Annotated in this window: 52 protein-coding genes, 1 tRNA gene, 1 rRNA gene, 1 other RNA gene and 5 pseudogenes (1 of these 60 running past the window's edge); 55 read left to right on the forward strand and 5 right to left on the reverse strand. The window is 40.8% G+C overall.

Annotation, left to right across the window (positions count from 1 at the left end):
* Positions 1-10: 10 nt before the first annotated feature.
* Both rrf and OC530_RS08710 read left to right on the forward strand, forming a co-directional pair.
* Positions 11-126 (forward strand): 5S ribosomal RNA (rrf, locus tag OC530_RS08705).
* Between the two features lie 5 nt (positions 127-131).
* A tRNA-Asn gene (locus OC530_RS08710) sits at positions 132-205 on the forward strand.
* A gap of 77 nt (positions 206-282) precedes the next feature.
* Here OC530_RS08710 and OC530_RS08715 read toward each other — a convergent pair.
* Together OC530_RS08715 and OC530_RS08720 are read right to left on the reverse strand one after the other, a co-directional pair.
* Positions 283-439 (reverse strand): annotated as a pseudogene (locus OC530_RS08715) (ISL3 family transposase); the annotation flags it as partial.
* Between the two features lie 130 nt (positions 440-569).
* Positions 570-802: pseudogene (locus tag OC530_RS08720) on the reverse strand (transposase); the annotation flags it as partial.
* A gap of 229 nt (positions 803-1,031) precedes the next feature.
* Here OC530_RS08720 and comW point away from each other — a divergent pair.
* The 20 genes and pseudogenes from comW to OC530_RS08820 all read left to right on the forward strand — a co-directional run bounded on the left by comW (position 1,032) and on the right by OC530_RS08820 (position 18,105).
* A complete protein-coding gene (gene comW / locus OC530_RS08725; protein WP_262081087.1) occupies positions 1,032-1,268 on the forward strand; it encodes a sigma(X)-activator ComW in 237 nt (78 codons plus the stop codon).
* Between the two features lie 230 nt (positions 1,269-1,498).
* Positions 1,499-2,785: an adenylosuccinate synthase gene (locus OC530_RS08730; protein WP_001832534.1), complete on the forward strand. Its 1,287-nt coding sequence runs from the start codon at positions 1,499-1,501 to the stop codon at positions 2,783-2,785.
* 199 nt (positions 2,786-2,984) lie between these two features.
* A complete protein-coding gene (gene tadA, locus OC530_RS08735; RefSeq protein ID WP_173218821.1) occupies positions 2,985-3,452 on the forward strand; it encodes a tRNA adenosine(34) deaminase TadA in 468 nt (155 codons plus the stop codon).
* A 34-nt stretch (positions 3,453-3,486) separates the two neighbouring features.
* Positions 3,487-3,582, forward strand: an RNA gene (gene ffs / locus OC530_RS08740) — signal recognition particle sRNA small type.
* A gap of 56 nt (positions 3,583-3,638) precedes the next feature.
* Positions 3,639-4,082, forward strand: coding sequence for a dUTP diphosphatase (locus OC530_RS08745; protein ID WP_000701983.1), 444 nt, complete (start codon positions 3,639-3,641; stop codon positions 4,080-4,082).
* Positions 4,042-4,599 (forward strand): histidine phosphatase family protein, encoded by a 558-nt coding sequence (locus tag OC530_RS08750; RefSeq protein WP_173218819.1) that lies wholly within the window; start codon positions 4,042-4,044, stop codon positions 4,597-4,599. Before OC530_RS08745 ends, OC530_RS08750 begins: the two co-directional genes overlap by 41 nt.
* Positions 4,600-4,612: 13 nt before the next feature.
* A complete protein-coding gene (radA, locus tag OC530_RS08755; protein WP_173234846.1) occupies positions 4,613-5,974 on the forward strand; it encodes a DNA repair protein RadA in 1,362 nt (453 codons plus the stop codon).
* A 72-nt stretch (positions 5,975-6,046) separates the two neighbouring features.
* The gene (locus OC530_RS08760; RefSeq protein ID WP_004237611.1) at positions 6,047-6,544 is read left to right on the forward strand and encodes a carbonic anhydrase; all 498 of its coding nucleotides are present in this window, start codon (positions 6,047-6,049) and stop codon (positions 6,542-6,544) included.
* Positions 6,545-6,568: 24 nt separating this feature from the next.
* The gene (locus OC530_RS08765; protein WP_173234827.1) at positions 6,569-7,384 is read left to right on the forward strand and encodes a PrsW family glutamic-type intramembrane protease; all 816 of its coding nucleotides are present in this window, start codon (positions 6,569-6,571) and stop codon (positions 7,382-7,384) included.
* A 145-nt stretch (positions 7,385-7,529) separates the two neighbouring features.
* Positions 7,530-8,498, forward strand: coding sequence for a ribose-phosphate diphosphokinase (locus OC530_RS08770; protein ID WP_033680978.1), 969 nt, complete (start codon positions 7,530-7,532; stop codon positions 8,496-8,498).
* Positions 8,499-8,615: 117 nt separating this feature from the next.
* Complete coding sequence (locus tag OC530_RS08775; RefSeq protein WP_262081088.1) at positions 8,616-9,551, forward strand: Rpn family recombination-promoting nuclease/putative transposase; 936 nt, start codon at positions 8,616-8,618, stop codon at positions 9,549-9,551.
* Positions 9,552-9,564: 13 nt separating this feature from the next.
* Positions 9,565-9,966: pseudogene (locus OC530_RS08780) on the forward strand (hypothetical protein); the annotation flags it as partial.
* Positions 9,965-10,294, forward strand: a pseudogene (locus tag OC530_RS08785) (hypothetical protein); the annotation flags it as partial. The pseudogenes OC530_RS08780 and OC530_RS08785, both read left to right, overlap by 2 nt.
* A 173-nt stretch (positions 10,295-10,467) precedes the next feature.
* On the forward strand, positions 10,468-11,466 hold the full coding sequence (locus OC530_RS08790; RefSeq protein ID WP_196756369.1) for an Abi family protein: 999 nt from the start codon (positions 10,468-10,470) through the stop codon (positions 11,464-11,466).
* Between the two features lie 106 nt (positions 11,467-11,572).
* A complete protein-coding gene (locus OC530_RS08795; protein WP_004242079.1) occupies positions 11,573-11,737 on the forward strand; it encodes a hypothetical protein in 165 nt (54 codons plus the stop codon).
* A gap of 184 nt (positions 11,738-11,921) precedes the next feature.
* Entirely contained in the window at positions 11,922-12,857 is a 936-nt protein-coding gene (locus OC530_RS08800) for an Rpn family recombination-promoting nuclease/putative transposase (protein ID WP_262081089.1), read from the forward strand.
* 1,014 nt (positions 12,858-13,871) lie between these two features.
* Positions 13,872-14,174 (forward strand): annotated as a pseudogene (locus OC530_RS08805) (hypothetical protein); the annotation flags it as partial.
* Positions 14,175-14,275: 101 nt separating this feature from the next.
* Positions 14,276-15,256 (forward strand): hypothetical protein, encoded by a 981-nt coding sequence (locus OC530_RS10220; RefSeq protein ID WP_316043877.1) that lies wholly within the window; start codon positions 14,276-14,278, stop codon positions 15,254-15,256.
* 36 nt (positions 15,257-15,292) lie between these two features.
* Positions 15,293-16,663, forward strand: coding sequence for a nucleoside triphosphate hydrolase (locus OC530_RS08815; protein ID WP_316043878.1), 1,371 nt, complete (start codon positions 15,293-15,295; stop codon positions 16,661-16,663).
* Positions 16,664-16,791: 128 nt separating this feature from the next.
* Positions 16,792-18,105 carry an LPXTG cell wall anchor domain-containing protein gene (locus OC530_RS08820; RefSeq protein WP_262081090.1) on the forward strand — a complete coding sequence of 438 codons (1,314 nt, stop codon included), beginning with the start codon at positions 16,792-16,794 and terminating at the stop codon, positions 18,103-18,105.
* A gap of 151 nt (positions 18,106-18,256) precedes the next feature.
* On the opposite strand, the gene OC530_RS08825 is transcribed toward OC530_RS08820, so the two are convergent.
* On the reverse strand, positions 18,257-19,192 hold the full coding sequence (locus OC530_RS08825; RefSeq protein WP_262081091.1) for an Rpn family recombination-promoting nuclease/putative transposase: 936 nt from the start codon (positions 19,190-19,192) through the stop codon (positions 18,257-18,259).
* 146 nt (positions 19,193-19,338) lie between these two features.
* Between OC530_RS08825 and polA the strand changes: the two genes are divergently transcribed.
* Both polA and OC530_RS08835 read left to right on the forward strand, forming a co-directional pair.
* On the forward strand, positions 19,339-21,972 hold the full coding sequence (polA, locus tag OC530_RS08830) for a DNA polymerase I (protein WP_262081092.1): 2,634 nt from the start codon (positions 19,339-19,341) through the stop codon (positions 21,970-21,972).
* A gap of 83 nt (positions 21,973-22,055) precedes the next feature.
* The gene (locus OC530_RS08835; protein ID WP_262081093.1) at positions 22,056-22,493 is read left to right on the forward strand and encodes a CoA-binding protein; all 438 of its coding nucleotides are present in this window, start codon (positions 22,056-22,058) and stop codon (positions 22,491-22,493) included.
* A gap of 174 nt (positions 22,494-22,667) precedes the next feature.
* On the opposite strand, the gene OC530_RS08840 is transcribed toward OC530_RS08835, so the two are convergent.
* Positions 22,668-23,678, reverse strand: a complete 1,011-nt coding sequence (locus OC530_RS08840; protein WP_262081094.1) for a YeiH family protein — start codon at positions 23,676-23,678, stop codon at positions 22,668-22,670.
* Positions 23,679-23,826: 148 nt separating this feature from the next.
* Here OC530_RS08840 and OC530_RS08845 point away from each other — a divergent pair, with 148 nt between their 5' ends.
* The 30 genes from OC530_RS08845 (at position 23,827) to purB (ending at position 55,701) form a co-directional block, all read left to right on the forward strand.
* Entirely contained in the window at positions 23,827-24,996 is a 1,170-nt protein-coding gene (locus OC530_RS08845; RefSeq protein WP_262081095.1) for a pyridoxal phosphate-dependent aminotransferase, read from the forward strand.
* Entirely contained in the window at positions 24,993-25,763 is a 771-nt protein-coding gene (recO, locus tag OC530_RS08850; protein ID WP_049512827.1) for a DNA repair protein RecO, read from the forward strand. The genes OC530_RS08845 and recO overlap by 4 nt, the downstream gene beginning before the upstream one ends.
* Positions 25,760-26,752, forward strand: a complete 993-nt coding sequence (gene plsX / locus OC530_RS08855; protein ID WP_261026389.1) for a phosphate acyltransferase PlsX — start codon at positions 25,760-25,762, stop codon at positions 26,750-26,752. Before recO ends, plsX begins: the two co-directional genes overlap by 4 nt.
* Positions 26,753-26,757: 5 nt before the next feature.
* On the forward strand, positions 26,758-26,991 hold the full coding sequence (locus OC530_RS08860; protein ID WP_000136446.1) for an acyl carrier protein: 234 nt from the start codon (positions 26,758-26,760) through the stop codon (positions 26,989-26,991).
* A gap of 285 nt (positions 26,992-27,276) precedes the next feature.
* A complete protein-coding gene (locus OC530_RS08865) occupies positions 27,277-28,131 on the forward strand; it encodes a C40 family peptidase (protein WP_000760450.1) in 855 nt (284 codons plus the stop codon).
* Positions 28,132-28,243: 112 nt separating this feature from the next.
* A complete protein-coding gene (locus OC530_RS08870; protein ID WP_262081096.1) occupies positions 28,244-29,413 on the forward strand; it encodes an N-acetylmuramoyl-L-alanine amidase family protein in 1,170 nt (389 codons plus the stop codon).
* A 152-nt stretch (positions 29,414-29,565) separates the two neighbouring features.
* Entirely contained in the window at positions 29,566-29,712 is a 147-nt protein-coding gene (locus tag OC530_RS08875) for a smi_0057.1 family bacteriocin-like peptide (protein ID WP_000425304.1), read from the forward strand.
* A 564-nt stretch (positions 29,713-30,276) separates the two neighbouring features.
* Complete coding sequence (locus tag OC530_RS08880; protein ID WP_262081097.1) at positions 30,277-31,092, forward strand: GHKL domain-containing protein; 816 nt, start codon at positions 30,277-30,279, stop codon at positions 31,090-31,092.
* On the forward strand, positions 31,089-31,820 hold the full coding sequence (locus OC530_RS08885) for a response regulator transcription factor (RefSeq protein ID WP_262081098.1): 732 nt from the start codon (positions 31,089-31,091) through the stop codon (positions 31,818-31,820). The genes OC530_RS08880 and OC530_RS08885 overlap by 4 nt, the downstream gene beginning before the upstream one ends.
* Positions 31,821-32,567: 747 nt before the next feature.
* Positions 32,568-32,696 carry a smi_0059.1 family bacteriocin-like peptide gene (locus OC530_RS08890; protein WP_000658224.1) on the forward strand — a complete coding sequence of 43 codons (129 nt, stop codon included), beginning with the start codon at positions 32,568-32,570 and terminating at the stop codon, positions 32,694-32,696.
* Positions 32,697-32,707: 11 nt separating this feature from the next.
* A complete protein-coding gene (locus OC530_RS08895) occupies positions 32,708-32,863 on the forward strand; it encodes a hypothetical protein (protein ID WP_001004584.1) in 156 nt (51 codons plus the stop codon).
* A 33-nt stretch (positions 32,864-32,896) separates the two neighbouring features.
* A complete protein-coding gene (locus OC530_RS08900; protein WP_112444937.1) occupies positions 32,897-33,073 on the forward strand; it encodes a class IIb bacteriocin, lactobin A/cerein 7B family in 177 nt (58 codons plus the stop codon).
* A gap of 231 nt (positions 33,074-33,304) precedes the next feature.
* Positions 33,305-33,475 (forward strand): H354_08695 family bacteriocin-like peptide, encoded by a 171-nt coding sequence (locus OC530_RS08910; RefSeq protein ID WP_000067699.1) that lies wholly within the window; start codon positions 33,305-33,307, stop codon positions 33,473-33,475.
* A gap of 39 nt (positions 33,476-33,514) precedes the next feature.
* On the forward strand, positions 33,515-33,694 hold the full coding sequence (locus tag OC530_RS08915) for a hypothetical protein (RefSeq protein ID WP_112444935.1): 180 nt from the start codon (positions 33,515-33,517) through the stop codon (positions 33,692-33,694).
* Between the two features lie 78 nt (positions 33,695-33,772).
* A complete protein-coding gene (locus tag OC530_RS08920) occupies positions 33,773-33,979 on the forward strand; it encodes a bacteriocin immunity protein (RefSeq protein WP_112444933.1) in 207 nt (68 codons plus the stop codon).
* Between the two features lie 390 nt (positions 33,980-34,369).
* Positions 34,370-34,558: a hypothetical protein gene (locus OC530_RS08925; RefSeq protein ID WP_084927060.1), complete on the forward strand. Its 189-nt coding sequence runs from the start codon at positions 34,370-34,372 to the stop codon at positions 34,556-34,558.
* Between the two features lie 157 nt (positions 34,559-34,715).
* Complete coding sequence (comA, locus tag OC530_RS08930; RefSeq protein WP_262081099.1) at positions 34,716-36,869, forward strand: peptide cleavage/export ABC transporter ComA; 2,154 nt, start codon at positions 34,716-34,718, stop codon at positions 36,867-36,869.
* A gap of 12 nt (positions 36,870-36,881) precedes the next feature.
* On the forward strand, positions 36,882-38,231 hold the full coding sequence (gene comB / locus OC530_RS08935; protein ID WP_262081100.1) for a competence pheromone export protein ComB: 1,350 nt from the start codon (positions 36,882-36,884) through the stop codon (positions 38,229-38,231).
* A gap of 275 nt (positions 38,232-38,506) precedes the next feature.
* Complete coding sequence (purC, locus tag OC530_RS08940; protein WP_200832401.1) at positions 38,507-39,214, forward strand: phosphoribosylaminoimidazolesuccinocarboxamide synthase; 708 nt, start codon at positions 38,507-38,509, stop codon at positions 39,212-39,214.
* 67 nt (positions 39,215-39,281) lie between these two features.
* Positions 39,282-43,007, forward strand: a complete 3,726-nt coding sequence (locus tag OC530_RS08945) for a phosphoribosylformylglycinamidine synthase (RefSeq protein WP_262081101.1) — start codon at positions 39,282-39,284, stop codon at positions 43,005-43,007.
* A 93-nt stretch (positions 43,008-43,100) separates the two neighbouring features.
* A complete protein-coding gene (purF, locus tag OC530_RS08950; RefSeq protein ID WP_140834211.1) occupies positions 43,101-44,543 on the forward strand; it encodes an amidophosphoribosyltransferase in 1,443 nt (480 codons plus the stop codon).
* Positions 44,544-44,865: 322 nt separating this feature from the next.
* On the forward strand, positions 44,866-45,888 hold the full coding sequence (gene purM / locus OC530_RS08955) for a phosphoribosylformylglycinamidine cyclo-ligase (protein WP_262081102.1): 1,023 nt from the start codon (positions 44,866-44,868) through the stop codon (positions 45,886-45,888).
* Positions 45,885-46,451, forward strand: a complete 567-nt coding sequence (purN, locus tag OC530_RS08960) for a phosphoribosylglycinamide formyltransferase (RefSeq protein ID WP_262081103.1) — start codon at positions 45,885-45,887, stop codon at positions 46,449-46,451. Before purM ends, purN begins: the two co-directional genes overlap by 4 nt.
* Complete coding sequence (locus tag OC530_RS08965; RefSeq protein ID WP_001045459.1) at positions 46,448-47,149, forward strand: hypothetical protein; 702 nt, start codon at positions 46,448-46,450, stop codon at positions 47,147-47,149. Before purN ends, OC530_RS08965 begins: the two co-directional genes overlap by 4 nt.
* A gap of 1 nt (position 47,150) precedes the next feature.
* The gene (gene purH / locus OC530_RS08970) at positions 47,151-48,698 is read left to right on the forward strand and encodes a bifunctional phosphoribosylaminoimidazolecarboxamide formyltransferase/IMP cyclohydrolase (protein WP_262081104.1); all 1,548 of its coding nucleotides are present in this window, start codon (positions 47,151-47,153) and stop codon (positions 48,696-48,698) included.
* Positions 48,699-48,819: 121 nt separating this feature from the next.
* Positions 48,820-50,082, forward strand: coding sequence for a phosphoribosylamine--glycine ligase (gene purD / locus OC530_RS08975; RefSeq protein ID WP_261022656.1), 1,263 nt, complete (start codon positions 48,820-48,822; stop codon positions 50,080-50,082).
* A gap of 191 nt (positions 50,083-50,273) precedes the next feature.
* Positions 50,274-50,762: a 5-(carboxyamino)imidazole ribonucleotide mutase gene (purE, locus tag OC530_RS08980; protein WP_203175729.1), complete on the forward strand. Its 489-nt coding sequence runs from the start codon at positions 50,274-50,276 to the stop codon at positions 50,760-50,762.
* Positions 50,749-51,822, forward strand: a complete 1,074-nt coding sequence (purK, locus tag OC530_RS08985; RefSeq protein ID WP_262081105.1) for a 5-(carboxyamino)imidazole ribonucleotide synthase — start codon at positions 50,749-50,751, stop codon at positions 51,820-51,822. Before purE ends, purK begins: the two co-directional genes overlap by 14 nt.
* Positions 51,823-51,844: 22 nt before the next feature.
* A complete protein-coding gene (locus tag OC530_RS08990) occupies positions 51,845-54,232 on the forward strand; it encodes an AAA family ATPase (RefSeq protein WP_173213937.1) in 2,388 nt (795 codons plus the stop codon).
* 173 nt (positions 54,233-54,405) lie between these two features.
* Positions 54,406-55,701 carry an adenylosuccinate lyase gene (gene purB, locus OC530_RS08995; RefSeq protein WP_262081106.1) on the forward strand — a complete coding sequence of 432 codons (1,296 nt, stop codon included), beginning with the start codon at positions 54,406-54,408 and terminating at the stop codon, positions 55,699-55,701.
* Between the two features lie 259 nt (positions 55,702-55,960).
* On the opposite strand, the gene OC530_RS09000 is transcribed toward purB, so the two are convergent.
* Positions 55,961-56,677, reverse strand: coding sequence for a GntR family transcriptional regulator (locus tag OC530_RS09000; RefSeq protein ID WP_262081107.1), 717 nt, complete (start codon positions 56,675-56,677; stop codon positions 55,961-55,963).
* 347 nt (positions 56,678-57,024) lie between these two features.
* Here OC530_RS09000 and OC530_RS09005 point away from each other — a divergent pair, with 347 nt between their 5' ends.
* On the forward strand, positions 57,025-57,671 hold the 5' end (the start) of the coding sequence (locus OC530_RS09005) for a beta-galactosidase family protein (protein WP_262081108.1). 1,141 nt of this gene lie beyond the right edge of the window; the window shows 647 of its 1,788 coding nt (coding positions 1-647); its start codon is at positions 57,025-57,027; the stop codon falls past the right edge of the window.

Genomic DNA, 57,671 nt, shown 5'->3' on the forward strand with positions numbered 1-57,671 from the left:
TTACTCAGAGTTAAGTGACGATAGCCTAGGAGATACACCTGTACCCATGCCGAACACAGAAGTTAAGCCCTAGAACGCCGGAAGTAGTTGGGGGTTGCCCCCTGTGAGATATGGAAGTCGCTTAGCTTTATTCCGCCATAGCTCAGTTGGTAGTAGCGCATGACTGTTAATCATGATGTCGTAGGTTCGAGTCCTACTGGCGGAGTAGTTAATTAAAGGAGGTTTCGACCTCTTTTTTTGTTATGTAATTAATAATCTGTCTTGCCTCTAATGACAAGTGATATTTTTCTTGACGATAGAAGTCTCAGCTACCATTATTTTCGACCACTGATAGCACTTAAAAGGAATCTTAGTGTGTACCCCTATTGATAATATCCATAATTTAGAAATTAGGGTCTTTAATGTCTAGTAGTTTTGTGATAAAATGTAATTGTTCCATATGAATCTTTCTAATGATGGTTTGGTCGCTTTTCATTATAGATGATATGGGACTTTTTTTCTACAATAAAATAGGCTCCATAATATCCATAGGGGATTTACCCACTACAAATATTATAGAGCCAGAAAAGCTAATCTCGAGAAAGGGCAAATTTCGTCCTTTCTTTTTTTTGATGTTTAGAGCGATGATAATTCGTTTTTTGAAGTTTTTAAAGTTCCGAAAACCAAAGTCGTTGCGCTTGATAAGTTTGATGGGATTATTAGTGACTTCTAGTTTGGCGTTAGAATAGGCTAGTTTAAGGACATTGACAATTTTCTTGTTATCTTTGAGAAATGTTTTAAAGATAGTTTGAAAAATTTGATACTATGCGTTTTTCTTATTTTAAGATTTTTACCTCAGTCTCTTTTAGTATTTAACGCAGTTAATAAGGTCTATAATAGTCTAATTTAGGTAGTAAATTTGTTTCTATTCTGTCAACTTTTCCTATTTTTTCTCTTGTTGAGGTTGGTATTTTAACAATTCAGGAATTATTAATGATTAATTAAAATTTTTTGTTAGAATAAGTTCATAAAAAGTAAAGGAGTGTATGCTTATGCTACAAAATATTTATGATCAGATGACTGATTTCTATGACAGTATCGAAGAAGAGTATGCTACTTTCTTTGATAATAGTTGGGAATGGGAAGATTTTCATTTTAAATTTTTGATTTATTATTTAGTTAGATATGGCATTGGGTGTCGTAGGGATTTTATCGTTTACCATTATCGTGTTGCTTATCGTTTGTATCTTGAAAAGATGATAATGAAACAAGGTTTTGTTGCTTGTTGAGATAGTCTGAGTTAATTTCCGAACAAACTTACTTTTTTATGCCAATATAACAATAAATAGCTAGTAATTTTTCTAAAACATTTTTTAATAGTTGGAAATAGCAAATCTTTCTATTGTTTCTTCTTGATAAAAAGGCGATTTTTTCTTATAATAAATTGTAAGATATAATTGCAGGTGAGAGTCCTGCCATGTATGTGAGAAAGGAAGAGCCTGAGGGCTCAGACAAGATTATGACTTCAGTTGTTGTTGTAGGTACCCAGTGGGGTGATGAAGGTAAAGGGAAGATTACAGATTTCCTTTCAGCGAATGCAGAAGTGATTGCACGTTACCAAGGTGGTGATAATGCAGGTCACACGATTGTGATTGATGGTAAGAAATTTAAGTTGCACTTGATTCCATCTGGAATTTTCTTCCCTGAAAAAATCTCTGTTATTGGGAATGGTATGGTTGTAAATCCTAAATCTCTTGTAAAAGAGTTGAGCTATCTTCATGAGGAAGGTGTTACAACTGATAACTTGCGGATTTCTGATCGCGCGCATGTCATTTTGCCTTATCATATCGAGTTGGATCGTCTGCAAGAAGAAGCTAAGGGCGACAATAAGATTGGGACTACAATCAAGGGAATTGGTCCAGCTTATATGGACAAGGCTGCTCGTGTTGGGATTCGTATTGCCGATCTTTTGGATAAAGATATTTTCCGTGAGCGTTTAGAACGTAACCTTGCTGAAAAGAATCGTCTTTTTGAAAAATTGTATGACAGTAAAGCGATTGCTTTCGATGATATTTTTGAAGAGTATTACGAATATGGTCAACAAATCAAGAAATATGTAACCGATACATCTGTTATTTTGAATGATGCGCTTGATAATGGTAAACGTGTTCTTTTTGAAGGGGCACAAGGTGTCATGCTAGATATCGACCAAGGTACGTATCCATTTGTTACGTCATCAAACCCTGTGGCTGGTGGTGTTACGATTGGTTCAGGTGTTGGTCCAAGTAAAATTGACAAGGTTGTTGGTGTATGTAAGGCTTATACGAGTCGTGTTGGTGACGGTCCTTTCCCAACTGAGTTGTTTGATGAAGTGGGAGAACGTATCCGTGAAGTCGGTCATGAATATGGTACAACAACTGGTCGTCCACGTCGTGTGGGATGGTTTGATTCAGTTGTGATGCGTCATAGTCGTCGTGTTTCTGGTATTACTAATCTTTCATTGAACTCTATCGATGTTTTGAGTGGTTTAGATACTGTGAAAATCTGCGTGGCCTATGATCTTGATGGTCAACGTATTGACTACTATCCAGCTAGTCTTGAGCAATTGAAACGTTGCAAGCCTATCTATGAAGAGTTGCCAGGTTGGTCAGAAGATATTACTGGAGTTCGTAATTTGGAAGATCTTCCTGAGAATGCGCGTAACTATGTTCGTCGTGTGAGTGAATTGGTTGGCGTTCGTATTTCTACTTTCTCAGTAGGTCCTGGTCGTGAACAAACAAATATTTTAGAAAGTGTTTGGTCCTAAGAGATTTTTAAGATTTGTTTAAGATAGGTCGGGTATACTATAGACAGTTACAAGAAGACCTCCTAACTTGTTGTAACAAATATCCTAAACTTTTCTTTTTCATAATAATCTCCCTATAAAGTCACCGCATTCGGTGGCTTTTTTTGTCTTGGGATTCATGATATAATAATAAAATCGATAAGTAAGAAAAGGGAAATTGATGAATTATACAGTTGAAGAAAAAGAAGTCTTTATGAGAGAGGCTTTGAGAGAGGCTGAGATTGCTCTTGAACACGATGAAATTCCAATTGGTTGTGTGATTATCAAAGATGGGGAAATCATTGGCCGTGGGCATAATGCGCGTGAGAAATTGCAACGAGCGGTTATGCATGCGGAAATTATGGCCATAGAGAATGCGAATCTGAGTGAGGAGAGCTGGCGCTTGCTTGATTGCACGCTTTTTGTGACCATTGAGCCTTGTGTCATGTGTAGTGGGGCGATTGGACTCGCCCGTATTCCAAACGTGGTCTATGGAGCTAAAAACCAGAAATTTGGCGCTGCTGGGAGTTTGTACGATATCTTGACAGATGAGCGTCTCAACCATCGTGTGGATGTTGAAACGGGAATTTTGGAAGATGAATGCGCAGCTATTATGCAGGACTTTTTTAGAAATAGACGGAAAAAATAATTTTGCTTTTAAAATGAATAGGAATGTGATATAATAAACAGTGGAGCAACAGTTCTGCGTGAAGCGGGTCAGGGGAGGAATCCAGCAGCCCTAAGCGATTTGAATTGTGTGCTCTTTTTTTCGTGCTTTTTCCGAATAAATAAGATAGAATAATCTAGAATAAATGATAATAGAAAAGAGAAGATGATGAAAATTCGTGGTTTTGAATTGGTTTCTAGTTTTACAGATGAAAATTTATTGCCCAAGCGTGAGACAGCGCATGCGGCTGGTTACGACTTAAAGGTTGCTGTGCGCACAGTTATCGCTCCAGGAGAGATTGTATTGGTTCCGACAGGAGTTAAGGCTTATATGCAGCCGACTGAGGTTCTTTACCTTTATGATCGCTCTTCAAATCCTCGTAAAAAGGGCTTGGTTTTAATTAATTCAGTTGGGGTCATTGATGGGGATTATTATGGAAATCCTGGGAATGAAGGGCATATTTTTGCTCAGATGAAGAATATCACAGATCAAGAAGTGATTCTTGAAGTTGGGGAACGTGTGGTCCAGGCTGTCTTTGCGCCTTTCTTAATCGCAGATGGAGATGCGGCTGATGGCGTTCGAACTGGTGGATTTGGTTCAACAGGGCACTAGAATGAAGATTATCTTTGTACGTCACGGGGAGCCAGATTATCGTGAGTTAGAGGAGCGTTCTTATACGGGATTTGGGATAGATTTGGCGCCCTTGTCTGAGAAGGGACGGCAGCAAGCCCAGAAATTGAGCACCAATCCTTTACTCCCTTCAGCTGAAATAATCATATCTTCTGCAGTCACAAGAGCTTTAGAAACGGCTTCTTATGTGGCTTGTGTTACTGGACTTCCTTTGAGAGTGGATCCATTATTGCATGAATGGCAGGTCTATGAAAGTGGCACAGATAATTTTGAAAAAGCTCGTACTATGTTTCTAGAAAATAAGGGGGAGTTACTTCCTAATAGTCCTATTCAATATGAGACAACTACGGAGATGAAGTCTCGTTTTCTAGAATGCATGGCTAAGTATCGAGATTACCAGACCGTGATAGTGGTAACTCACAACATGCTCATGCGCCAGTTTGTGCCAAATGAGAAAATTGATTTTTGCCAAGTGATTGAGTGTGAGTTAGAGATATAGAAAGAGGTTTATTATCGCAAAGAAAAAAGCGACATTTGTATGTCAAAATTGTGGGTATAATTCCCCTAAATATCTGGGACGTTGCCCCAACTGTGGGTCTTGGTCTTCTTTTGTAGAAGAGGTTGAGGTTGCCGAGGTAAAGAATGCGCGTGTGTCCTTGACAGGTGAGAAAACCAAGCCCATGAAACTGGCTGAGGTGACTTCTATCAATGTCAATCGAACCAAGACGGAGATGGAGGAATTCAATCGTGTACTTGGAGGAGGAGTGGTACCGGGAAGTCTCGTTCTTATCGGTGGGGATCCTGGGATTGGGAAATCAACCCTTCTTTTACAAGTCTCAACCCAGCTGTCTCAAGTGGGGACTGTTCTCTATGTCAGTGGGGAGGAGTCTGCCCAGCAAATCAAGTTGCGAGCGGAACGCTTGGGAAATATTGATAGCGAGTTTTATCTCTATGCAGAGACCAATATGCAGAGTGTCCGCGCAGAGGTAGAGAGAATCCAGCCAGACTTTCTCATCATCGACTCTATCCAGACTATCATGTCTCCTGAGATTTCAGGGGTGCAGGGATCTGTTTCTCAAGTGCGTGAGGTGACGGCTGAACTTATGCAGCTGGCCAAAACCAATAACATTGCCATATTTATCGTAGGGCATGTGACCAAGGAGGGCACTCTGGCTGGTCCGCGTATGTTGGAGCATATGGTGGATACGGTGCTTTACTTTGAAGGGGAACGACACCATACCTTCCGTATTTTAAGAGCGGTCAAAAACCGTTTTGGTTCCACTAATGAGATTGGCATCTTTGAGATGCAGTCGGGTGGCTTGGTTGAGGTACTCAATCCGAGTCAAGTTTTCCTAGAAGAGCGTTTGGATGGAGCAACTGGTTCATCAATAGTTGTGACCATGGAAGGGACGCGTCCGATTTTGGCGGAGGTTCAGGCTTTGGTAACACCGACCATGTTTGGAAATGCCAAGCGTACGACCACAGGACTTGATTTTAATCGTGCGAGTCTGATTATGGCTGTTTTGGAAAAGCGGGCAGGGCTTCTCTTGCAAAATCAGGACGCCTATCTCAAATCTGCTGGCGGTGTCAAATTGGATGAACCTGCCATTGACTTAGCTGTTGCAGTTGCCATTGCTTCGAGCTATAAGGACAAGCCAACTAATCCTCAGGAATGTTTTGTAGGAGAATTAGGTTTGACTGGAGAGATTCGGCGCGTGAATCGTATCGAGCAACGCATCAATGAAGCTGCTAAACTGGGCTTTACTAAGATTTATGTACCTAAGAATTCCTTGACAGGAATCACTCCGCCTAAGGAAATTCAGGTTATTGGGGTGACAACGATTCAGGAAGTTTTGAAAAAGGTCTTTACATAATTCGTGACAAATCCTCTTAAAAATGATAAGATAGGAGAAATATTTGACTATCAAATTTTCGAGGAGGGAATCGTGTCGTATTTTGAACAGTTTATGCAAGCCAATCAGGCTTATGTTGCCCTACATGGGCAGTTAAATCTGCCACTTAAACCCAAAACAAGAGTGGCTATTGTGACCTGTATGGACTCTCGTCTGCACGTTGCGCAAGCTTTGGGCTTGGCACTTGGGGATGCTCATATCTTGCGGAATGCAGGTGGTCGAGTGACTGAGGACATGATTCGTTCGCTAGTTATTTCCCAGCAACAAATGGGGACAAGAGAGATTGTGGTATTGCACCATACAGACTGTGGTGCTCAGACCTTTGAAAATGGACCTTTTCAGGAGTATCTGAAAGAGGAACTAGGTGTCGATGTGTCAGACCAGGACTTCTTGCCCTTCCAAGATATAGAGGAGAGTGTACGAGAGGATATGCAATTGCTTATCGAGTCACCCCTAATACCAGACGATGTCATTATCTCTGGTGCCATTTACGATGTGGATACAGGAAGTATGACAGTTGTAGAATTGTAAAAAATTCATTTAGAAAGAAAGTGTATGAAGAAAAACAGTATTTTATTTATTTTTATTTTATTGCTATGTATTGGTTTGCAGTATGAAACTATCTACTATACGGACGGTTCGATGTCAGCTGCGGAATATGGACTAATGGGAGTTTCTATCTTTCTAGCTCTCTTTTACATGATTCCGGCTCTTTATTTCCTTTTCCGTATTGGGAAAAAATGGGAATTGCCAAATAACGCCTTGATCTTGTCTTTATTGGGCGGGATGTTCCTTTCAGGCTGGCTATCTAGCTTTGCGAATACCTATATCCATGATTTGCTTGGCGTTCTTTTCCCAGATAGTACATTTTTAAATGCCTTTGAAAGTGCGATTGTGGCTCCTTTGGTAGAAGAGCCGTTGAAATTATTGCCACTTGTCTTTGTTTTAGTTTTGGTTCCTGTGCGAAAATTAAAATCTTTGTTTTTACTAGGCATTGCTTCTGGTTTGGGATTCCAAATGATTGAGGATATTGGCTACATTCGTACGGATTTGCCAGAGGGATTTGACTTTACTATTTCGAGAATTTTAGAGCGTATCATCTCAGGAATTGCCTCTCACTGGACTTTTTCAGGTCTAGCTATAGTGGGTGTTTACTTGCTTTACAGAGCCTATAAAGGACAGAAGGTTGGCAAGAAACAAGGGCTTATTTTCCTAGGTTTAGCCTTGGGAATTCATTTCTTGTTTAACTCTCCTTTTGTTGAATTGGAGACAGAGTTACCCTTAGCGATTCCAGTAGTTACAGCTATTGCTCTTTACGGTTTTTATCAGGCTTATCGCTTTGTTGAGAAGCATAATGAGTTGATGAACTAGAATATTTTTCACAAGAATGATGCAAGGGTACAAATATGGTGCCCTTCTTTTATTTTTGATTGAAAAATAGTGTAAAAAGCGCTACAATGGTAGATGGAAAAATCTTGTGAAAAGCACAAGTGATACATATATACCGGAGGAAATCATGTCTTTTTCTGATTTAAAGCTGTTTGCCCTTTCTTCTAATAAAGAATTGGCAGAACGTGTGGCGCAGGAGATTGGGATAGAGTTGGGGAAATCAAGTGTCCGCCAATTTTCAGATGGAGAGATTCAGGTCAACATCGAAGAATCAATCCGTGGGAAACACGTCTTTATCCTACAATCAACTAGCTCGCCTGTAAATGACAATCTGCTTGAAATTTTGATTATGGTAGATGCTTTGAAGCGTGCGAGTGCAGAATCTGTCAATGTTGTCATGCCTTACTATGGGTATGCACGTCAGGATAGAAAGGCGAGAGCGCGTGAGCCAATCACTTCAAAACTTGTCGCAAATATGCTTGAAGTAGCTGGGGTGGATCGTTTATTGACCATCGACTTGCATGCTGCGCAGATTCAAGGATTCTTTGATATTCCTGTGGATCACTTGATGGGTGCTCCTCTGATTGCGGATTATTTTGAGCGTCGTGGCATGGTTGGTTCTGACTATGTGGTTGTCAGCCCAGACCATGGAGGGGTGACTCGTGCTCGTAAGTTGGCAGAATTTTTGAAAACATCTATCGCTATCATTGACAAACGTCGTAGTGTTGATAAGATGAATACCAGTGAAGTCATGAACATCATCGGTAAGGTAGAAGGCAAGACTTGTATCTTGATTGATGATATGATTGATACTGCTGGAACGATTTGTCATGCGGCAGATGCTCTTGCAGAAGCTGGTGCTGTTGAAGTCTATGCAAGCTGTACGCACCCAGTTCTTTCTGGTCCTGCTATGGACAATATCCAAAAATCAGCTATTAAGAAATTGGTTGTTTTGGATACCATTTATCTGCCAGAAGAGCGTTTGATTGATAAGATTGAGCAGATTTCAATCGCTCATCTCTTGGGGGATGCTATCGTACGTATTCATGAAAAACGACCACTTTCTCCACTTTTTGGTATTGAGAAAAAAATTTAATGACCAAGCCTGAGATAATTCTCAGGTTTTTTCGTCTTTTTTCCGAATAAATAGATAGAGCCAGAGAATCTAGTAAACCTAGATCTAAAAATGTGCTATAATGAAAGGAGAAAGAATATGACATTACGTCATCCGGGCATTAGCCCAACTAATGACTTGGTTGCTAAGAAGATTTTTAGCAATCCAGAGATCACTTGTCAATTTATTCGCGATATGCTGGACTTGCCAGCCAAAAATGTGACCATTTTGGAGGGAAGCAACATTCACATCTTGCCTTCCATGCCCTACTCAGCGCAGGATTTTTACACTAGTATAGATGTTTTGGCGGAGTTGGACAATGGTACTCAAGTTATCATTGAGATTCAAGTGCATCATCAGAATTTTTTCATCAATCGCCTGTGGGCTTACCTTTGCAGTCAGGTCAATCAAAATCTTGAAAAAATTCGCCAACAAGAAGGCAATACTCATCAAAGTTACAAACACATCGCACCTGTTTACGCTATCGCGATTGTGGACAGCAATTACTTCTCAGATGATTTGGCTTTTCACAGTTTTAGTATGCGAGAGGACACGACAGGTGAGGTCTTAACCATCACAAACAATGGACAGGAACATCATCTAGTCAAGATGGTGTTCTTGGAATTAAGAAAATACAGAGAAACCAGCAAAGATAGCATTCGCAAACCGTGGTTGGAGTTTTTCGGGAACAAGCCCTTTACCCAGCAACCCGAGCGAGCTATCAGCCAGGCAGACCAACTGCTAGACTATAAGAGCTGGTCCGAGGAGGACAGGAGAATGTTTAGTGAACAACGCAGGCGTGAAGAACAAGCCTTACTCGCTCATGACTATGCCTTGGAAACAGCTAGGGCGGAAGGTATTGAACAGGGGTTGGAGCGTGGTATTGAACAAGGTTTAGAGCGTGGTATTGAACAGGGACTGGAGCGTGGGAAAATCTTTACCTTTCTAGATTTAGTACGCCAACATGTTTTAACTTCCGAATTCGCGAGTGAACAATTGGGTATGTCAGTAGCGGAGTTTGAGGCACTATTGTAAGAACGTCACAATAATGGCGTTCTTGGAATTAAGAAAATACAGAGAAACCAGCAAAGACGAGGTTCGCAAGCCATGGTTGGAGTTTTTTGGGAATAAACCCTTTACTCAGCAACCCGAGCGAGCCATCAGCCAAGCAGACCAACTGCTGGACTACAAGAGCTGGTCCGAGGAGGACAGGAAGATGTTTAGTGAACAACGCAGACGCGAAGAACAAGCCTTGTTAGCACAGGACTATGCCTTGGAACAAGCTGAGGAAAAGGGCTTAGAACGTGGTCGTGCAGAAGGTATTGAACAAGGTTTAGAGCGTGGGAAAATCTTTACCTTTCTAGATTTAGTACGTCAACATGTTTTAACTTCCGAATTCGCGAGTGAACAATTGGGTATGTCAGTAGCGGAGTTTGAAGCACTTTTGTAATACCATCACAGTAATGGCGTTCTTGGAATTAAGAAAATACAGAGAAACCAGCAAAGATGAGGTTCGCAAGCCATGGTTGGAGTTTTTCGGGAATAAACCCTTTACCCAGCACCCCGAGCGAGCCATCAGCCAAGCAGACCAACTGCTGGACTACAAGAGCTGGTCCGAGGAGGACAGGAGAATGTTTAGTGAATAACGCAGGCGTGAAGAACAAGCCTTGTTAGCACAGGACTATGCCTTGGAAACTGCTAGGGTGGAAGGTATCGAACAAGGACTGGAGCGTGGGAAAGTTGAAGGATAAATCTTTGCCTTTATTGATTTAGTATGACAACATGCTTTGCCTTCCGAATTTACGAGTGAACAATTAGACACAAATTGAAAAAATATCAAGTTGACTTGACTTTTTTTATAGAATAGTATAGTATTTAGATACAAGCACTCCTTTTGCTCCCTGTTTCATAGCAACTGGAGTCATTTTTTTATAAATTTAGAAGGTTAATGATGTACACAACTGATAATAGTATTTCTTTGTCAAGAGATTTAAAGAGAGAAATGAAAGCATTTTTACCTCTTGAAGATTTGGTAAGTTATCTTTCAGATAAGCTAGATATGTCACCTGAAGAGGAACTAGATTCCAAAAATTTTTTACGTTGCCATAATTACTATTCGTTTTCTGCTTTTATTAAACAGGTTCCAGATAATCTTCATAAAGGAAAATTTCAAGCAGCGATTTCATTGTATGAATTTAATGATTGGTTATCACAGTTTCTGTTTATATTTTCTGGTAGATTAGAGCAGTTTATAAAATCAACTTTTATTGAATCGCTTTGCCAGCAATATAATGGGAAATATCAAAAAGGTGAGTGTTACTTGGATGAAACTATTTATGAAAACTCTGAATTATATAACGAATTTATTTCAATTATAGAAAAACATTTATCAGAGAATCAAAGTCTTTCAATACAGCATCATATCAAAAATAAAGGTTCTAAATTCCCAATTTGGGTTCTTTTTCAAGAGATGACTTTTGGAGAAACAACTCGTTTTATAAGTGCACTGAAAAAAGAGTACCGGGAGTATTGGATAGATACTACATTTTTATCAACTGGTGTGGTAAATTCTAAAATTCATGGAGAAGAAATCCGGAGTAAATTATTTGGCTGGGTTTCAGCTACATGGTATATGAGAAATAGGACAGCACATCATTTAAGACTATATGGTCAAAATTTTACAATAGCAAGTCCAAGTTTCTTTTCAGCTGATTTGCGTCAAATAAACAAGAATGCAGAGACTAAAAAGAAAAAGACGCATAATAACGATTTATTTGCTTATCTTCTAGCTATGAAAAATCTTATACAACATCATTCACATTCTTTTGTTCAAGATTGGAATGATTTTTTAATGACTTTAGAGGAACAGTTGATGGAAAAGTCAAATATCATATTATCTAGTAAGATTGGTTTGCCAAGCAATTGGAAAGATATATTGTGGATCGGTTGAACTAAGGAATGATTTTTTACTCAAGTTATTATTCAGAGAATCTTTGAGAATCCAGATGAGAAACCAAACATTAAGAAGTTGATTACCAAGATGAATGAAGGATAAGATGCGAGATTTTGGAATCGCTATAGCGGACGATGTAATAGCTGAACAAGGTGAGAAAATCAGAATCATCAAGGAACACGATGATGCTCTTTCCGTCTGTAAAGAAGATTTGGAAACTCAGTCAAGAATACCAAGAGCAGGTCAAGATGATTCAAATCGTTCCTAGATTCAGTGTGCTTTAATTTTAAAAATTAGGTGTCAAAACCTTTTTTAATACAGACAAAATTAAGGATAAACAATAATTTTAATAACTTTTATTTTTTTTCGTCTCTTTTCCGAATAAATAGATAGAGCCAGAGAATCTAGTAAACCTAGATTTAAAAATGTGCTATAATGAAAGGAGAAGAAATATGACCTTACGTCATCCGGGCATTAGCCCAACTAATGATTTGGTTGCTAAGAAAATCTTTAGCAACCCAGAAATCACTTGTCAATTTATTCGCGATATGCTGGACTTGCCAGCTAAAAATGTGACCATTTTGGAGGGAAGTAACATTCATGTCTTGCCTTCCCTGCCTTACTCGGCTCAGGATTTCTATACCAGTATAGACGTCTTGGCGGAGTTGGACAATGGAACACAGGTTATCATTGAAATTCAAGTTCATCATCAGAATTTTTTCATCAATCGCCTGTGGGCGTATCTGTGTAGTCAGGTCAATCAAAATCTCGAAAAAATTCGCCAACAAGAAGGAAACACTCACCAAAGTTATAAACACATAGCACCAGTATACGCTATTGCTATCGTTGACAGTAATTATTTTCAAGATGATTTAGCCTTTCACAGTTTTAGTATGCGAGAGGACACGACAGGTGAGATATTAGCCATCACCAATAATGGACAAGAAAACCATTTAGTTAAGATGGCGTTCTTAGAACTAAAAAAATATAGAGAAACCAGCAAAGACGAGGTTCGCAAGCCATGGTTGGAGTTTTTCGGTAACAAGCCCTTTACCCAACAACCTGAGCGAGCCATAAGCCAAGCAGACCAACTGCTAGACTATAAAAGCTGGTCCGAGGAGGATAGGAAAATGTTTAGTGAACAACGCAGGCGTGAAGAACAAGCCTTACTCGCTCATGACTATGCCTTGGAAACAGCTAGGGCGGAAGGTATTGAACAGGGACTGGAGCGTGGCCGTGCAGAGGGTATTGAAAAAGGGCGCGAAGAAGGCATTGAAGAGGGATTAAAAGTAGGTTTAGTAAATCTAGTCCATCAAGGTCTTCTAACACCTGAAGTTGCCAGCCAGCAATTAGGCATGACTGTCGCTGAGTTTGAGTCCTTGCTATGAGGTCACATTTTAAATAGTAGAAAGTTAATGAAATGGCGAGTTATTTCTAAAATACTTGTCATTTTTGCTTGACATTTGGAAAGGGATATAGGATAATACCATAGAAGTGAGTTCTGTCCAACTATTGATGTGGATTAGATATGTGAGGTTTGACTCAGGGTTTAAGAAATTTGTGAGATTTTCACTTGGGAGATACGGTATTTGAAGGGTATTTCATCTCACAAAGACGTTTTTTCACCTTTTTTGAAAAAAATAGGTAAAAAGTTGATGAAAACCCTTGACAAATCCTGCAAATATTTATATACTGTATGGTAGTAAGATAGTCTTACGAAAAAATATTTTAAAGAAAACAAAGGAGATAAAACGATGAAAAAAGTTTTATTGACAAGCGCAGTCGCTCTTGCAGCATTTGGTGCTGTACAAGCTGTTTCAGCTACTTCAGGAGAATCGTTTGGAAATTATAATCCAGATGGTTCAGTAAGATATGGTTCAACTCAAAAAGGTGGAGATGTATACTTCCAAGGTACAGCTCATGACCGTTTTGGTTATGGATTTGCAATTGGAGCTAAATACATCCGTTACGACCGTGATGCAGCACATGGTTTCGACCGTCATGTTCGTGTAACTGTTGTTGATGGTGGTGGACGTCCAGTTCCAAACGTAGAAGTAGACTTCTTCTTGAAACCAGCTTCAGGTGAAAAGAAACCAGAATACTTTACTGTTAAAACTAATGCAGCAGGTGATGCTGAACTTCCAACAGTCTTCAAAGCTGGTGAAGTACTTCAATACCGTGTTGCTAAGACAGCTACTGACTTTAAAGAAGCAGTTGAATTAGTAGGAGAGTTAACAGTTGAAGATGTAAATGCATATGGTAAAGTATTGTACACTAACGGAACAATCGAGTTGCCATACAAACTTGACGATCGTGCTGCAAAAATTGGTAATCAAACTTCAGTTGCTCAATATGGTTGGGCTAACACAGCTGAAGGATGGAAATACTTCGAAAACGCTACAGCTGTTACAGGTTGGAAACAAGTTGATGGCAACTGGTACTACCTAAACGATAAAGGTGTAATGCAAACTGGTTGGGTAAACGTTAACGGAACTTGGTACTACCTAAACAAATCAGGTGCTATGCAAACTGGTTGGTTGAAAGATGGTGGAACTTGGTACTTCCTTGAAGCAACAGGTGCTATGAAAGCTAGCCAATGGTTTGAAGTTGCTGGTAAATGGTACCATGTGAATGGTTCAGGTGCCCTTTCAGTAAACACAACTGTTGACGGTTACAACGTAAACGCAAACGGTGAGTGGGTATAATCCTAATACATGAAATATAAAACAGGAGAGTTATCTCCTGTTTTTTCTTGCATTTATTTTGTATAAGTATTATAATAGTTAAAAATAATAGGAGGTTTCCAATGAAATCAAAAGTGATAAACGTTTTATTAGGTGCTACTTTGGCAAGTGCTGCTCTTCTTGGTGCAAAAGCAACTGCTGTAAAGGCTTCGGAAACGAATGTGTATAAGACAGTTGTTTGGGTCACAAAACAGGAAGATGGGAAGGAAAAGGTTTTAAGAGGTGCTCAAACTTATGATTCATCAAAACCTGAAACCGCTTCTCCAGGTACTTTTTCAGGATATCAATTTGATACTTCTTCAATAGATGGAACGGTATTAAAGCATTACTTTAAGCCAGCAGTGACTGTTACAGGAGATAAAGTAGATGGCCTTTCTGCAAAGCCTGATATTGTAAAGCCATTTAAAGATACAGTCAAAGGTACTTCTTGGTTGGTAATGGAATCAGATGGAACTAGTAGAGAATTAAAAGCTTTTCTTCCTGCTAATGCTACCAAAAAAGCTGAAGAAGTTGAACATGGTACATTTAAAGGTTATCGTTTTGTAGAAACAAAGATTGACCAAGGAGTTCGTAAACATTGGTTTGTAAAAGACGATAGTGTTACTGGAACTGAAAAAGTGGAAGAGAAACTTACAGGTTGGCAATATATCGCTGGTAAGTGGTATTTCTTTGATCAAGATGGCGTGAAGAAGACTGGCTGGGTCAGTGACGGCAGCTGGTATTACCTAGCGGCAGATGGTAGTATGCAAACTGGTTGGAAGTTTATCTCTGGTAAATGGTACTATCTCAATAGCGCTGGCTCTATGCAGACTGGCTGGTTAAACCAAGGTGGCAAGTGGTACTATCTCTACTCCGACGGTGCAATGGCTACTGGTTGGGCAAAAGTAGATGGTGTTTGGTACTATCTAAATACTTCTGGTGTTCTGGTTACTGGTTGGTTCCAAGCAGGTGGCAAGTGGTATTATGCCTATAGTTCAGGCGCTCTTGCAGTAAATACAACGATTAACGGCTACACTCTAAATGCAAATGGTGAGTGGGTGTAACATTATACACGGAATAAGTGATAAAGAGGTAAAAAAATGAAAGCAAAACATATTTTAGCAGTGGGAGCTGCAGGGGTAACATTACTTGGTGCTAGTACTTTATTAGCTTCAATTTCAGATGAACTAACAGTCTATGCTAGTCAGAATACAACAGAAAATCCTAATCCAGAAAACTTCCGTAGTACACAATGGAGATATAGAGATAAATCTAATATTCCATTAACCTTCAAATATACTGAGGGATACTCAGATGAACCAGGAGAGGAGACAGGTTTAACTTATAAAAAAAGTTATTCAGATGGAGGCATTTGGGTACATGAGTTTTCTTTAAACGCTGGTGCAACACCTCCAGCTTCAAACGATAACACATATGTTAATACCAATAGTACTGGTAGAAATAATACGGATCGTGTAGATTCTTCTAATACTAACTCATCAACTAACCAAAAAACTGAGTACAAATGGTTAACTGTTGATGGGAAACCTCAACTTTATATTAATAATAATTTAGCTACAGGCTGGCAAGAAGTTGATGGAAAAATCTATTATTTTGATGACAAAGGAGTCATGAAAACAGGAATCCTCGAACTCAAAGATAAACGCTACTACTTTGATGAAAATGGCGTGAAGAAAACTGGCTGGGTCAATGAAGGTGGTAAGGATTACTATATCACTGATGATGGTTCTAAACCAACTACGATCATTGCAAAAGGTGAGAAGATTTACTACGTTAAAGAGGGAATTCAACAAACAGGTCTTCAACAAATTGAGAAGAAGTGGTATTATTTATTGGCAGACGGTAGCCGTAAAACAGGTCTCGTTCAAGATGCAAATAAGAAATGGTACTATATTACAAATGATGGCGAACGTAAAGTTGGTCTCGTAAAAGATAGTGATGGTGCTTATCATTACCTTACTCCAGAAGGTGAACGTAAAACAGGTTCTGTCACTATTGACGGTGTGACTTATCGTTTAGCGGATCGTGCTAGTAGCAAGCCAGGTTGGAATAAAATTGATGGTAAGTGGTACTATTATGATGCGGAAGATAACATGAAGACAGGTTGGGTTAAAGATGGCTCATGGTACTACTTGGATGCTTCTGGTGTAATGAAGACAGGTTGGCAAAAAATTGATGGGGTATGGTATTATCTCAATGGTTCAGGTGCTATGCAGACAGGTTGGTTGAACCAAGGTGGCACATGGTACTACCTCAACAGCTCAGGTGCTATGCAAACAGGTTGGCTCAAGCAAGGTGGTACTTGGTATTATCTTGCTGGCTCAGGCGCTATGAAGACAGGTTGGTACCAAGTTAGTGGTAAATGGTATTACTCATATTCATCAGGAGCTTTGGCTGTGAACACAACTATCGATGGTTACACAGTAAATGCCAATGGTGAGTGGGTGTAATGGATATAATAAAGAAATAAGGGGAAATTCCTCTTATTTTTTTGTCAATAAAGAGGTTATTTCTTGATTTTTCCGAAAGAAAATGCTATAATGACAGCAAAAAGGATATTAAAGGTGGTAAATACTTTATGGACAAGAAAAAACTTTTCACTGCTAGCTTGGCTAGCGTTGCCGTTTTAGGAGCAGGTTTCCTTGCTTCAAACCCATCAGTTGTGAAAGCTGCAGAAGATACTAATGCAGCTGCTGTGACTAAAGAAGATGTAGCTGATTACTTTACAGAGTTAGAAAAACAAGCTGAAGAAGCTATTAATAAAAATGATAAAATCAAAGATAAAGAAGCAGCAATCTTAGCAGCTAAAGTAGCTATCGGTAAAGAAGATTTATTAAAAGCTATTGATGAAAAACAAATCACACCTGAAGAAGTACTAAAAGACTTAGCAGAAGCTAGCAAGACTGAATCAGATGAAGCAGACCCAGGAAAATATGGTGAAAACTATGCTCCTAAAGAAGTTAAAGATGCAAAACCTGCTCCAGGTGCTGAATTAGTTCGTAACGAATCAGGTGAAGTTACAGAAGTTAAACCATTAAACGGTGGAATTGATGTTGATGCTCAAGATAAAATCAACAAACGTTTAGATGAAGAAAATACAGATGTTAAAGATGCAGAAGAAAGATTAGCTGCAGCTAAACATGATGAAAAAGAAGCTGAATCTAACAGAGAAGAAGCTAAAGCAGCTGTAGAAGCAGCTAAAGAAAATGTGAAAGCAGCTCAAGAGGAATTAGCAGCTGCAACAGATTCTAAATCAAAAGAGGAAGCAGAGAAAACTTTAAAACAAGCTGAGCAAGATTTGAAAGATGCTGAGGAAGCATTGAATCAAGCAGATGAAGATTATTATTCATATGTTGCAGATCGTGAAGCTGAAGAAGTTCGTGTATTACGACGTCAAATTGCAAAAGATAAAGCTGATGGAAAAGATACTACAGCGTTAGAAGAAGAACTTGATATTGCTTTAAATGGTGTTCAACCACTTGTTCAACCAGATCTTCTTCCTTATATTGAAGCAGAACAACCTAAATTACCAAATAATGGTGGTCCTTACCCAGGTGACCGTTATATTATTAACAAACCAACACAAACACCAGCTTCAACTCCGGCGGGGTCATCAGGTTCAACAACACCATCTACACCAGCAAATGAAACACCTGCTACACCAGCTCCTGGAACAGATACTCCAGCTGCACCAACAGCTGAAACACCAGCATCGACAGCTCCAGCTGTAGCAGGTACTAGTCAAGACAACACTTATCAAGCACCAGCTGCAAAAGCAGAAGATAAGAAAGAACTTCCAAACACTGGTGGCAAAGATAATGCTGCAATTGCATCATTAGGATTCCTAGGCTTGCTCCTTGGTGCCCTTCCATTTGTGAAACGCAAAAACTAATTAGTTAAAAATATGAAAGAGAAGGACTTGTTGCCTTCTCTTTTTGTGGTATATAATCGCGTGAGGGCTTTGTTGGATAGTAGAAAATAAAAAGTGAACAGGACAATATTTCATTCTTGTTCGCTTTTATGTTATTAGTGATTGTATAATCTTATAACAGTGCCTCAAACTCAGCGACGGTCATGCCCAACTGCTGGCTTGCAAATTCGGAAGTTAAGACATGTTGGCGAACCATGTCTAAGAAGGCAAAAAGTTTCCCTTCTTCCCTTCCTTCAACTTTCCCTCGCTCTAGTCCCTGTTCAATACCTTCTGCTCGCCCACGCTCTAAGCCTTTTTCCTCCGCTTGTTCCAAGGCATAATCATGAGCCAATAATGCTTGTTCTTCACGCATACGTAGTTGACTAAACATCTTCCTGTCCTCCTCGGACCAGCTCTTGTAGTCCAGCAGTTGGTCTGCTTGGCTGATGGCTCGCTCGGGTTGCTGGGTAAAGGGTTTGTTGCCGAAAAACTCCAACCATGGTTTGCGAACCTTGTCTTTGCTGGTTTCTCTGTATTTTTTAAGTTCCAAGAACGCCATCTTGACTAGATGATGTTCTTGTCCATTGTTTGTGATGGTTAAGACTTCACCCGTCGTGTCCTCTCGCATGCTAAAGCTATGGAAAGCTAAGTCATCTTGGAAATAATTACTATCCACAATGGCAATGGCGTAAACAGGTGCGATGTGTTTATAGCTCTGGTGGGTATCACCTTCACGTTGGCGAATTTTTTCAAGATTTTGATTGACCTGGCTGCATAGGTAAGCCCACAAACGATTGATGAAAAAATTCTGATGATGAACTTGGATTTCGATAATAACTTGAGTTCCATTATCCAACTCTGCCAAGACGTCTATACTGGTATAGAAATCTTGAGCCGAGTAGGGCAGGGAAGGCAAGACATGAATGTTACTTCCCTCCAAAATCGTCACATTTTTGGCTGGCAAGTCCAGCATATCGCGAATAAATTGACAAGTGATTTCTGGGTTGCTGAATATTTTCTTAGCAACCAAGTCATTAGTTGGGCTAATGCCCGGATGTCTTAGAATCATCCTTTTCCTCCTTCTATTATAGCACATTTTTTAATCTAATTTACTAGATTTGATGCTTCTATCTATTTATTCGGAAAAAGTATGAAAAATATTGGGCATGGCTCTTTCTAATGGTATTTTTTGGTGCTTTCCTTTATAATGGGTGTATGGATAAGAAAAAATTATTATTGATTGATGGGTCTTCTGTTGCTTTTCGGGCGTTTTTTGCGCTCTATCAGCAGTTGGACCGTTTTAAGAATGCGGCTGGTTTGCATACCAATGCCATTTATGGTTTCCAGTTGATGTTGAGCCATTTGTTGGAGCGGGTGGAGCCTAGTCATATTTTGGTGGCTTTTGATGCGGGAAAGACGACCTTCCGGACAGAGATGTATGCGGACTATAAGGGTGGTCGGGCTAAGACTCCTGATGAGTTTCGTGAGCAATTTCCTTTCATTCGTGAGTTGCTGGATCATATGGGGATTCGTCACTATGAGTTGGCTCAGTATGAGGCGGATGACATCATTGGGACACTGGATAAACTAGCAGAGCAGGATGGTTTTGATATTACCATTGTCAGTGGGGACAAGGACTTGATTCAGCTGACGGATGAGCATACGGTGGTTGAAATTTCCAAGAAAGGTGTGGCTGAGTTTGAGGCCTTTACGCCAGATTATCTCATGGAAAAGATGGGCATCACACCGACTCAGTTTATCGATCTCAAGGCGCTCATGGGTGATAAGTCGGATAATATCCCTGGGGTGACCAAAATTGGTGAAAAGACGGGTATCAAACTCTTGCTGGAGTATGGTTCGCTTGAGGGGATTTATGAAAATATCGATGGGATGAAGGCTTCTAAGATGAAGGAAAATCTCATTAATGATAAGGAACAGGCCTTTTTGTCTAAAACACTAGCGACCATTGATACCAAGGCACCGATTGCGATTGGTTTAGAGGACTTGGTCTATAGTGGTCCAGATGTTGAAAATCTTGGAAAATTCTACGATGAGATGGGCTTCAAACAGCTCAAGCAGGCTTTAAATGTGTCGTCAGCTAATGTGGCTGAGAGTTTGGACTTTACTATCGTTGACCAAGTCAGTCAAGATATGCTGAATGAAGAATCTATCTTCCATTTTGAGCTTTTTGGTGAGAATTACCACACGGATGATTTGGTTGGATTTGCCTGGTCTTGTGGGGAAAGGCTCTATGCCACAGACAAGCTTGAGCTTTTGCAAGAGCCTATTTTCAAGGACTTTCTAGAAAAAACACCTCTGAGAGTTTATGACTTTAAGAAGGCTAAAGTTCTCTTGCATCGTTTTGGTGTGGATCTACAGGCGCCTGCTTTTGACAGTCGTTTGGCTAAATACCTCCTTTCGACTGTGGAGGACAATGAAATTGCGACTATTGCTAGTCTTTATGGTCAGACTTATTTGGTTGATGATGAGACTTTCTATGGTAAGGGAGTCAAGAAGACCCTTCCTGAACGTGAGAAATTCTTGGAACACTTGGCACGTAAACTTGCCGTTTTGGTCGAAACAGAACCTGTTTTACTTGAAAAACTCAGCGAAAATGGGCAGTTGGACCTTCTCTATGATATGGAACAACCTCTGGCTTTTGTTCTTGCTAAGATGGAAATTGCTGGGATTACGGTTAAGAAAGAGACCTTGCTTGAGATGCAGGCTGAAAATGAGCTTGTCATTGAAAAACTGACTCAGGAGATTTACGAGCTGGCTGGTGAGGAGTTTAATATCAACTCGCCTAAGCAGTTGGGAGTGCTTCTCTTTGAAAAATTGGGTCTTCCTCTGGAATACACTAAGAAAACCAAGACAGGTTATTCGACTGCGGTGGATGTCTTGGAACGCCTGGCTCCTATTGCGCCGATTGTTAAGAAAATCCTAGACTATCGTCAGATTGCAAAGATTCAGTCTACTTATGTGATTGGCTTGCAGGACTGGATTTTGGCTGATGGCAAGATTCATACTCGCTATGTGCAGGATTTGACCCAGACTGGGCGTCTGTCTAGTGTGGATCCAAACTTGCAAAATATCCCTGTTCGCTTGGAACAAGGGCGCTTGATTCGGAAAGCTTTTGTGCCAGAGTGGGGGGATAGTGTGCTGCTCAGCTCGGACTATTCACAGATTGAATTGCGCGTTTTGGCGCATATTTCTAAGGATGAGCACTTGATTAAGGCCTTTCAAGAGGGGGCAGATATCCATACTTCGACAGCCATGCGTGTCTTTGGCATTGAACGTCCTGAGGATGTGACTGCAAATGACCGTCGTAATGCCAAGGCTGTCAACTTTGGAGTGGTTTACGGGATTTCAGACTTTGGCTTGTCTAATAATTTGGGCATTAGCCGTAAGGAAGCCAAAGCCTACATTGATACCTACTTTGAACGCTTCCCAGGTATTAAAAACTACATGGATGAAGTGGTGCGTGAGGCGCGTGATAAGGGCTATGTGGAGACCCTCTTCAAGCGTCGTCGTGAGTTGCCAGATATCAATTCGCGTAACTTTAACATTCGTGGTTTCGCAGAGAGGACGGCTATCAACTCACCTATCCAGGGTTCGGCAGCAGATATTCTCAAGATTGCTATGATTCAGCTAGATAAAGCCTTGGTTGCAGGTGGTTATCAGACTAAGATGCTTCTGCAAGTGCATGATGAAATCGTCCTTGAAGTTCCTAAATCTGAACTGGCAGAGATGAAAAAATTGGTCAAACAAACCATGGAAGAAGCCATCCAACTCAGTGTTCCCCTCATCGCAGATGAAAATGAAGGGGCAACCTGGTACGAGGCTAAATAAAAAGGAGGCTAGTCCTCCTTTTTTGTAGTAGAATTCTGCAAGCCTTTTCAAAATGTGCTATACTGATGAAAAGGAGGATTTTTATGAGTCAAGAATTTATCAATCCAAGTGATGGCGTGATTCGTCAGTATCTAACAGCGAGTAAAACCCTTGCTGTGGTAGGTTTGTCAGACCGTGAGGAAACAACCAGCAATCGAGTGACCAAGGAAATGCAGGCTCGGGGTTATAAAATCATCCCAGTTAATCCTAAGGTTGCAGGTGGAGAAATCTTGGGTGAAAAGGCTTATGCTAGTCTAGTAGAGATTCCTTTTCCTGTAGATATTGTCAATGTTTACCGTCGCAGTGAATTTTTGCCAGATGTGGCGCGTGATTTTCTCAAAGCTGATGCCAAGATTTTTTGGGCACAGCTAGGACTTGAAAGTCTAGAAGCGGAAGAAATCTTGCGTGCTGGTGGATGCGATGACATCGTGATGAATCGTTGCATCAAGAGAGAACATACACGCTTAATTGAGGAAGCATAAGAAAAGGTAGCTGATGGGCTACCTTTTGTGTTATACTCAATGAAAATCAAAGAGCAAACTAGCCGCAGGCTGCTCAAAACACTGTTTTGAGGTTGTGGATAGAACTGACGAAGTCAGTAACCATACCTACAGCAAGGCGACGTTGACGTAGTTTGAAGAGATTTTCGAAGAGTATTAGAAAATGCCGATAAGGGTCTGCATACCAAGACTAGTGAGGATGATGGCAATCCAGCAGATGGCTCCGAGAACAATGGATTTTCCGCTGGATTTGACCATAGCGACCAGATTAGTTTTGAGACCGATAGCACTCATGGCCATGATAATGAGGAATTTGGAGAGTTGTTTGAGAGGGGTAAAGAAACTACTGGATACCCCGAGAGAGGTCAGTAGGGTGGTTAGGAGAGATGCAAGGATAAAGTAAAGGATAAAAAGTGGGAAGACTTTTTTCAGTTGTAGGCTTTGCTTGTTTTCTTGTTGGCGACTTTGCCAGTAGGATAGAAAGAGCGTGATAGGGATAATGGCCAAAGTACGTGTGAGTTTAACAATGGTTGCAGACTCGAGGGTATTGGTCTGGTAGAGACTATCCCAGGCGCTAGCTGTGGCGGTTACAGAGGAAGTGTCATTGACCGCAGTCCCTGCAAAGAGGGCGAAGCCGTCATTTGATAGATGAAGCCAGGTACCTAGCGTTGGAAAGATGAGCGCAGCCAAGACATTGAAGAAAAAGATAACGGAGATGGCTTGGGCTACTTCCTTTTCCTTGGCGTGAATAACAGGCGCTGTTGCTGCAATGGCAGAACCACCACAGATTGAAGAACCTACTCCAACCAAGGTAGCCAGTTTTGTATCCAGTGCAAAGAAGCGCTGGAAGAAATAGGCAATAATCAGAGCTATTGAGATAGTGGACAGGATGACAGGGAGCGAAGATTGGCCAACTGCGAAGACCTGCGAGATATTGAGACCAAAACCAAGCAAGACAACGGCATATTGGAGCAATTTTTTAGAACTAAAGGTCAACCCAGCATCCAGTTGTTTATAGGACGAGAGAAAGGGATGGAGAAGCATGCCCATAAAAATTGCAAAGACAGGCGCGCCAATAACAGGGAAGAACCCTCCTAAGTACCAAGATACGATTGAAATGAGAAGGCAGGCCAAGATACCTGCTCCATTTTTTGATAGAAATGACATAAAAACCTCCAAATAAAATCTATTACCATTATGGACATAAAAACAGGAAAAGTCAAATAGAAAGTGGAAAGCTATTCTATCATGTATTTTTGCGGTCGGGGGTCTTTTGTAGTATAATAGAGATACGTTTCGAAAGTAGGAGGTATCTATGGACTTAACTAAGCGCTTTAATAAACAGTTAGATAAGATTCAAGTTTCGTTGATTCGTCAGTTTGACCAGGCTATTTCTGAGATTCCTGGGGTCTTGCGTTTGACCTTGGGGGAACCTGATTTTACAACGCCAAATCATGTCAAGGAGGCGGCCAAGCGAGCGATTGATCAGAACCAATCCTACTATACAGGGATGAGTGGTCTGCTGACTTTACGTCAGGCGGCCAGTGACTTTGTTAAGGAAAAGTACCAACTGGACTATGCTCCTGAGAATGAAATCTTGGTTACAATTGGGGCGACAGAGGCTTTATCTGCGACTTTGACAGCTATTTTGGAAGAGGGAGACAAGGTGCTCTTGCCAGCTCCTGCCTATCCGGGTTATGAACCGATTGTCAATCTAGTTGGGGCAGAGATTGTCGAGATTGACACGACTGAAAATGGGTTTGTCTTGACTCCTGAGATGTTGGAGAAGGCCATTTTGGAGCAGGGAGACAGGCTCAAGGCGGTTATTCTTAACTATCCAGCTAATCCGACAGGAATTACCTATAGTCGGGAGCAGTTGGAAGCCTTGGCAGCTGTTTTACGCAAGTATGAGATTTTCGTTGTCTGTGATGAGGTCTACTCAGAATTGACCTATACAGGGGAAGCTCATGTGTCTCTAGGGACTATGTTGAGAGATCAGGCTATTATTATCAATGGTTTGTCTAAATCACATGCTATGACCGGTTGGCGTTTGGGTCTGATTTTCGCTCCTGCGGTCTTCACAGCTCAGTTAATCAAGAGTCACCAGTACTTGGTTACTGCCGCAAATACCATGGCTCAACACGCTGCAGTGGAAGCCTTGACAGCTGGTAAAAACGATGCGGAGCCCATGAAAAAGGAATACATCCAGCGTCGGGACTATATCATCGAAAAAATGACTGCTCTTGGTTTTGAGATTATTAAACCAGACGGTGCCTTCTATATCTTTGCTAAGATTCCAGTTGGTTACAATCAAGATTCCTTTGCTTTTCTGAAGGATTTTGCTCAGAAGAAGGCTGTTGCCTTTATCCCGGGTGCAGCCTTTGGGCGTTACGGGGAAGGTTATGTGCGTCTGTCTTATGCGGCTAGCATGGAGACTATCAAAGAAGCCATGAAACGACTTGAGGAGTACATGAGAGAAGCATGATTCAGTCTATCACGAGTCAAGGCTTGGTGCTCTACAATCGCAATTTTCGTGAGGATGACAAGCTGGTCAAGATTTTTACGGAGCAGGCTGGCAAGCGCATGTTTTTCGTTAAACACGCTGGTCAGTCCAAACTGGCTCCAGTTATTCAGCCCTTGGTGCTGGCACGATTTCTTTTGCGAATCAATGATGATGGGCTCAGTTATATCGAGGATTATCATGAGGTCATGACCTTTCCCAAGATTAATAGTGATCTCTTTGTCATGGCCTATGCGACCTATGTGGCAGCTCTTGCAGATGCTAGTTTGCAGGATAATCAGCAGGATGCTCCCTTGTTTGCTTTTTTGCAAAAGACTTTGGAGTTGATGGAAGCTGGCTTGGATTATCAAGTTTTGACCAATATTTTTGAAATTCAAATCTTGACTCGATTTGGAATCAGCCTCAATTTTAATGAGTGTGTCTTTTGCCATCGGGTCGGTCAGGCTTTTGACTTTTCTTTCAAATATGGAGCCTGCCTCTGTCCAGAGCATTGTCATGAAGATGAGAGACGTTGCCATCTCAATCCCAATATCCCTTATCTGCTCAATCAATTTCAAGCCATTGATTTTGAAACCTTGGAGACCATTTCGCTCAAGCCCGAAATCAAGCAAGACTTACGCCAATTTATGGATCAACTCTACGAAGAGTACGTTGGTATTCACCTAAAATCAAAGAAATTTATTGATTCCCTAGCAGACTGGGGACAATTACTAAAAGAGGAAAAGAAATGAAAAAAATCGCAGTAGATGCCATGGGAGGCGATTACGCACCTCAGGCCATCGTTGAGGGTGTCAATCAAGCCCTAGCTGACTTTTCAGATATCGAGGTTCAACTCTACGGAGATGAAGCTAAAATCAAGCAATATCTGACAGCGACAGAGCGCGTCAGCATTATCCATACGGATGAGAAGATTGATTCAGACGATGAACCTACGAGAGCTATTCGGAAGAAGAAAAATGCCAGTATGGTCTTGGCGGCCAAGGCTGTCAAAGATGGAGAGGCAGATGCTGTCCTATCGGCTGGGAATACAGGTGCTTTACTAGCAGCAGGATTCTTCATCGTGGGTCGTATCAAGAATATCGATCGACCAGGGCTTATGTCGACTTTACCGACTGTAGATGGGAAAGGTTTTGACATGCTAGACCTCGGTGCTAATGCAGAAAATACAGCCCAGCACCTCCATCAATATGCGGTTCTAGGTTCCTTCTATGCTAAAAATGTTCGTGGAATTGCGCAACCACGTGTTGGCTTGCTCAATAACGGAACAGAGAGTAGTAAGGGCGACCCGCTTCGTAAGGAAACCTATGAATTACTAGTGGCTGATGAAAGTTTAAACTTTATCGGAAACGTGGAAGCGCGTGATTTGATGAATGGCGTTGCGGATGTTGTTGTGGCAGATGGTTTCACGGGAAACGCTGTGCTCAAATCCATTGAAGGGACAGCCATGGGAATCATGGGCTTGCTCAAGACCGCTATTACAGGTGGAGGTCTTCGAGCGAAACTAGGTGCCCTTCTTCTCAAGGATAGCCTCAGAGGTTTGAAAAAACAGCTCAACTATTCAGATGTTGGTGGAGCGGTCTTGTTTGGTGTCAAGGCACCGGTTGTCAAGACTCATGGCTCAAGCGATGCCAAGGCTGTTTATAGTACAATCCGCCAGATTCGTACCATGCTAGAAACAGACGTAGTTGCCCAGACTGCGCGTGAATTTTCAGGAGAATAAAAGAGATGACAGAAAAAGAAATTTTTGACCGTATTGTGACCATTATCCAAGAGCGACAGGGAGAGGACTTTGTCGTGACAGAATCCTTGAGTCTGAAAGATGATTTGGATGCTGACTCAGTTGACTTGATGGAGTTTATCTTGACACTGGAAGATGAATTTAATATCGAAATCAGCGATGAGGAAATTGACCAACTCCAAAGTGTAGGAGATGTGGTTAAAATCATTCAAGGAAAATAGAAATCGGAGTTCCAAGGCATTTGCTTTGGACTTTTTTATTTGGCTTAATACTCTTCGAAAATCTCTTCAAGCCACGTCAGCTCTATCTGCCACCTCAAAACAGTGTTTTGAGCAACCTGCGGCTAGCTTCCTAGTTTGCTTTTTGATTTTCATTGAGTATAAGTGACCGTTTAGGAACAGATTTAGTCTTTCTAGGGACAGTAGAAATCTGAGGAGAAATAGGGGATATAATGGAGTTAGAAAAAATCAATCTCCAAAAAGGAGAAAAAAGAAAGGATTTTCACGATGAAAAAATATCTTTATTCTAGTTTGTTAGTTCTTGCAGGAGGCGTTCTCCTAGCAAATACTACGGTAGCCTATGCTGATTCCCCATCAGCAAGTGAGAAAGAAGCGATTGCTCAATTAGTTAATCAAGGCAAGATAAAAGCTGAAGAAGCTGATCAAGTAAAATTGATTGGTTTTGAAGATAAAGAAACTCAAGCAGAGGGCAATCAAGAGAAGAAAGCTTTCAATCAATATCGTGATCCGAAAGGAACATGGATGCAAACCAATGGTAAATGGTGGTTTAAATACGGTTCAGGTGGGTATGCTAAAAATTGGGAACAATTAGATGGCAAGTGGTACTATTTTGATGACCAAGGATGGATGAAAGAAAATACTTGGATTCAACCTGATGGTAATTATTACTACTTATCTGCTAGTGGTGCTATGGTCACTGGTTATCAACGTGTGAATGGTACACCATATTTCTTTAGAGAAAGTGGTGTATGGGTAGAAAATCGTGGGCAAGCTCTTGGTGAATACGCAAAGACATTTGTAGGAAAAATCCCATATGTTTGGGGTGGGGCAGATTTGAATAGTGGCGTAGATTGCTCAGGATTTACGATGGCTATTCATGCTAAGTTTGATATTAGTATTCCTAGAGTAACCTATGGTCAAGCGACAGGAGGAAGCTATGTAAGTAATGGCTCACAACTTCCTGGAGATTTAATATTGTACAATGGCGACCAAGGTTCAAATCAACATGTGGGTATTTATGTTGGTGGTGGCAAGGTAGTTCATGCTCCAGATAGAGGTCAAGATGTTTCTTATATGAATCAATATGGAATGGAACAAAATACAATTCGTAGATATTGGTAATATTGTCTAATTTTTCACAATATTATTGACTTTGACAATGAAAAGTATTAGAATATAGCTAAATAAAGAGGGGAAACCCTCCTATAGCTATTCAATAAAGGAGGAAATGGCTATGAAAAAATCTAAACTACTCACACTTGGTCTGCTTGCAGGTGCTGGTCTACTTTTGTCTATCAACCAAGCACAGGCTGCAGATACTTGGGTTAAAAATGGTGCTGACTGGAATCTTTCACAAGATGGCAGTCTAGCTAAGGATAAATGGGTACAAAATGCTGGTTCTTGGTACCATTTTGACGGTTCTGGTAAAATGCAGACAGGCTGGCTCAAAGATGGGAATACTTGGTATTCTCTAGCAGATAGTGGTGCTATGCGCACTGGCTGGTACAAGGAAGGTAACACATGGTATTCGCTCGCAGATAGTGGCGCCATGCGTACAGGTTGGTACAAAGAAGGGTCTACATGGTACTATCTTCATTTTAGTGGTTCTATGATGACAGGTTGGGAGTTCATAGATGGTAAATGGTCTTACTTTGAAAAATCAGGTGCTATGGTCGCAGATAGAGCTGTTCCAGCCAGTGATGGGGAAAGTTATGTCATTGGTAAGGATGGCTATCTAGCAAATAGAAAAGATGCTGGATACAATATTCATGATATTGTCAAACTTGGAGATGGGCAAGAATATTTGCTAAATGCTAAAGGTGACGATGTTATTATTGAAAAAAACACTTGGTATATCAGACCAGAGTTCAAGAAGTTCTCTAACAAATATGGGGATGAGGTTGCAAATACTACCTTAGCTTTAGTGGATAATAAAGAAGAAGGACAAGAAATTGATCCTAAGGCAGTTTTACAGAACTTCCAAAACTTACCAAATCGCTACTACTTTGATGAAAATGGACATCGTGTGATTAATATCCCAGTAATGACAACCTATTCAGAGATTAAAAAAGTTGGCAATGATGTCTATTTAGAAAATCCAGGTGCACGACTTCGTCTTGGAGCTACCCACTTTACAATCAATAACAATAAACTATACTATTTAGAAAATGAGCAAGGTAAGCTCAAAACAGGTTACTTTGTATTAATTGATGATGGTATGGCTACAACCCACTATCACATCCTAGCCTATGCGGATCAATCTGGTGAAATTCGTAAGATGAAACGCTTGCCATCAGGAGTTTCAGATTATCTGGATAAAGAAATCGATGGTTTATACGGTGAAAAAATTAAGATTGAATCTCCACACTCAAACGAATATTATAAAGTGGTTGTGGTTAAATAAAAATAACATCTTCACAACTAATCGTTAACGCTCTAACCAATATACCATTTTCAGGAGGCTTTAGATTTCTTGTATTTTAAAAGGAAACTAAAGCCTTTTGTAGATGGAGCAGGGGATAGAGTTATCTATAAAATAATGAAAAGGAGTCTGTCATGGAAATGAAAAATACATTTGTAGAATTGGAACAATTTGAAGAGTTAACCCCAGAGGTATTGGAGGAAGTGAATGGTGGAGGGATTTTTGAAGATACTGTAAAATGGTGCAATAAATTATTTGGTACGGGTAGACACGTTGCTTAAATTCACAGTATTAGTTAGAGATTAGATTTATTTATGCTTATTTTAGAATTCTTATTTTCTGTGATATATCTACTGTTGGTAGTCGTTTCAACCATAGTGCCTACTATTTATTTGGGCGCTCAAATTTCCCCAGAATTTTATAAAAAACGTTATTGGATACTTATATTTTTAATTAGTTTATCTGCTCGTCAAACATTTGGAGAATTATTTCATATAGGAGTTCTTATCTACTTTTACTGTATTTTTTTATTAGTATTGCACAAGAGAAAAGGGGAAGCTCTTTTTCTTTCTCTGTATCTTTTTCTCTTCTTTCAAAGTATTCGTTATTTATTTTTGACAATTTGGATTCGTGTATTATCTGGTGAGCATTGTTGTTTCGTAGATTCGTTTTCTACTTTATATATATCTATATTTGATTTATTATCAATCTTTCTATGTTGTAAAATTATGAAGCGTTGGTCTTTGGATTTGGATTTATTCTTTTCAGATACTTTTAAAACCCACTATCGTAAGAGCTTTTTCATTATCCTACCTCTGACTGGATTTAGGATATTCTCTTCGTTCATGACCAATAGAAATAGTTCTTTTTACGTTCGCTTTGACACGACCATTTCTCTCCTGATTTTCATTCTCTTTTTCTCCTGGCTCTTTTATATCAGACACTTAGAGCAGGTTTATCGTGATGAGCAGACTATTCAGAGACAGGAAGATGAGAATCGTTCCTTGCAAGGGATGGTGGACAAGTTGGGTCATCTCTATGATGAGGTTCGAGGTTTCCGTCATGATTTTGCAGGGATTGTCGCCAGCATGGAGCCTGCCATAGCCAATCAAGACATGGCTGAGGTGTCTACCATTTATCAAGATGTCTTTTTAAAGACAAATGAAAAGCTGAGGAAGGCAGATTACACGGCCTTTAATCTTCATAATATCCATGATATAGCCATTCGTAATACTTTGGCAAAAGCTATGATTGTGGCAGATAATCAGGGAATTCATTTTAGTTTGGAGACGGTGGGGGTTGTCGAAGAGCTGGCATTGCCGATGTTGGAGGCTATCCGTATCCTCTCTATCCTCACGACAAATGCCTTGGAGGCAGCCAGTGAGGCGGAAAATCCGCAGATTTGGGTTGCTTTGTTGGCAGGTGATAGGAGTGTCCGTTTTATCATTGAAAACACTCGTAAGAAAGAAGAACTGAATCCCATCATTCTCAGTCAAAAGGGTTATTCGACCAAGGGAAACCACAGTGGACTGGGCTTAGCAACCTTGGAGGATATGGTTTTTCATTATGATTTAAACTTAGATACCCAGCTAGGAGAGACGACTTTTAGACAAGATTTAGAATTGCCATTTAAGGATGAGAAACGAGGGGGAGAGGAATGAGAATTTTAGTTTTGGAAGACGATAGAGTCCAGCAAGGACGGATAGAGCAGACTTTACTAGATATCGGTCGCTCTCGCAATTTAAGATTGGAAATTGATATTGCCAAAAACTATGGGGATGTTGAAAAGTATTCTCAGTATTTTGACCATTACCAGCTCTATTTATTGGATTTAGAGATTGATGGAGAGCGTGAACGGGGCTTTCAGGTTGCTCAACAGGTTCGGGAGCGGGATCCTTTTACAAGCATTGTCTTTGTGTCCACGCACTCGGAGTCCTTGCCTCTAGCTTTTCGCTACCACTTGTCTGCCTTGGATTTTATTTCCAAGGATCAGCCAGAGGAAGATTACCGTCATCAGTTGGAGCGCTGTCTGGACTATGTACTGGCAGTGGATAAGAGGGAAAATATGCGTCTCTTCACCTATAGTTTTGAGGGAAGACGGGGCTTTACTCTGCCCTACCATGAAATTTTAGCCTTTGAAACCTCAGTGGAATCCCATCGTATCAAGGTCTACTATGCCAATCATTCTATCAAAACCATTTATGGCAGTCTCAAGGATATCGCTGCCAAGGCTGAAAAAGATTACTTTGTCTATGCCAATCGCAATACGTTGGTCAGTTTACAGGCCATTGAAGAGATGACTGCGACAGAAGTGACCTTGTTAGAAGGCTTGCATTTCCCCGTATCACGAACAGCCAGAAGAACCCTTAAAAAACATCTCAATGTCTAATATCTGTTAGATTTGAATGAATTTATCAATAAGAATGTCGGAAAATTTTCTGATATTCTTATTTTTTTGACTTCTTTTTCGAATAGATAGGTAAGAGGAAAAGGAAAGGAGCCTGGCTTATGTATCTACCGATTTTCTATTCATGGTACATTAAATTATTTTTGAAATAAAATTTAATTTAGTTGTACATTTTTGAATTATTTTTCGAATAGATAAGTAAGAGGGAAAAGAAAGGAGTTTGGTTTATGTTTATATCAATGTTCTACCCATGGTTCACTAAGTTATTTTTTAAATAAATTTAATTTAGTTGTACATTTTCGAAATTTTTTTCGAATAGATAAGTAAGAGGGAAAAGAAAGGAGCCTGGTTTATGTATCTACCAATTTTTTATCCGTGGTTTGCTAAATTATTTTTCAAATAAAATTTGATTTAGTTGTTTATTTTCGAATTGTTTTTCGAATAGATAAGTGAGAGAAAAAAGAAAGGAGTCTGGTTTATGTATCTACCGATTTTCTATTCATGGTACATTAAATTATTTTTTAAATAAAATTTAATTTAGTTGTACATTTTCGAATTGTTTTTCGAATAGATAAGTAAGAGGAAAAAGAAAGGAGTCTAATTCATGTATCTACCGATTTTTTATTCATGGTACATTAAATTATTTTTTAAATAAAATTTAATTTAGTTGTACATTTTCGAATTATTTTTCGAATAAATAAGTAAGAGGAAAAAGAAAGGAATAAAATAATGAAAGAACATTATTACGGATTTGTTGAGCTAACTTCGGAAGAATTGACCGATATTCAAGGTGGAGAAAGTTGGGTGAAGACCCTTGCAGATTGGTACATTGGATTTCGTAGAGGTTTTGGTTTTTAGGAGGATAAGAGATGAATGAAATGAATGATAAGTATACTATTGAAGTATTAAAGGAGAGCGACTTAGCTTTGCTGGTGGGTGGTAGCAAGGAAAGTTATCAACGGGGTTTAATTACAGGTCTATTGTTACGCGGTATATTTATTGGAACCCCATTTTTTAGAAGATAAGATTTAGAAAAAATAGAACAAGAGGAGAAAAAGATGACAAATTTTGACAAAATGGAACAGAACTTTGTAGCTCTTACAGAAGAAGAGTTGATGAATGTAGATGGGGGAATTGCTTGGGAGGTAGTCTCTTTGGGTATTGCGATTGGCTGGGGGATTTACCAAGCTGGTGAAGCTGCTGGTAAAACATTCTACTATATTACTCATCCATAGTATTTGATAAATATGAGCAAGAAAACATTTTGGATTATACTACTCGTTATTACAATTGTGGTGACTGCCGTTGGTTTAGGATTGTCTGCATATAATTATTATGTTTTTGATAGACCTTTTTTCAATAGTACTACTAAAGGACTGTTATCTGCATTTGTTATGAGTGTATTGATGATTATTATTGGTGTATTAAAAGAAAACTAATTTTTATTATTAAAATGGAGGATAAATATGTCAAATTTACAAACTATTGAACAAAATTATACTACGTTAAGTGATATTGAATTGCAAGAAGTTGATGGTGGAGGAGTGTTACTTTTGGTTGGTGGTGGTATTTTGGCTGTCGGACTATTAGCTTGGGGTGCGTATAATGGTTATCAGTCGGCATCACGAGGTGGATAAAAGGATGGTAGATTGTTTTTTAGTAAATAGGAGTCTACCATGAAACAATTCTTATTAGGATTTGCTGAGGGTTATTTTACCGTATCGCTCATAATCTACATCGCAACGTATTTGATTTTGAGAAATCCAATCAATACCCTATTTTATCCAGAAATTTATCCCGTTTTATTTGGGCTCTTTTATCTAGGATATAAGGTCAATAAAAAGCGAGTAGAGTAAACAGTTAAGAATGACTTGTTAGTCTGCGCTGAAAATAGCTAGGCTAGGATCTCAGAATGCATCACATTGGAGTTTAATATGAAATTTGTTAAATCAATACTGAAAGTTTGGCCTGAAATCATGGTATTACTTAGTTCAATGTCTTATATCATCATCAGATTAGTAGCTGACATAAATAAAGTATCTTTACCTACTTGGTTTAATAGTTTCAATATACCAACGATTGCATTATTTATGATGGTCTTCATTCTTTTATACAGAAGTAAAGACAAAAAGAATGGATAGATTTGAAGCTGTAGACGCTCTATAGGGAATAGGCATCTTGTGGTAACGAATCAAAAAAAGGAGTAACTATGAATCGTAATTTAGAACGGTGTTATCTATTCTGACTAGTAATAGATCATACCAGAGGTGGCTTAGAAATAGCAGAGACATTAGAAATTGAAGTAACTTTAAATAGGATGTCGTAAAGGTTACTATCAATGATTTATTTGTTCCAAGCTTGCCTAGGGTGTCCGAAAAAAATCATTTTCCTTTCAATAGCATATTTTTAGTAGGCAGGACGTTTGTTCTGCCTATTTTTTATCCCAAAAGTGCATTTGGGATGTTTATTTGGAGTTTTACATATATTTTTGATAAAATAGTTATAGAAATTAGGAGAGTTGAAGAAAAGAAATGAAGAAGGTTTTAAAATATTTTTTAGTATTTGTTTTTCTATTTTTGATGAATATTTTCATCTTTAAGATACTAGCAACTCTGGGATTTCAGTTGACAATGAGTGAAAAGAGTTATATTGTACCACCGCTGTTTTCGATTATCGTTTTGTACATGATTGACAAAAGAATTAGGAAGAAAAAGAAATAAATATATATTTTAGGTAGGACGTTTGTTCTACCTATTTTTTATCTTAAAAGTGCAGTTGGGAGGGAGATAGGCGCATTTGGGGAGGAAGTCCAGTTTTTGTTTGGGGATTGGGGTAAGATAGTTGTTATCAGATGAGTTTAGGAAAAAGGAGATGAATATGAAATTTGGGAAACGTCACTATCGTCCGCAGGTGGATCAGATGGACTGCGGTGTAGCTTCATTAGCCATGGTTTTTGGCTACTATGGTAGCTATTATTCTTTGGCTCACTTGCGAGAATTGGCCAAGACGACCATGGATGGGACGACGGCTTTGGGCTTGGTCAAGGTGGCAGAGGAGATTGGCTTTGAGACACGAGCTATCAAGGCGGATATGATGCTCTTTGACTTGCCAGATTTGACTTTTCCTTTTGTTGCCCATGTGCTTAAGGAAGGGAAATTGCTTCACTACTATGTGGTGACTGGGCAGGATAAGGACAGCATTCATATTGCCGATCCAGATCCTGGGGTGAAGTTGACAAAACTGCCACGTGAGCGTTTTGCGGAAGAATGGACAGGAGTGACTCTTTTTATGGCACCGAGTCCAGACTACAAGCCTCATAAGGATCAAAAGAATGGTCTGCTCTCTTTTATCCCTATATTAGTGAAGCAGCGTGGCTTGATTGCCAATATCGTTTTGGCAACACTCTTGGTAACCTTGATTAACATTGTGGGTTCTTATTATCTGCAGTCTATCATTGATACCTATGTGCCAGATCAGATGCGTTCGACGCTGGGGATTATTTCTATTGGGCTGGTGATTGTCTATATCCTCCAGCAAATCTTGTCTTACGCTCAGGAGTATCTCTTACTTGTTTTGGGGCAACGCTTGTCGATTGACGTGATTTTGTCCTATATCAAGCATGTTTTTCACCTGCCTATGTCCTTTTTTGCGACACGCAGGACAGGGGAAATCGTGTCTCGTTTCACTGATGCCAACAGTATCATTGATGCGCTGGCTTCGACCATTCTTTCGATTTTCCTAGATGTGTCAACGGTTGTCATTATTTCTCTTGTTTTATTTTCACAAAATACCAATCTCTTTTTCATGACTTTATTGGCACTTCCTATCTACACAGTGATTATCTTTGCTTTTATGAGGCCGTTTGAAAAGATGAATCGGGATACCATGGAAGCCAATGCGGTTCTGTCTTCTTCTATTATTGAGGACATCAACGGTATTGAGACTATCAAGTCCTTGACCAGTGAAAGTCAGCGTTACCAAAAAATTGACAAGGAATTTGTGGATTATCTGAAAAAATCCTTTACCTATAGTCGAGCAGAGAGTCAGCAAAAGGCTCTGAAAAAAGTTGCCCATCTCTTGCTCAATGTCGGCATTCTCTGGATGGGGGCTGTTCTGGTCATGGATGGTAAGATGAGTTTGGGGCAGTTGATTACCTATAATACCTTGCTGGTTTACTTTACCAATCCTTTGGAAAATATCATCAATCTGCAAACTAAGCTTCAGACAGCGCAGGTTGCCAATAACCGTCTGAATGAGGTTTATCTGGTAGCTTCTGAGTTTGAGGAGAAGAAAACGGTTGAGGATTTGAGCTTGATGAAGGGAGATATGGACTTCAAGCAGGTTTACTACAAGTATGGTTATGGTCGAGACGTCTTGTCAGATATCAATTTGACTATTCCCCAAGGTTCTAAAGTAGCTTTTGTGGGGATTTCAGGGTCAGGTAAGACGACCTTGGCCAAGATGATGGTTAATTTTTACGACCCAAGTCAAGGGGAGATTAGTCTGGGTGGTGTCAATCTCAATCAGATTGATAAAAAGGCTCTGCGTCAGTATATCAACTATCTGCCTCAACAGCCCTATGTCTTTAACGGAACGATTTTGGAGAATCTTCTTTTGGGAGCCAAGGAGGGGACGACACAGGAAGATATCTTACGGGCAGTCGAGTTGGCAGAGATTCGGGAGGACATTGAGCGCATGCCCCTGAATTACCAGACAGAATTGACTTCGGATGGGGCAGGAATCTCAGGTGGTCAACGTCAGAGAATTGCTCTGGCGCGTGCTCTCTTGACAGATGCGCCGGTCTTGATTTTGGATGAGGCGACCAGCAGTTTGGATATTTTGACAGAGAAGCGAATTGTCGATAATCTCATGGCTTTAGACAAGACCTTGATTTTCATTGCTCACCGTTTGACTATTGCTGAGCGGACAGAGAAGGTTGTTGTCTTGGATCAGGGCAAGATTGTTGAAGAAGGAAAGCATGCTGATTTACTTGCACAGGGTGGCTTTTACGCCCATTTGGTGAATAGCTAGAAAGAGGAGAGGATGAAACCAGAATTTTTAGAAAGTGCGGAGTTTTATAATCGTCGTTACCATAATTTTTCCAGTCGGGTGATTGTACCCATGTCCCTTCTGCTCGTATTTTTGCTTGGATTTGCAACTTTGGCAGAGAAGGAGATGAGTTTGTCTACTAGAGCTACTGTTGAGCCTAGTCGAATCCTTGCAAATATCCAGTCAACTAGCAACAATCGTATTCTTGTCAATCATTTGGAAGAAAATAAGCTGGTTAAAAAGGGAGAACTGTTGGTTCAATATCAAGAAGGGGCAGAGGGTGTCCAAGCGGAGGCCTATGCTAGTCAGTTGGACATGCTCAAGGATCAAAAAAAGCAATTGGAGTATTTGCAAAAGAGCTTGCAAGAAGGGGAGAACCACTTTCCAGAGGAGGATAAGTTTGGCTACCAAGCCACCTTTCGCGACTATATTAGTCAAGCAGGCAGTCTTAGGGCTAGTACATCGCAACAAAATGAGACCATCGCGTCCCAGAATGCAGCAGCTAGCCAAACCCAAGCCGAAATCGGCAACCTCATCAGCCAAACAGAGGCTAAAATTCGCGATTACCAGACAGCTAAGTCAGCTATGGAAACAGGTGCTTCCTTGGCCAGTCAGAATCTAGCCTACTCTCTCTACCAGTCTTATAAGTCTCAGGGTGAGGAAAATCCGCAAGCTAAATCCCAGGCAGTTGCGCAGGTTGAAGCACAGCTTTCTCAGTTAGAATCCAGTCTTGCTACTTACCGTGTTCAGTATGCGGGTTCAGGTACCCAGCAAGCCTATGCGTCAGGCTTAAGCAGTCAATTGGAGTCCCTTAAATCCCAACACTTAGCAAAGGTTGGTCAGGAATTGACCCTTCTAGACCAGAAAATATTGGAGGCAGAGTCGGGTAAGAAGGTTCAGGGGAATCTTCTAGATAAGGGGAAAATTACGGCGAGTGAGGATGGGGTGCTTCATCTTAATCCTGAGACCAGTGACTCTACCATGGTAGCAGAAGGCGCCTTACTAGCCCAACTCTATCCGTCCTTGGAAAAAGAAGGAAAAGCCAAACTAACAGCTTATCTTAGTTCAAAAGATGTAGCAAGAATCAAGGTCGGTGATTCTGTTCGCTATACGACGACTCATGATGCCAAGAATCAACTTTTCCTAGATTCTACTATTACAAGTATTGATGCGACAGCTACCAAGACTGAGAAAGGGAATTTCTTTAAAATCGAGGCGGAGACTAATCTGACTTCCGAGCAGGCTGAAAAACTTCGGTACGGGGTGGAAGGTCGTCTGCAGATGATTACGGGTAAGAAAAGTTACCTACGTTATTATTTGGATCAATTTTTGAACAAAGAGTAATGTTCGTGTTTTCAGAGTTACACTCAATGAAAATCAAAGAGCAAACTAGAAAACTAGCCGCAGGCTGTACTTGAGTACGGCAAGGCGACGTTGACGCGGTTTGAATTTGATTTTCGAAGAGTATTAAATGATTTTAAAACTGTGAGAAAAATTCTTCTTGCGGTTTTTTCTTTATGATTTTTGAAGTCGCTACGTTATTTATTCGGTTAAATTCTTGTAATTTTAGGTTTTTTATGGTAGAATGTGCTCAAGTAATACGAAAGGCGAACTTTAAAATGTCAAAACAATTGATCTATTCGGGAAAAGCTAAAGATATCTATACAACAGAGGATGAAAATCTTATTATTTCAGCTTACAAGGACCAGGCGACTGCTTTCAATGGTGTCAAGAAGGAGCAGATTGCGGGCAAGGGAGTGTTGAATAATCAGATTTCATCTTTTATTTTTGAGAAATTAAATGCGGCTGGTGTGGCGACTCACTTTGTGGAGAAACTTTCAGACACGGAACAACTCAATAAAAAGGTTGAGATTATTCCTTTGGAAGTCGTGCTCCGCAACTATACTGCTGGTTCCTTTTCAAAACGTTTTGGTGTGGATGAGGGAATCGCCTTGGAGACTCCGATTGTTGAATTTTACTATAAAAATGATGATTTGGATGACCCATTTATCAATGACGAGCATGTGAAATTCCTACAGATTGCGGATGACCAGCAAATCGCCTACTTGAAGGAAGAAACGCGTCGTATCAATGAGCTCTTGAAGGCTTGGTTTGCTGAGATTGGCCTCAAGTTGATTGATTTTAAACTGGAATTTGGTTTTGACAAAGATGGCAAGATTATCTTAGCAGATGAATTTTCACCAGATAACTGCCGCTTGTGGGATGCGGATGGTAACCACATGGATAAGGATGTTTTCCGTAGAGGTCTCGGCGAATTAACAGATGTTTATGAAGTTGTTTGGGAGAAGTTGCAGGAATTGAAATAATCTATTTGCAAGACTCTCAAGGTCATTTGGAAACATTGCAAGAGCTGAAATAAAGGAATAAGGATTGATGGATAAACGTATTTTTGTTGAAAAAAAGGCTGATTTTCAGGTCAAGTCAGAGAGTTTGGTGAGAGAACTCCAGCATAACTTGGGGCTTTCAACTTTGAAAAGTATTCGCATCGTGCAAGTTTATGATGTATTTGACTTGGCAGAGGACCTGTTTGCACCTGCAGAGAAACACATTTTCTCTGAGCAGGTGACAGACCATGTCTTGGACGAAGCGGCTGTGCAGGCGGATCTGGCTAACTATGCTTTCTTTGCTATTGAAAGCTTGCCAGGGCAGTTTGACCAGCGTGCGGCTTCTTCGCAAGAAGCCTTGCTTTTACTGGGAAGTTCGAGTGATGTAACGGTCAATACAGCACAATTGTATTTGGTCAATAAGGATATTGATGCGACTGAGTTGGAAGCGGTCAAGAACTACTTGCTCAACCCAGTTGATTCTCGTTTCAAGGACATCACGACAGAGATTGCCAAGCAGGAATTTTCAGAGTCAGACAAGACCATTCCGAAATTGACTTTCTTTGAAAGCTATACAGCAGAAGACTTTGCTCGCTACAAGGCTGAGCAAGGGATGGCCATGGAAGTGGATGATTTGCTCTTTATCCAAGACTATTTCAAGTCAATCGGGCGCGTGCCGACGGAAACAGAACTCAAGGTTTTGGACACTTACTGGTCTGACCACTGCCGTCACACGACTTTTGAGACAGAGTTGAAACAGATTGATTTCTCGGCTTCTAAATTCCAAAAACAATTGCAGGCAACCTATGACAAGTATATTGCCATGCGTGAGGAGTTGGGGCGTTCTGAAAAACCTCAAACCTTGATGGATATGGCGACTATTTTTGGTCGTTATGAGCGTGCTAATGGACGTTTGGACGACATGGAAGTGTCAGACGAAATCAATGCTTGCTCAGTAGAAATCGAAGTGGATGTTGATGGTGTGAAAGAGCCATGGCTCCTCATGTTCAAGAATGAAACTCACAACCACCCAACGGAAATTGAGCCATTTGGTGGGGCGGCAACTTGTATCGGTGGAGCCATTCGTGACCCATTGTCAGGTCGCTCATATGTCTACCAAGCCATGCGGATCTCAGGTGCGGGTGACATTACAGCACCGATTTCTGAAACTCGCGCTGGGAAATTGCCACAACAAGTTATTTCTAAAACAGCGGCTCATGGCTATTCTTCATATGGTAACCAGATTGGGCTTGCAACAACCTACGTTCGTGAGTACTTCCACCCAGGTTTTGTAGCTAAACGCATGGAGCTTGGTGCCGTTGTCGGTGCAGCTCCTAAGGGCAATGTTGTCCGTGAAAAACCAGAAGCAGGTGACGTGATTATCTTGCTAGGTGGTAAGACTGGACGTGATGGTGTCGGTGGTGCGACAGGTTCTTCTAAAGTTCAAACAGTTGAGTCAGTTGAGACTGCTGGTGCTGAGGTTCAAAAAGGGAATGCTATCGAAGAACGCAAGATTCAACGCCTTTTCCGTAATGGCAATGTCACTCGTCTTATCAAGAAATCTAATGACTTTGGTGCTGGTGGTGTCTGTGTGGCTATCGGTGAATTAGCAGACGGCCTTGAAATCGACCTTAACAAGGTGCCTCTTAAATATCAAGGTTTGAATGGTACCGAAATTGCCATCTCTGAATCTCAAGAACGGATGGCTGTGGTGGTTCGTCCTGAGGATGTAGATGCCTTCGTTGCGGAATGTAACAAAGAAAATATTGATGCTGTTGTGGTGGCGACAGTGACGGAAAAACCAAATCTAGTTATGCACTGGAATGGCGAAACGATTGTAGACTTGGAACGTCGTTTCCTTGATACAAACGGTGTGCGCGTCGTTGTTGATGCCAAGGTTGTGGACAAGGATGTCAAACTCCCAGAAGAACGTCAAACATCTGCTAACACACTTGAAGTTGATACCCTTGCGGTTCTATCTGATTTGAATCATGCAAGTCAAAAAGGATTACAGACTATCTTTGACTGCTCTGTTGGACGCTCAACGGTTAATCACCCACTTGGTGGTCGTTACCAACTCACACCAACTGAGGCATCTGTGCAGAAATTACCAGTTCAACACGGTGTGACTCATACTGCGTCAGTCATGGCTCAAGGATTCAACCCATATGTAGCTGAATGGTCTCCATACCACGGTGCTGCTTATGCGGTTATTGAAGCAACTGCTCGTTTGGTGGCTGCTGGTGCAAACTGGTCTCAGACTCGTTTCTCTTACCAAGAGTATTTCGAGCGCATGGATAAACAAGCTGAGCGTTTTGGTCAGCCAGTAGCAGCTCTTCTAGGCTCTATCGAAGCACAAATTCAACTTGGTTTGCCATCTATCGGTGGTAAGGACTCCATGTCTGGTACCTTTGAAGAATTGACCGTTCCGCCAACCTTGGTAGCCTTTGGGGTGACGACGGCAGATAGCCGTAAGGTCCTCTCTCCAGAGTTCAAAACTGCGGGTGAAAATATCTATTACATCCCAGGTCAAGCCCTCTCTGCAGAAATTGATTTTGACTTGATTAAGTCTAACTTTGCTCAGTTTGAAGCCCTTCAAAAGGCTCACAAAGTAACAGCGGCTTCAGCCGTTAAATACGGTGGTGTGCTTGAAAGTTTGGCCCTTGCTACCTTTGGAAATCATATTGGTGCAGAGGTGATCTTGTCTGAACTTGAAACAGCTTTGACAGCTCAATTAGGTGGATTTGTCTTCACATCTCCTGAAGAAATTGCTGGAGTAGAGAAGATTGGACAAACAAGTGCAGACTTTACACTCCTTGTCAACGGTGTGAAGCTAGATGGACACAAGCTTGACAGTGCCTTCCAAGGAAAACTGGAAGAAGTTTACCCAACAGAATTTGCCCAAGCCAAAGAACTAGCAGAAGTTCCAGATGTCGCTACTAACACAGTCATCCAAGCTAAAGAAAAAGTTGAAAAACCGGTAGTCTATATCCCAGTCTTCCCAGGAACTAACTCAGAATATGACTCAGCCAAGGCCTTCGAAAAAGAAGGCGCAGAGGTCAACTTGGTGCCATTTGTGACCTTGAATGAAGAAGCCATTGTCAAGTCAGTTGAAACCATGGTTGACAACATCGGCAAGGCTAACATTCTCTTCTTTGCAGGTGGATTCTCAGCTGCGGATGAGCCAGATGGTTCAGCCAAGTTTATCGTCAACATCCTGCTCAATGAAAAAGTGCGTGCAGCTATTGATAGCTTTATCGCCCGTGGTGGCTTGATTATTGGTATCTGTAATGGATTCCAGGCCTTGGTCAAATCAGGTCTTCTTCCATACGGGAACTTCGAGGATGCCAGCAGTACGAGCCCAACCCTCTTCTACAATGATGCCAACCAGCACGTGGCCAAGATGGTGGAAACTCGGATTGCCAATACCAACTCGCCATGGTTGGCTGGAGTGCAAGTGGGTAATATTCATGCTATCCCAGTATCGCATGGTGAAGGGAAGTTTGTCGTGACGGCTGAGGAATTTGCAGAGCTCCGTGACAATGGTCAAATCTTTAGCCAATATGTTGACTTTGACGGCAAACCAAGTATGGACTCTAAGTACAATCCGAATGGTTCTGTCCATGCCATCGAAGGAATTACCAGCAAGAACGGCCAAATCATCGGTAAGATGGGCCACTCAGAACGCTATGAGGAAGGTCTTTTCCAAAATATCCCAGGAAATAAAGACCAGCACCTGTTCGCGTCGGCGGTTAAATATTTCACTGGAAAATAAGACTTGCAGATTTTCTAATAGATAGTATCAGTAATGTAAAAGTCATGTAGATTTAGCTCTTGGTGCTACACAAATAAAAATTAGGTATATAAAATGACATACGAAGTAAAATCTCTTAATGAAGAATGTGGTGTTTTCGGTATCTGGGGACATCCAGATGCTGCTAAATTGACCTATTTTGGTCTCCATAGTCTTCAGCACCGTGGTCAAGAGGGGGCGGGAATCCTCTCCAATGATCAGGGACAATTGAAGCGCCATCGTGACATGGGTCTTCTATCAGAAGTGTTCAGAAATCCTGCTAACTTAGATAAATTGACAGGAACTGGTGCGATTGGGCATGTTCGTTACGCGACTGCTGGCGAAGCTTCTGTAGATAATATCCAGCCCTTCCTCTTCCGTTTTCACGATATGCAGTTTGGCTTGGCTCATAATGGAAATCTGACCAATGCAGCCTCTCTCAAGAAAGAATTGGAAGATAGAGGAGCGATTTTCAGTGCGACTTCGGACTCTGAAATCTTGGCTCACCTCATTCGTCGTAGTCACAATCCGAACTTAATGGGAAAAATCAAGGAGGCGCTCAGCCTTGTCAAAGGTGGCTTTGCTTATATCTTGTTGTTTGAAGACAAGTTGATTGCGGCTCTTGACCCTAATGGCTTCCGTCCGCTTTCTATCGGGAAAATGGCCAACGGAGCGGTGGTGGTTTCCTCTGAAACTTGTGCTTTTGAGGTTATTGGTGCTGAATGGATTCGTGATTTGAAGCCAGGTGAGATTGTGATCATCGATGACAAGGGAATCCAGTATGACAGTTATACAGATGATACCCAGTTAGCAATCTGTTCTATGGAGTATATCTATTTTGCTCGCCCTGATTCTAATATCCACGGTGTCAATGTCCATACAGCCCGTAAACGTATGGGTGCCCAATTGGCGCGAGAATTCAAGCATGAGGCGGATATCGTGGTCGGTGTGCCCAATTCTTCCCTCAGCGCGGCTATGGGATTTGCAGAAGAGTCCGGGCTACCAAATGAAATGGGCCTCATCAAGAACCAATACACCCAACGTACTTTTATCCAACCGACTCAAGAATTGCGGGAGCAAGGTGTGCGGATGAAACTATCTGCTGTTTCTGGTGTTGTAAAAGGCAAGCGTGTGGTTATGATTGATGACTCTATTGTACGTGGAACAACCTCTCGTCGTATCGTTCAGCTCTTGAAAGAAGCGGGTGCAACTGAGGTTCACGTTGCTATTGGCAGTCCAGCGCTAGCTTATCCATGCTTCTATGGAATTGATATCCAGACCCGTCAGGAGCTGATTGCGGCCAATCATACGGTTGAAGAAACTCGCCAAATCATTGGTGCGGACAGTCTGACTTACCTCTCTGTTGAAGGTTTGATTGATTCGATTGGGATTGAAACAGATGCACCAAATGGTGGTCTCTGTGTCGCTTACTTTGACGGTGACTACCCAACACCTCTCTATGACTATGAAGAAGACTATCGTCGAAGTTTGGAAGAAAAGACCAGTTTTTACAAATAGACGGATAAAGATTCTCCATTAAAGGAAGAGGAGACAAAATGACAAATAAGAATGCTTATGCTCCACGTCTCACTACTGACTAAAAGCTAAAGCATTTGTCAGTAGACGCTTTGCCTATGGGGCAAAGCTAGAGCCCTGACTAGTATTTTTATACTCTTCGAAAATCAAATTCAAACCACGTCAGCTTCACCTTGCCGTACTCAAGTACAGCCTGCGGCTAGCTTCCTAGTTTGCTCTTTGATTTTCATTGAGTATTAGATAAAATAATTGTTTATCTAAAAATACGTCGCAATCTTTCCCAAAAAAGAAAAGGAAAAATAAAATGGCAAATAAAAATGCATACGCTCAATCTGGTGTGGATGTTGAAGCGGGTTATGAAGTTGTTGAACGAATTAAAAAGCACGTGGCTCGTACGGAGCGTGCAGGTGTCATGGGAGCTCTGGGTGGTTTCGGTGGCATGTTTGACCTTTCAAAAACAGGGGTTAAAGAACCAGTCTTGATTTCGGGGACTGACGGTGTCGGAACTAAGCTCATGCTGGCTATCAAGTACGACAAGCACGATACCATTGGTCAGGACTGTGTGGCCATGTGTGTCAATGATATTATCGCTGCAGGTGCGGAGCCCCTCTATTTCCTTGACTACATAGCGACAGGGAAGAATGAACCAGCTAAGCTAGAACAAGTGGTTGCTGGTGTGGCAGAAGGTTGTGTGCAGGCAGGCGCTGCCCTCATCGGTGGGGAAACGGCTGAAATGCCTGGCATGTACGGCGAAGATGACTATGACTTGGCTGGTTTTGCGGTCGGTGTGGCTGAAAAATCTCAAATCATCGACGGCTCAAAAGTATCAGAAGGCGATGTCCTTCTCGGACTTGCTTCAAGTGGGATTCATTCCAATGGTTATTCTCTCGTCCGTCGTGTCTTTGCGGATTACACAGGTGAGGAAATCTTGCCAGAATTGGAAGGCAAGCAACTCAAGGAAGTTTTACTTGAGCCGACTCGTATCTATGTCAAGGCTGTTTTGCCACTCATCAAGGAAGAGTTGATCAACGGCATTGCCCACATCACAGGCGGTGGCTTTATCGAGAATGTCCCTCGTATGTTTGCAGATGACCTAGAAGCTGAGATTGAGGAAGACAAGGTTCCAGTTTTACCAATTTTCAAAGCCCTTGAAAAATACGGTCAGATCAAACACGAAGAAATGTTTGAAATCTTCAATATGGGTGTGGGACTTATGCTAGCAGTTAGCCCTGGAAATGTAAGTCGTGTCAAGGAATTGTTGGATGAACCAGTCTATGAAATTGGTCGTATCGTCAAGAAAGAAAACGAAAGTGTCATCATCAAATGAAAAAAATAGCGGTTTTTGCCTCTGGTAATGGCTCAAATTTTCAGGTGATAGCGGAACAATTTCCAGTAGAGTTTGTTTTTTCAGACCATCGTGACGCCTATGTGCTTGAGCGGGCAGAAAAGCTTGGCGTTCTGTCCTATGCTTTTGAGCTCAAGGAGTTTGAGAGCAAGGCAGACTACGAAGCAGCCCTTGTCGAACTCTTGGAAGAGCACCAGATTGACTTGGTTTGTCTAGCTGGCTATATGAAAATCGTTGGGCCAACCTTATTGGCAGCCTATGAAGGCCGAATCATCAACATTCATCCAGCCTACCTGCCAGAATTTCCAGGAGCTCATGGGATTGAGGATGCTTGGAATGCTGGCGTTGCTGAGAGCGGCGTGACCATTCACTGGGTAGATTCTGGTGTGGACACTGGTAAGATCATCAAACAAGTCCGTGTGCCACGGTTAGCTGATGATACCATTGACAGTTTTGAAGAACGGATTCATGAAGCAGAGTATAAGTTGTATCCAGAGGTGCTGGATAGTTTGGGAGTGGAAAGGATAAATAAGAGAATTTTATGAATAAAGTAGTTGATGATTTGTTGAAAAATATAAAAGAATTTGAAGCATCCTTTAATGAATATGAAAAACAATTTTATCCTGAAATACGGAAAGAGAGACAAAGGTTGATGATATACTTTATCTTATGGATACTGTTTATCATAGGAGCTGCAATTGTATTCCAATTTTTCCCTAAATTTGTTTGTTTGAGGAATATTCTTATTTTTCTTACCATAATTTTTACAGTATTAGTTTTATTTTATACTATAAAATTTGATGAAGTTTCAGTTGGGGTGCCTAGTAAATTTACCAAATTATGTGATAAAGTCAAGTATAGATTGAAATATCTTTACGGAGATAATGCTAAAGAAGTCGCTGATATGTTGGTTAATGATTTAAGCGAGAAAAGAAATAGTCAGCTACAAAAATATGAAAATATAGTTAAAGCTATAGGTACTATTGGGAAAGTTTTGGTAACAGCAACTATTACTCTGGCTTTAAATAGATTATTCGTTGAAGATAAAACAAACATTTCTGGCGAAACGTTTGGAAATATAATTATTATTGTAGCTATAATGGTAATTTTAATCAAACTTATAGATAGTGGGATTAAAAAAATTATTAAATATCCTGTATTTGGAAAGGCTTCAAAAGAAGTGTATTTAACAGATATTTTATACGAAGTGAAGTATATGATATTAGAAAAGGAAGATAACTAACATGACTAAACGCGCCTTAATCAGCGTCTCAGATAAAGCGGGCATTGTTGAATTTGCCCAAGAACTCAAAAAACTTGGTTGGGATATTATCTCGACAGGTGGGACAAAGGTTGCCCTTGACAATGCTGGGGTGGAGACTATTGCGATCGATGATGTGACGGGCTTCCCAGAGATGATGGATGGCCGTGTTAAGACCCTTCATCCAAATATCCACGGTGGGCTCCTTGCTCGTCGCGACTTAGATAGCCATTTAGAAGCGGCTAAGGATAATCAGATTGAACTCATCGACCTTGTTGTGGTAAACCTTTACCCATTTAAGGAAACCATCCTCAAACCAGACGTGACTTATGCTGATGCGGTGGAGAAGATCGATATCGGTGGGCCATCTATGCTTCGCTCAGCAGCGAAAAATCATGCCAGCGTAACGGTTGTGGTAGATCCAGCTGACTACGCTGTGGTTCTTGACGAATTGGCAGCAAATGGAGAAACAAGTTACGAAACGCGTCAACGTTTGGCAGCCAAGGTTTTCCGCCACACTGCGGCTTATGATGCCTTGATTGCAGAATACTTCACAGCTCAAGTGGGTGAAAGCAAGCCTGAAAAGTTGACCTTGACTTATGACCTCAAGCAAGCCATGCGTTACGGTGAGAACCCTCAACAAGACGCGGATTTCTACCAAAAAGCTTTGCCAACAGACTATTCCATTGCTTCAGCCGAACAGCTCAATGGGAAAGAATTGTCATTCAACAATATCCGTGACGCTGATGCGGCCATTCGTATCATCCGTGACTTCAAAGACCGTCCAACCGTTGTGGCTCTCAAACATATGAACCCATGTGGAATCGGTCAGGCTGATGACATCGAGACTGCTTGGGACTACGCTTATGAGTCTGACCCAGTGTCTATCTTTGGTGGTATCGTTGTTCTTAACCGTGAGGTGGATGCTGCGACAGCTGAGAAGATGCATGGTGTATTCCTTGAAATCATCATTGCACCAAGCTATACGGATGAAGCGCTAGCCATTTTGACCAACAAAAAGAAAAACTTGCGTATCCTTGCCTTGCCATTTGATGCTCAAGAGGCCAGTGAAGTGGAAGCAGAATACACAGGTGTAGTTGGTGGACTTCTGGTGCAAAACCAAGATGTTATCAAAGAAAGTCCAGCTGACTGGCAAGTGGTGACCAAACGCCAACCAACTGAGACAGAAGCAACTGCTCTTGAATTTGCTTGGAAGGCCATCAAGTACGTGAAATCAAACGGTATCATTGTGACCAACGACCACATGACACTTGGTGTTGGCCCGGGTCAAACCAATCGTGTGGCCTCTGTGCGTATTGCCATTGAACAAGCTAAAAATCGTCTTGACGGAGCTGTGCTTGCTTCCGATGCCTTCTTCCCATTTGCCGATAACGTGGAAGAAATCGCTAAAGCAGGTATTAAGGCCATCATCCAGCCGGGAGGCTCCGTCCGTGACCAAGAATCCATCGAAGCTGCTGACAAATATGGCTTGACCATGGTCTTCACAGGCGTGAGACATTTTAGACATTAAGAACGTAAAGGAGAGAAAACAGTTTCTTTCCTTTTTTTGCGTAAAAACGCGGAGTGAAACAAGATTAAAACGAACGTTTGTGGTATAATGTTAGTAAATAATTCGCAAAAGAGGTTGTAAGATGAAGCTGTTGGTTGTCGGTTCGGGTGGTCGTGAACATGCGATTGCTAAGAAGTTGCTTGAGTCAAAAGAGGTAGAAAAGGTTTTTGTTGCTCCTGGGAATGATGGGATGACTCTGGATGGTTTGGAGGTGGTAAATATCTCTATTTCCGAACATTCTAAATTGGTTGAGTTTGTAAAAGCCAACGATGTTGCTTGGACCTTTATAGGGCCAGATGACGCCCTTGCGGCTGGTATCGTGGATGATTTCCATGCAGCTGGTCTCAAAGCCTTTGGTCCGACAAGATTGGCAGCTGAGCTGGAGTGGTCCAAGGATTTTGCCAAGGAAATCATGGTCAAATACGGCGTTCCGACAGCAGCCTATGGCACATTCTCAGATTTCGAGGAAGCTAAGGCCTATATCGAAAAGCAGGGTGCACCTATCGTAGTCAAGGCGGATGGCTTGGCGCTTGGGAAGGGTGTTGTCGTTGCTGAGACAGTCGAGCAAGCAGTCGAAGCAGCTCACGAGATGCTTTTGGACAATAAATTTGGTGACTCAGGTGCGCGTGTGGTTATCGAGGAGTTTCTTGAAGGTGAGGAATTTTCACTCTTTGCCTTTGTCAATGGTGATAAGTTCTACATCATGCCAACGGCTCAGGACCACAAACGTGCCTACGATGGAGACAAAGGGCCTAACACAGGTGGTATGGGTGCCTATGCGCCAGTTCCACACTTACCACATAGTGTAGTTTATACAGCGGTTGACACCATTGTCAAGCCAGTCCTCGAAGGGATGATTAAAGAAGGTCGCCCTTATCTGGGTGTTCTTTACGCAGGGCTTATCTTGACAGCTGACGGACCGAAAGTCATCGAGTTCAACGCTCGTTTCGGAGATCCAGAAACGCAAATTATCCTGCCTCGTTTGACATCTGACTTTGCACAAAATATTATGGATATTCTTGATGGCAAGGAACCAAATATCACCTGGACGGACAAGGGTGTGACACTAGGCGTGGTTGTCGCATCCAACGGTTATCCGCTAGACTATGAAAAAGGTGTCAAGTTGCCAGCCAAGACAGAAGGCGACCTCATCACCTACTATGCAGGGGCTAAGTTTTCGGAAAATAGCAGAGCACTGCTATCAAACGGCGGACGTGTTTATATGCTAGTCACCACAGCAGACACTGTAAAGGATGCCCAAAACACCATCTACAGCCAACTCGACAAACAAAAAACAGAAGGCCTCTTCTACCGAACAGATATCGGAAGCAAGGCAATTAAGTAAAGATATAAGAAAAAGCGACGCAGTCGCCAAACACGATAATGGTCGTCGTGGTGAAAAGACCAGAACAGTATCTGTTCGGGTCTAGGGAAAATTTGAGACCTTAGGTTCAAATTGTAGAAATGAAACCGAAGGTTTGCTTCCGTCCCTCACAACCTAAGGTGATTGTTGAAAAAGAGGAAAAAGGAGAAGAAATGAAACCCGTAATTTCCATCATCATGGGCTCAAAATCCGACTGGGCCACCATGCAAAAAACAGCAGAGGTTCTAGACCGCTTCGGTGTAGCCTACGAAAAGAAAGTTGTTTCTGCCCACCGCACACCAGACCTTATGTTCAAGCATGCCGAAGAAGCGCGTAGTCGTGGTATCAAGGTCATCATCGCTGGCGCTGGAGGAGCAGCCCATTTGCCAGGGATGGTAGCAGCCAAAACAACCCTTCCTGTCATTGGGGTGCCCGTCAAATCACGTGCTCTTAGTGGCGTGGATTCACTTTATTCCATTGTGCAGATGCCGGGTGGCGTGCCTGTTGCGACAATGGCTATTGGTGAAGCAGGTGCGACTAACGCTGCCCTCTTCGCCCTCCGTCTCCTTTCAGTAGAAGATCAGACTATCGCGACAGCATTGGCAGATTTTGCAGAAGAGCAAGGAAAAATCGCAGAGGAGTCTACAAATGAGCTCATCTAAAACAATCGGAATTATAGGTGGCGGCCAGCTGGGTCAGATGATGGCTATTTCTGCTATCTACATGGGGCACAAGGTTATCGCGCTGGATCCTGCGGCTGATTGCCCAGCCTCTCGCGTAGCGGAAATCATTGTGGCGCCTTATAATGACGTGGATGCTCTGCGTCAGTTGGCTGAGCGTTGCGATGTCCTGACTTATGAATTTGAGAATGTAGATGCTGACGGTTTGGATGCAGTTGTCAAGGATGGGCAACTTCCACAAGGGACAGACCTACTCCGTATTTCTCAAAATCGCATCTTTGAAAAGGGCTTCCTCTCAAACAAGGCACAAGTCACTGTGGCACCCTACAAGGTTGTGGCCTCAAGCCAAGAATTGGCAGATATTGACCTATCGAAAAACTATGTCCTTAAGACTGCGACGGGTGGCTACGATGGGCATGGGCAAAAGGTCATTCGCTCAGAAGCAGACTTGGAAGAAGCCTATGCACTAGCGGATTCAGCAGACTGTGTTTTGGAAGAATTTGTCAATTTTGACCTTGAAATTTCTGTCATTGTATCAGGAAATGGCAAGGACGTGACGGTTTTCCCAGTTCAGGAAAATATCCACCGAAACAATATCCTTTCAAAAACTATTGTGCCTGCTCGCATTTCTGAAAGTTTAGCCGAGAAAGCCAAAGCTATGGCAGTGAGAATCGCTGAGCAACTCAACTTGTCTGGAACCCTTTGCGTGGAAATGTTTGCGACAGCTGATGATATCATTGTCAACGAGATTGCCCCACGACCACACAACTCTGGGCACTACTCTATTGAAGCTTGCGACTTCTCCCAGTTTGATGCCCATATTCTGGGTGTTCTGGGGGCACCATTGCCAGCTATCAAACTGCATGCTCCAGCCGTCATGCTCAATGTCCTCGGCCAGCATGTCGAAGCTGCTGAAAAATATGTCACAGAAAATCCAAGCGCCCACCTCCACATGTATGGTAAAATAGAAGCGAAGCACAACCGCAAGATGGGACATGTGACTTTATTTAGTGATGAACCAGATAGTGTGGGAGAGTTTTAGGGGAGAGGGGTCTAAAGAAAAAATGTTTGAAAAAATTAAAGGAATTAATATAAAATCAGGTATTTTTGAAGATGAAACAAAATTAGAACTCTTTGAAGGAAATTTTGAGGGAACAAATCCAGTACAAAACGATAGGGCAAGTTTATTGTTTGGAAGGAATGGTTCAGGGAAAAGTACAATTGCTCGAGGAATAAATCAATTAAAAAATGGTGAGTTTGGAACCGATAGAGTATCATTTATTGATAAAAATAATAATAATATTGTACTTAGTGATACTGAACGAAAATCGATATTTGTTTTCAATGAACACTATGTTGATCAGAAAGTCAAAATTGCTCAAGAAGGGTTAGATACAATTGTAATTTTAGGTGAACAGGTTGATATCGATGAGGAACTGGATAGATTAAGAACGCAGTTATCAGAATCACAAATTGAATCTCAAGATTATTATGCTGAATATGAAGAATATTTAGATGAAAAAAATGAAAAATCTCCAGACTTTTGGAAAAAGGAAATGACAGATTCTTTGAAAGGAGTAGGCAACTGGGCCGAAAGAGATAGGGAGATAAAAGGAAATCGAGCTGCATCTCCCGTTCATAATAATACCTTTCAAAATTTTGTTGATTTACAACCAATCTTAGATAAAAATGAGTTAGAGGTTGAATTCAACAATAAAAAAGCTAGATATTTTTCAATAAGAGATTCCGCAGTTACTATAAATAATGAACTATCTTTACCTGATATTAATTTTGATAGCAATGAATTATCAACTTTATTGTCTGAAAAAATCGAAGAACCTGAGTTGAATTCTAGGGATAAGTATTTACTGACATTATTATCTGATTCCACAAAAGGTGAACGTCATTTGAGAGAAGTTAAAGATTTCTTTGAAGATGAACATCAAAAAAAATGTCCTTTCTGTACTCAATCAGTATCAGAAGATGTTAAAGTTGAACTCACGAATGGCATAACTAAACTACTATCAAGAGCAGTCGAAGAACACCAATCCGCATTGAGAGGTAAAAAAATTGATGAGATTAATCAAGATTTTTCTGGTTATGAACAGATAGATCCAATATTAATTCAGTCTTATCAAAATAGTATTAATGCTTTGAATGCTAAATTTAACGAAATTAACTCAATAATCGATAAGAAGATTGATAATCCATATAATATAGTTGAGTTACCTAATATAAGCTTTTCTCAAGAATTAAGTCAAGCAGAGCATGATATTGAAAAAATTAACCAAGCAATTATCAAACATAATTCAGAAATCTCGGATATTCAAAAGTTAAAAGTAGATCTCCTTCAAATAAATAATGAATTAGCTTTTTATGAAATTCAAGATGCATACAAAAAGTTTCAAGAGAAAACAAATAAAAAAGCAATTTGTGAAAATAATTATAATAGCAGTAGTAAACGAGTAAAGGATTATGAGAAGCAGATTTCTGATTTAGAAGACAAGAAACTTAATATAGATATTGCAGTTGATGAAATTAATAAAAGTTTAAATTACATATTTTTTTCAAAAAATCGGTTAGCTATACAGAATCAAAACGGAAAATACTATCTGTTATCAAGAGGTAAGTCTGTGGTCCCCAGTAGGGTTTCCGTAGGGGAACGAAATGCGCTGGCATTATGTTATTTCTTTACTGAGATAATTCAACAGAGAGAGTTAGCAGATGCTTATAGTCATGAATATTTTATTGTTATTGACGATCCAATTTCTAGTTTTGATATGGAAAATAAAGTTGGAATAACCTCGTATTTAAAATACTGTTTAACTAGATTTTTTAAGGGGAATAGTAATACTAGAGTTTTACTAATGACCCATGATAAACAAACAATATATGACTTTGATATCTTTTTGAAAGAGATAATGGAATCCTGTAAAGAAGAGGAAGGTGGACAAAAATCTAAATACAAGAAGTTAGAATTGGTTTCTGGTAAATTACAAGAATTCAAAACTAGTACTCACGATTATACAGAACTACTTGAAATAGTCTTCGGTTATGCATTGGGAAATAGTACACCTACTTCGGAAAGTTTTGTTGGGAATGCAATGAGAAAAATTTTAGAAGCCTATGGTAGTTTTAATTATAAGAAGGGAATTGCCGAGCTAACAACAGATCCTTTAATTGTTGAAAAAATTGATAAAGAATACAGAACTTATTTTGAGAATCTTATGTATAGACTGGTTTTAAACGGTGAAAGTCATTTTAAGGATCCGGTTAAAACTTTGAGTATTGATTTCTTTGATACCATTTCTGATGAAGAACGAAAAAAAACAGCTAGAGATTTACTAGTTTTACTTTATCTTTTAGATGATTTACATGTTTTAAAACATTTAGAGGGTGTATCAAATGCGGAAAATAGACTTGAACAATGGAAGTGTGAGATTTTAGAATAAGAGAATCATACCATTTGACTTATTGCAATGGTTGAAGTTTGCATGATAGCTGATTAGAGTAATCAAAGGATTATTACTTCCTAATGTTATTTTCTACAAACCCTAATTTAGCATCTAATAATGCAAAGTTTCCTGAGCCTCATAGATAAAAAAGATTTTTAAGGAGAAACAACATGATCAACCGTTACTCTCGCCCTGAGATGGCGAATATTTGGAGTGAAGAAAATAAATACCGTGCTTGGCTTGAGGTGGAAATCTTGGCTGACGAGGCATGGGCTGAGTTGGGAGAAATCCCTAAGGAAGATGTGGCTTTGATTCGCGAGAAGGCGGACTTTGACATCGACCGTATTCTTGAAATCGAGCAAGAGACTCGTCACGATGTGGTGGCTTTCACGCGTGCGGTCTCTGAGACTCTTGGTGAAGAGCGCAAGTGGGTCCACTATGGTTTGACTTCTACCGACGTGGTGGATACTGCCTACGGTTACCTCTACAAGCAGGCCAACGACATCATCCGTCGTGACCTTGAAAACTTCACCAACATCATCGTTGATAAGGCTAAGGAGCACAAGTTCACCATCATGATGGGGCGTACCCACGGGGTGCACGCTGAGCCGACAACTTTTGGTCTTAAATTGGCGACTTGGTACAGCGAAATGAAGCGCAATATCGAGCGTTTCGAGCATGCGGCTGCTGGTGTTGAGGCTGGTAAGATTTCTGGTGCGGTTGGTAATTTTGCAAATATCCCACCATTTGTGGAGCAATACGTCTGCGACAAGCTTGGTATCCGTGCTCAAGAAATCTCTACACAGGTGCTTCCTCGCGACCTTCACGCTGAGTATTTTGCAGTCCTTGCTAGCATCGCGACTTCAATCGAGCGTATGGCGACTGAGATTCGTGGTTTGCAAAAATCAGAACAACGAGAAGTAGAAGAATTTTTTGCTAAAGGGCAAAAAGGATCTTCAGCAATGCCTCACAAACGCAACCCAATCGGTTCTGAAAATATGACTGGTCTGGCGCGTGTTATCCGTGGTCACATGATTACAGCCTATGAAAACGTTGCTCTCTGGCACGAACGCGATATTTCCCACTCATCAGCTGAGCGCATCATCACACCAGATACAACTATCTTGATTGACTACATGCTCAACCGCTTTGGAAATATTGTCAAGAACTTGACGGTCTTCCCAGAAAACATGATTCGCAACATGAACTCTACATTTGGTTTGATCTTTAGCCAACGGGCTATGTTGACTTTGATTGAAAAAGGGATGACCCGTGAGCAAGCCTATGACTTGGTACAACCAAAAACAGCCTACTCTTGGGATAATCAAGTAGACTTTAAACCACTGTTGGAAGCAGATCCAGAAGTAACATCACGCCTCACACAAGAGGAAATCGACGAGATTTTCAACCCTCTTTACTACACTAAACGAGTGGATGATATCTTTGAACGTCTTGGTTTAGGATAATTAAAATAAAATCGAAGTTCTATTACTCTATTTACTGGAGTAGCAGAACTTCGATGTTTCTTTTTTATTAAAGTGCTTTTGAAAAAAATAACCAATATTTTATAATATGTTGAATATAGAATAGTATACTGTGACTTCTAAAATATTACTAGAAATTGATTTGAATTTCCTAATCGATTTGTCCATATTCTATTTCAATCTACTATGTCATATAATAAGCATAGAAAAAAGCCCAAGCGATTAGGCTCAGGCTTTCTTCTTAGTGATCACGGTCACATGAGATGAATTTAATCTTGTAGTAATCCGCTCGTTTATAAGTTTCGCTGTATGCGAGAACTTGGCCAGTGGATTCTAACTTAGTAGTCTTGGTTTGTAAAACGGTTGGGAATTGCTCATCGACTCCGAGGACCGAAGCCGCATGTTCTGGAGTTGGAAATGTTATTTCATTGATTTCTTCAAAATGTTCATCATTCATATGAATGTGGTAATCCAATTTGAAACGGTTATAGATAGAGCTATAATATTCAAGATTTGGATAATTTGCGTTGATGTATTGTTCTGGAATGTAAGATGTGTGGTAGATATAAACGACACCGTTTGATTCGCGGATACGTTCAATCTTGTAGTAGAATTGATCGCCGCGTAGACCCAATTTTTCCAAGTAAGCGAGTTTGTTTCCGCGTTCAATTGAAAGAACAGTTACCTTATCATCTTTAGCATTAAAGAGTTCAATATCTGAAAACTCTACAAGCTTGTGTTTGCGTGCACGTGAAACGAAGGTTCCTTTTCCTTGTTGGCGGACAATATAGCCATCTTTAGCAAGGTCGTTTAAGGCGCGGACAACTGTGATAGAACTGACATCGTACATTGAAATGAGCTCTGCTTCAGTGTAAAATTTATCTCCACTGCTAAACTGCCCAGAGATGATTTTATTTTTTAATTCGTCTTTTATGTATTGATATTTGGGAATTGCCATATTTTTACCTCTATTTTCCTTCTCCACAGAAAATTTTACCATAAAAGCGAAAAAAATAGTAGTCTTTTGAATAAAAAATTAGAAAAATAGTTTGAAAAATTAAGCTACATAAGCATTACTCATATTTTATAAATGTATTTTATACAAAATTATTTTAGGTTCCATATTCTGAATGTAAAGAGCGTTTGAAATGGGTCTGAAAATGTTTGAAACTAATTGAACGTGTGTATAATGGTAAAATTACAGTAAATATTCCGACAATTTCTATTGACAATTCAAACAGATTGGTTTATAATTACTATAACAACGAGTGAAAGCGCAAACTTTTGCAATCAAAAGGTAGTTTTATGACACGATTTGAGATACGAGACGATTTCTATTTAGATGGGAAACCGTTCAAGATTTTGTCCGGCGCCATTCATTATTTTAGGGTTCCTCCAGAAGATTGGTATCATTCGCTCTATAACTTGAAAGCTCTTGGCTTTAATACGGTAGAGACTTATGTGGCTTGGAATTTACACGAGCCTCGTGAGGGTGAGTTTCGCTTTGAAGGAGCTCTGGATTTGGAGCGGTTTCTTCAGACAGCACAAGATTTGGGTCTCTACGCTATCGTTCGTCCGTCACCCTTCATCTGTGCGGAATGGGAATTCGGTGGCTTACCAGCCTGGCTCTTAACCAAAGACATGAGGATTCGTTCCTCAGATCCTGCCTATATTGAAGCTGTCGGTCGCTATTATGACCAGCTCTTGTCACGATTGGTTCCACATTTGTTGAACAATGGTGGAAACATCCTCATGATGCAGGTTGAAAATGAGTATGGCTCTTATGGAGAAGATAAGGCTTATCTGAGAGCAATTCGACAGTTGATGGAAGAGCGTGGCGTAACTTGTCCCCTCTTTACATCAGATGGTCCATGGAGAGCTACTCTGAAAGCAGGAACTTTAATCGAAGATGACCTCTTTGTGACAGGGAATTTTGGTTCTAAAGCTCCGTA

The organism is Streptococcus sp. Marseille-Q5619 (genome assembly GCF_946901205.1).
GTDB lineage: Bacteria > Bacillota > Bacilli > Lactobacillales > Streptococcaceae > Streptococcus.

Bases quoted from the DNA above. Each gene is read 5' to 3' on its own strand.
- comW (WP_262081087.1), top strand. From the start codon at position 1,032: ATGCTACAAAATATTTATGATCAGATGACTGATTTCTATGACAGTATC.
- OC530_RS08730 (WP_001832534.1), top strand. From the start codon at position 1,499: ATGACTTCAGTTGTTGTTGTAGGTACCCAGTGGGGTGATGAAGGTAAA.
- tadA (WP_173218821.1), top strand. From the start codon at position 2,985: ATGAATTATACAGTTGAAGAAAAAGAAGTCTTTATGAGAGAGGCTTTG.
- OC530_RS08745 (WP_000701983.1), top strand. From the start codon at position 3,639: ATGAAAATTCGTGGTTTTGAATTGGTTTCTAGTTTTACAGATGAAAAT.
- OC530_RS08750 (WP_173218819.1), top strand. From the start codon at position 4,042: ATGGCGTTCGAACTGGTGGATTTGGTTCAACAGGGCACTAGAATGAAG.
- OC530_RS08765 (WP_173234827.1), top strand. From the start codon at position 6,569: ATGAAGAAAAACAGTATTTTATTTATTTTTATTTTATTGCTATGTATT.
- OC530_RS08770 (WP_033680978.1), top strand. From the start codon at position 7,530: ATGTCTTTTTCTGATTTAAAGCTGTTTGCCCTTTCTTCTAATAAAGAA.
- OC530_RS08775 (WP_262081088.1), top strand. From the start codon at position 8,616: ATGACATTACGTCATCCGGGCATTAGCCCAACTAATGACTTGGTTGCT.
- OC530_RS08790 (WP_196756369.1), top strand. From the start codon at position 10,468: ATGTACACAACTGATAATAGTATTTCTTTGTCAAGAGATTTAAAGAGA.
- OC530_RS08795 (WP_004242079.1), top strand. From the start codon at position 11,573: ATGCGAGATTTTGGAATCGCTATAGCGGACGATGTAATAGCTGAACAA.
- OC530_RS08800 (WP_262081089.1), top strand. From the start codon at position 11,922: ATGACCTTACGTCATCCGGGCATTAGCCCAACTAATGATTTGGTTGCT.
- OC530_RS10220 (WP_316043877.1), top strand. From the start codon at position 14,276: ATGAAATCAAAAGTGATAAACGTTTTATTAGGTGCTACTTTGGCAAGT.
- OC530_RS08815 (WP_316043878.1), top strand. From the start codon at position 15,293: ATGAAAGCAAAACATATTTTAGCAGTGGGAGCTGCAGGGGTAACATTA.
- OC530_RS08820 (WP_262081090.1), top strand. From the start codon at position 16,792: ATGGACAAGAAAAAACTTTTCACTGCTAGCTTGGCTAGCGTTGCCGTT.
- OC530_RS08825 (WP_262081091.1), bottom strand. From the start codon at position 19,192: ATGATTCTAAGACATCCGGGCATTAGCCCAACTAATGACTTGGTTGCT.
- polA (WP_262081092.1), top strand. From the start codon at position 19,339: ATGGATAAGAAAAAATTATTATTGATTGATGGGTCTTCTGTTGCTTTT.
- OC530_RS08835 (WP_262081093.1), top strand. From the start codon at position 22,056: ATGAGTCAAGAATTTATCAATCCAAGTGATGGCGTGATTCGTCAGTAT.
- OC530_RS08840 (WP_262081094.1), bottom strand. From the start codon at position 23,678: ATGTCATTTCTATCAAAAAATGGAGCAGGTATCTTGGCCTGCCTTCTC.
- OC530_RS08845 (WP_262081095.1), top strand. From the start codon at position 23,827: ATGGACTTAACTAAGCGCTTTAATAAACAGTTAGATAAGATTCAAGTT.
- recO (WP_049512827.1), top strand. From the start codon at position 24,993: ATGATTCAGTCTATCACGAGTCAAGGCTTGGTGCTCTACAATCGCAAT.
- plsX (WP_261026389.1), top strand. From the start codon at position 25,760: ATGAAAAAAATCGCAGTAGATGCCATGGGAGGCGATTACGCACCTCAG.
- OC530_RS08860 (WP_000136446.1), top strand. From the start codon at position 26,758: ATGACAGAAAAAGAAATTTTTGACCGTATTGTGACCATTATCCAAGAG.
- OC530_RS08865 (WP_000760450.1), top strand. From the start codon at position 27,277: ATGAAAAAATATCTTTATTCTAGTTTGTTAGTTCTTGCAGGAGGCGTT.
- OC530_RS08870 (WP_262081096.1), top strand. From the start codon at position 28,244: ATGAAAAAATCTAAACTACTCACACTTGGTCTGCTTGCAGGTGCTGGT.
- OC530_RS08875 (WP_000425304.1), top strand. From the start codon at position 29,566: ATGGAAATGAAAAATACATTTGTAGAATTGGAACAATTTGAAGAGTTA.
- OC530_RS08880 (WP_262081097.1), top strand. From the start codon at position 30,277: ATGACCAATAGAAATAGTTCTTTTTACGTTCGCTTTGACACGACCATT.
- OC530_RS08885 (WP_262081098.1), top strand. From the start codon at position 31,089: ATGAGAATTTTAGTTTTGGAAGACGATAGAGTCCAGCAAGGACGGATA.
- OC530_RS08890 (WP_000658224.1), top strand. From the start codon at position 32,568: ATGAAAGAACATTATTACGGATTTGTTGAGCTAACTTCGGAAGAATTG.
- OC530_RS08895 (WP_001004584.1), top strand. From the start codon at position 32,708: ATGAATGAAATGAATGATAAGTATACTATTGAAGTATTAAAGGAGAGC.
- OC530_RS08900 (WP_112444937.1), top strand. From the start codon at position 32,897: ATGACAAATTTTGACAAAATGGAACAGAACTTTGTAGCTCTTACAGAA.
- OC530_RS08910 (WP_000067699.1), top strand. From the start codon at position 33,305: ATGTCAAATTTACAAACTATTGAACAAAATTATACTACGTTAAGTGAT.
- OC530_RS08915 (WP_112444935.1), top strand. From the start codon at position 33,515: ATGAAACAATTCTTATTAGGATTTGCTGAGGGTTATTTTACCGTATCG.
- OC530_RS08920 (WP_112444933.1), top strand. From the start codon at position 33,773: ATGAAATTTGTTAAATCAATACTGAAAGTTTGGCCTGAAATCATGGTA.
- OC530_RS08925 (WP_084927060.1), top strand. From the start codon at position 34,370: ATGAAGAAGGTTTTAAAATATTTTTTAGTATTTGTTTTTCTATTTTTG.
- comA (WP_262081099.1), top strand. From the start codon at position 34,716: ATGAAATTTGGGAAACGTCACTATCGTCCGCAGGTGGATCAGATGGAC.
- comB (WP_262081100.1), top strand. From the start codon at position 36,882: ATGAAACCAGAATTTTTAGAAAGTGCGGAGTTTTATAATCGTCGTTAC.
- purC (WP_200832401.1), top strand. From the start codon at position 38,507: ATGTCAAAACAATTGATCTATTCGGGAAAAGCTAAAGATATCTATACA.
- OC530_RS08945 (WP_262081101.1), top strand. From the start codon at position 39,282: ATGGATAAACGTATTTTTGTTGAAAAAAAGGCTGATTTTCAGGTCAAG.
- purF (WP_140834211.1), top strand. From the start codon at position 43,101: ATGACATACGAAGTAAAATCTCTTAATGAAGAATGTGGTGTTTTCGGT.
- purM (WP_262081102.1), top strand. From the start codon at position 44,866: ATGGCAAATAAAAATGCATACGCTCAATCTGGTGTGGATGTTGAAGCG.
- purN (WP_262081103.1), top strand. From the start codon at position 45,885: ATGAAAAAAATAGCGGTTTTTGCCTCTGGTAATGGCTCAAATTTTCAG.
- OC530_RS08965 (WP_001045459.1), top strand. From the start codon at position 46,448: ATGAATAAAGTAGTTGATGATTTGTTGAAAAATATAAAAGAATTTGAA.
- purH (WP_262081104.1), top strand. From the start codon at position 47,151: ATGACTAAACGCGCCTTAATCAGCGTCTCAGATAAAGCGGGCATTGTT.
- purD (WP_261022656.1), top strand. From the start codon at position 48,820: ATGAAGCTGTTGGTTGTCGGTTCGGGTGGTCGTGAACATGCGATTGCT.
- purE (WP_203175729.1), top strand. From the start codon at position 50,274: ATGAAACCCGTAATTTCCATCATCATGGGCTCAAAATCCGACTGGGCC.
- purK (WP_262081105.1), top strand. From the start codon at position 50,749: ATGAGCTCATCTAAAACAATCGGAATTATAGGTGGCGGCCAGCTGGGT.
- OC530_RS08990 (WP_173213937.1), top strand. From the start codon at position 51,845: ATGTTTGAAAAAATTAAAGGAATTAATATAAAATCAGGTATTTTTGAA.
- purB (WP_262081106.1), top strand. From the start codon at position 54,406: ATGATCAACCGTTACTCTCGCCCTGAGATGGCGAATATTTGGAGTGAA.
- OC530_RS09000 (WP_262081107.1), bottom strand. From the start codon at position 56,677: ATGGCAATTCCCAAATATCAATACATAAAAGACGAATTAAAAAATAAA.